This window comes from Saccharothrix australiensis (assembly GCF_003634935.1).
Taxonomy (GTDB): domain Bacteria; phylum Actinomycetota; class Actinomycetes; order Mycobacteriales; family Pseudonocardiaceae; genus Actinosynnema; species Actinosynnema australiense.
Genome location: NZ_RBXO01000001.1, coordinates 1,243,691 through 1,301,193 on the forward strand (window position 1 = coordinate 1,243,691; position 57,503 = coordinate 1,301,193).

Below are 57,503 nucleotides of genomic sequence, written 5' to 3' on the forward strand. Positions count from 1 at the left end.
AGGTCGCGGACGCCCTCAAGGCGGGCAGCGGGCACCTCACGCTGGTCGACCAGAAGGGCGCGCGTTACGTGGTGCCCTCGGCGCGCATCGCCTACGTGGAAATCGGTCCCAGCGACTCCCGCCGAGTCGGCTTCGTGACTGGAGACTGAGCACGGCACGAAGAAGAGGGGTGCTCCTCGGAGCACCCCTCTTCTTCTTCCGCACGCCGTCCTGCCCGGCATCCCTCGCGCTCAGCCCAGGTCAGCGACCTCGGCCTCGCCCGCCGTCTGCGAAGCAGCGGCAATTCCATACGGCGGTGTGCTCACCCCCGCTACCCGGTACCGCCGCCACGGGTCCGGGTCGGTCAGCGTCCCCGTCGCGGACCCGCCCGGCGTGCGCAGCTCGGCGGTGCGCGCGCCCGCCTCGACCAGCTCGCTGACCTGGTCGTTCGCCGCGATCCGGCCGTACCAGTGGTACCGCCCGTCGATCGGCTGGAAGTGCCCGCGCAACCGCACCTCGACGGGCACCTCGCGCCGGCCGAAGACGAGCACCGCCGCGCCGGTGTAGCCGTCCTCGTCGTGCTCGTGGTCGTCGTGCTCGTGGTCGCCGTGCTCTCCGGGCATCACGCCTCCTCGCCGTTGACGAGCCGCAGTCGCGCGGCCCCTTCGGGGAAACCGGTGGTCAGCGGCGCGTCCGGGTCGAGTTCGACGCCCGCGGAGCGGAGCAGGCCGTCGACGGCGTGCCAGATGAGCGTGGTGAGGTAGTCGCTGAGGCTCGACCTCGACATGGACTGGCGGTCGAGCCACCAGTCGCCCGCGTTCTGGACCATGCCGACGAGGGCGTGCGCCCACGGCTCGGCCCCGCCGGAGTCCATGCCGAACGCCCGCAGGTAGTCGCCGAGCAGCCGGGCCAGGGCGGCGGCGATCAGCTCCTTGTCCTCGGTCACGACGTCCTGCTCGACGGGCCGGTCGGCGAAGGACTTGCGGACGACGAACCGGTACAGGTTCGGGTTCTCCTCGATCACCGACAGGTAGGCGTCGACGATGCCGCGGATGCGCGCGCGCACGGGCCCGTCGTGGCCGATGGCGGGGACCATCCGGGCCATCAACAGCTCGGTGCCCCTCGTGCCGACCGCCAGGTACAGGTCGGACTTGTCGGTGAAGTGCCGGTACAGCACCGGTTTGCTGACGCCGGCCTCGGCGGCGATCTCGTCCATGCCGACCTCGGGGCCGTGCTTGGCGACCGCGCGGATCGTCGCCTCGACGAACTCCGCCCGGCGGGCCTCCCGATGGCCCTTCCAGCGCTCCCGGCGTGCGTCCGTCCCGCCCTTGACAGTTCGAGCCATGTGACGCACGCTACCAGAAGTAACTGTTACCTCAAGTCGCAGATACCCGAACAAGCGGAGGGGCCGATGACGAGGACCTCGAAGGTCGCCGATCGAGAGAAGACCGCCGAGCGGCTGCTCAACTCCTCGGCCGACAAGTTCTACGACCCCGAGGTGGACATCGACTGGTCCGCGCCGCTGGTCGACGGCCTCCGCTACACGCCCGAGCACCGCTGCTCGCTCTACGGCACCGGGCTGTGGGAGCGGATGTCCGAGCAGCAGCGGATCGACCTCTCGCGGCACGAGGTGGCCAGCATCGCCAGCGTCGGCCTCTGGTTCGAGATCCTGCTGATGCGGATGCTGCTCAAGGAGGTCTACCGCTCCGACCCGACGACCAAGCACGCGCAGTACGCGCTGACCGAGGTCGCCGACGAGTGCCGGCACTCCACCATGTTCGCCCGCATGGTCGAGCGCATCGGGTGCCCGCCCTACGGCCCGCGCCGGTACACGTACCAGCTGGGCAAGCTGCTCCCGGTGATCGGCTACGGACCCGCCCTGTACGGCTCGATCCTGGTCGCCGAGGAGGTGCTGGACCGCTTGCAGCGCGAGACGATGGCGGACGAGTCCGTGCAGCCGCTGGTGCGCATGGTCAACCGCATCCACGTGTTGGAGGAGGCGCGGCACGTGCGGTTCGCGCGCGAGGAGGTGGTGCGCGGCATGGCGGCGCTGACCAGGAAGGAACTGCCCTACCAGCGGTGGCTGATCGCGACGACGTCCATGTTCATCACCCGGTCGCTCGTCAACCCGGAGGTGTACGCGGCCGTCGGCCTGGACCGGGACGAGGCGCACCGGGCGGCGCTGGGCAACCCGCACTGGCAGGGGACGATCCGCTGGTCCGGTGAGCGGATCATGAAGTTCCTGGACGAGAACGGCCTGGTCGGCAAGCCGGGGATGCGGGCGTGGCGCCGCTCGTTCCTGCTCGGATGAGCGCGCTCCCGGAGACCGACCACCGGTTCCGCACGTCCGACGGGACGGCGCTGCACGTCCTCGACACCGGGCCGCGCGACGCGCCGGTGACGACGGTGCTGGTCCACGGCTGGACGCTGGACCACACGTCGTGGGACGCCGTGGCCGCGGCGCTGCCGGGCCGGGTGCTGCGCCACGACCACCGCGGGCACGGCTGCTCCGCGGCGTCGACGGCGGTGACCTCGTCGATCGGGCAGTGCGCGGACGACCTCGCCGAACTGCTCGCGGCACGGGTGCCCACCGGGCGCATCGTGCTCGCCGGGCACTCGATGGGCGGCATGACGCTCATGGCGCTCGCGGAGCAGCACCCGGCGCTGCTCGACCGGGTCGCCGGGGTCGCGCTCGTCGCCACCTCGGCGGGCGGCCTCGCCGGGTCGACGCTGGGGCTGCCGGGCGTGCTGGGACGGGTGTTCGCGGCCGGGGAGGCGGCCTCGAACCGGCGGCTCGCGCAGCTCCGGCGGGAGCGGTTGCTGACGCGGACCGAGGTGCTGCGGCCACCGCTGCGGTGGTTGCTGTTCGGCAAGCGGCCCTCGTGGCGCGACGTGGCCGCCACCGCGGTCATGGTCGGCCGGTGCAACCCGGTGGCGATGGTGGCGTTCCGGGCGTCCATCGACGAGCACGACCGGGTGCGCGCGCTGAAGCGGTTCGCGGGCATCCCGACGGTGGTCCTCGCCGGCGGGGAGGACAAGCTGACGCCCCTGCGGCACGCGCGGACCATCGCCGACGAGGTCGCGGCGGAGCTGGTCGTGTACCCCGGCGCGGGCCACATGCTGCCGCTGGAGAGGTCGGCGGAGGTCGCGGCGCACATCGCCGCGCTGGGGTGAGCCGCTCGGCGGGACCGCGCCGCGGGCGGTCCCGCCGAGCGCGCCCCGGTCGGCCGCCCCGGTGCTCCGGTCGGCCGCCCGGCCGGCCGCCGGTGCGATGCCTCCGGGTGATGCCTCCGTGCGCCAACGAGCAACTGTCACGGGGAATCGCCGCGCAACGCCCGCGGGCACTCCTTCCGTCACCTCGGCGGAAGGGAGATCACCATGCTGTTACCCCTGGTCGCAGTCGTGTTGTTGACCGCGTGCACCGCGTCGTCGCCGATGCCCGACGACCCCGACCAGCTCGTGCTCCGCGTCCGGTCGGTCGTCGGCGCGCCGACTCCCAGCCCGGCGGAGGTGCCCGAGTTCAGCCTGTACGGCGACGGCCGCGTGATCCGCCCCGGACCACGGCAGGGCGCGCTCCGGACGGCCGAGGTGGTGCGGGTCGACCGGGGTTGGGCCGAGGAGGTCCGCCGGGCGGCCCACCGGGTGGGGCTGGCGCGGAACCGGGTCCTCGACAACCCGGCGGTGGTCGACGGCGCACAGGTGGTGTTCGTCCTTCGATCGGGTGGTCAGCGGTTCGTGACCAGGGTGCACGGCCTGACCGACGACTCCTCGGACGACCTGGCGGAGTTGGCGCGGTTCCGGCGCGCGCTGGCGGAGTACGCCGAGGGCCCGGCCGAGCCGCACCGGCCCACCAGGTTCGCCGCGGTCGCCCACGCGCCGAGCGCGGTGCCCGCCGGCGGGGCGCAACTCGGCAGGCCGTGGCCGTTCACGCCGTTCCGGGACGGGCGGCGCGTCGCCGAGGGGCAGTGCGTCGTGCTGTCCGGCGCGGACGTGCGAGCCGCCCAGGACCTGGCGCGCGAGGGCGTCCCGGACACCCGGTGGAGCGAGGGCACGACCACGTACCACGTCGTGTTCCGCCCGCTGCTGCCCGACGAGACGGGGTGCGCGGACCTCGACCGGTGACACGCGCCGCGGCGCGGTCCCGGATCAGTCGTGGTGCTGTAGCGGGAAGCCGCCGCCGATGCCGCGCCAGGCGAGGGTGGAGATCAGCGCGACCGCGTCCTCCTTGCTCACCTTGCGGTCGTCGGCCAGCCACGCGCGGGCGGTGACCTGGCTCAGGCCGACCAGCCCGACCGCCAGCAGCCGGGCCCGGTGCTCGTCCAGGCCCGTGTCGGCGGTGATGGTCTCGGTGATCGCGTCCACGCTGTCGGTCGTCGCGCGCTCGACGGCCTGCGCCACGGCCGGCTCGCTCCGCAGGTCGGACTCGAAGACCATGCGGAACGCCTGGCCCTCGCCGTCCACGAAGTCGTAGAACGCGCCGACCGTCGCCTTGACCCGCTGCTTGTTGTCCGTGGTCGAGGCCAGCGCGTCGCGCACGCGGTCGACCAGCTCGTCCACGTGGGACTCCAGCAGCGCCATGTACAGCTCCAGCTTGCCGGGGAAGTGCTGGTACAACACCGGCTTGCTGACGCCCGCGCGCTCGGCGATCTCGTCCATCGCGGCGGCGTGGTAGCCGTTGGTCACGAACACGTCCTGCGCCGCGGCCAGCAACTGGGCACGCCGGGCGGTGCGTGGGAGTCGGACCCCGCGTCCCGCGCCGCCGTGGTGCCCGACCGTGGTCTGGGCCGTCTCCGTCATGGTGCCTCCAGCCAACCTGAACATCGCGGAACCGGCCGGGGTTCGCCCCGCCGGTTCGTCGGCAACCTTACTCGCTGGTAGCAGCGTTGCGGAAAGCTTCCCGTTTCGGGGGACCCCCGCGCAGGCATCCTGGAGTCGTGACCGAGACCCTGGAGGCGAGCAGAACCGCCATCACCCACGTGCCCCTGTCCGTCGCGCCGCTACCGCCGTTGGACACAACGATCGAGCCGTGGCCCGGTGACTACGTCGAGGTGGCCGGTCACACCGTGCACGTCCGGCGCACCGCCGGGCCGGCCGGGGCCACCGCGGTGTACGTGCACGGGCTCGGCGGGTCGGCGACGAACTGGACGGACCTGGCGGCGCAGCTGTCCGGGCACGTCGACGGGCACGCGCTGGACCTGCCGGGGTTCGGCCGGTCAGAGCCGATCCCCGGCTACACGTTCAGCATGACCACGCACGCCGAGGTGGTCGTCGGGTACATCGAGTCGCTCGGGGTCGGTCCCGTGCACCTGTTCGGCAACTCGATGGGCGGCGCGATCGCCCTGATCGTGGCCTCCTCCCGCCCGGACCTGGTGCGGACCCTGACGCTGGTGTCGCCCGCGATGCCGGACCTGCGGCCGAGCCTGAGCCGCGTGTCCGACCCCCGGCTGCCGCTGGCCTTCCTGCCCGTCGTGGGCGACCGGGTGCGGCGGCGGCTGGCGCTGGTCACGCCGCGCGAACGCGCCCAGCAGATGCTGCGGCTGTGCTTCGCCGACCCGTCGCTGGTGCCGGACTGCCGCATCGACCAGTCGGTGGAGGAGTACACCGAGCGTTCCGCGCAGCCGTGGGCGGGCCTGGCGCTGGGCCGCAGCACGGTCGAGCTGATCCGGACGTGGCTGGTGCCGCGCTCCCGGTCGATGTGGCTGCTGCCGCCGAAGGTGACCGCGCCGACGCTGGTCGTGTGGGGCACCCAGGACCGGCTGGTCAGCGTGCGCAAGGCGCCCCGCGTGGCGCGGCTGCTGCCCCGCGGCCGGCTGCTGGTGCTGCCCCGGACGGGGCACGTGGCGCAGATGGAGCGGCCGGTGTCGGTGGCGCGGGCCGTCCTCGGCATGTGGGAGACCGGCGACGCGTGGTAGATCGGTTCAGCGCATCCGCCTCGGGCGGGGCACCGGACTCCGCCGGCGCGTGCCGTTGTGGCACCCTGGTCGCCGTGAACCGGACATCACAGGACGGGCGCGAGGCGGCGCCTTCCTCGGGTGCCCGGCCGGCCGCCCCGCCCGACGACGACCGCTACCGCCGGGGCGCCCGCCGGACCGGCGCCGAGCCGCTGGCGGCGTCGTGGGAGCCGGTCGGCCGACCCCGGCGCAAGCGCGGCCGGGGCGTGCGCGGCCTGGTCAGCGACTACGGGTGGCGGATCTACGCCGTGCCCGTGCTGCTGGTGCTGACCGCGCTGGTGGCGCTGGACACCGCGACGCCCGCGCGGCGCGACCCGGAGAGCGGCGGCGTGGCCGCCCAGTCCCCGGCGCCGGTGCCCTCCGGTCCGCCCGTCGCCAGCGAGACGCCGCCGGCGAAGGCGAACCTGGTCGACATCCCCACCGCCGTGCTGCCCGACGGGCCCAAGTACACCGAGCACGGCCTGGGCATGTGGGAGGTCGTACCCGGCACCACGGCCCAGGTCGGCCAGGGCAGGGTGTTCAAGTACGCGATCGCGATCGAGGGCGGGATCGACCCCGCGGAGTTCGGCGGCGACCGGGACTCGTTCGCGCGGACCGTCGACGGCTTCCTGGCCGACCCGCGGAGCTGGATCGGCACCGGCCAGGTGGCGATGCAGCGGGTGGACGGCACCACGCCGGTGGACTTCACGGTCAGCCTGACGTCCACGGAGACCACGCACAAGCTGTGCGGGTTCCAGATCCAGTACGAGAGCTCGTGCTGGCACCAGGCCACCAAGCGGGTGATCATCAACGTGGCGCGGTGGGTGCGCGGCGCCAAGGCGTTCAGCAACGACCTGTCGAGCTACCGGGCCTACGCGATCAACCACGAGGTCGGGCACGCGCTGGACAACCGGCACGAGGGCTGCGCGGAGAGCGGCCGGCCGGCGCCGGTGATGATGCAGCAGACGTTCGGCGTGTCCAACGACTACGTGGCGCAGCTGAACGAGGTGGACGCCTCCAACCGCGGTGTCGTGCCGGCCGACGGCAAGGTCTGCACGGCCAACGCGTTCCCCGTCGCGCCCCGGTAGCGCGCCCGTGCCGCCGCGTGCGGCATCCTGGGACGCACGCGTCCACGCTCTGGGACGGCTTCCCATCGCGGAAGACGGTGGAGCAGGCTGGTGTTGTCCGTCGGTAGGGGACATGTCTCGTCGAGGAGGATCAGATGGCGCTTCCGCCGCTCGTGGAGCCCGCAGCGGAGCTGACCAAGGAAGAAGTCGCGCGGTACAGCCGGCACCTGATCATCCCGGATGTCGGGGTTGACGGGCAGAAGCGGTTGAAGAACGCGAAGGTCCTGGTGGTCGGCGCGGGTGGCCTCGGCTCGCCGGCGCTGCTCTACCTGGCGGCGGCCGGGGTGGGCACGCTCGGGATCGTCGACTTCGACGTGGTCGACGAGTCGAACCTCCAGCGGCAGGTCATCCACGGGCAGTCCGACGTGGGCAAGCCGAAGGCGGAGTCGGCCCGCGACTCGGTGGCCGAGATCAACCCGTTCGTGAAGGTCGTGCTGCACCAGGTGCACCTGACCTCGGAGAACGTGCTCGACGTCTTCCGCGACTACGACCTGATCCTGGACGGCACGGACAACTTCGCCACCCGCTACCTCGTCAACGACGCGGCGGTGCTGCTGGGCAAGCCGTACGTGTGGGGTTCGATCTTCCGGTTCGAGGGCCAGGTCAGCGTGTTCTGGGAGGACGCGCCGAACGGGCAGGGCCTGAACTACCGCGACCTCTACCCGGAGCCGCCGCCGCCCGGCATGGTGCCGTCGTGCGCCGAGGGCGGCGTCCTGGGCGTGCTGTGCGCGTCGATCGGGTCGATCATGGTCACCGAGGCGATCAAGCTGCTCACCGGCATCGGCGACCCGCTGCTCGGTCGCCTCATGGTGTACGACGCCCTGGAGATGAGCTACCGGACCATCAAGATCCGCAAGGACCCGGCGAGCGTCAAGATCACCGAGCTGATCGACTACGAGGCGTTCTGCGGCGTGGTGTCCGACGACGCGCAGCAGGCGGCGGCGGGCAACACCATCACGCCGCTGGAGCTGAAGCAGAAGCAGGACGCCGGCGAGGACTTCCTGCTGGTGGACGTCCGCGAGCCGCACGAGTTCGAGATCGTGCGGATCCCTGGCTCGGTGCTGATCCCGAAGGACCGCATCCTGTCCGGCGAGGCGTTCGCCGACCTGCCGCAGGACAAGCAGGTGGTGCTGCACTGCAAGTCGGGCGCGCGCTCGGCGGAGGCCCTGGCCGCACTGCACCGGGCAGGCTTCAAGGACGCGGTCCACGTGGGCGGCGGCGTACTGGCCTGGGCCCGAGAAGTAGACCCGAGCCTCCCCACCTACTAGCCCCCACCAGCCAAGCCGCCACGTCCGTCAAGGCCACGTCGGCTCGTCACGCGGAGCCCCGCTCCCGCGCCGCGAGGCCGCCGTCGGGGTGTCGCGCCTCATTCCCCGCCGATCACGCTTTTCGATCGGCGGGGAATCAGGCGCGATGGCCCGACTTGATGGCGGCCTCGCCCGCCGTCTGCGGAGCAGCGGCCATTCAACACAGCAATCCAACACAGCGCCCATCCAACACCTCTCAACCTCCACCACCTGCGGCGCTCCGGCAGGTAGCGTGCCGACGTGACCCCATCCCCGGAGCCGCCTCCGTCGCACGTGCGGGCCGCGTTCGGCGCGCGGGACGCCGAACCGGAGCTGATCGACGCCGGTCCGGTGTGGCGTTGTGGCGACGCGGCTGTCCGGCCGGCGGGCAAGCCCGCCGAGGCGACGTGGGTCGCCAAGACGCTCGACGTGCTCGACGTGGAGAACCTGCGCGTCGGGAGGCCCCTCCGGTCCACCGACGGCCGCTACGTCGTCGGCGGGTGGGCGGCCACCAAGTACCTCTCCGGCCGGGCGGAGCCGCGGCACGACGAGGTCGTCGAGGTGGCCGTCCGGTTGCACCGGGCAACGCGTGACCTGCCGAAACCGCGCTTCCTGGACGCGCGCGCGGACGTCTTCGCGGTGGCCGACCGGTGCGCCTGGGACGAGGAGGAGGCCGAGCTGGACGCCGAGCTCGGCGGTCGGCTGTTCGAGCTGCTGGCCGCGCACCGCAAGCCGGTGGCGCTCAAGCCGCAGGTCGTGCACGGCGACCTGTTCGGCAACGTCCTGTTCGCGGGTGGCGCCGCGCCGGCGATCATCGACTTCGCGCCGTTCTGGCGGCCGGCGGAGTACGGCGCGGCGATCGTCGTCGTGGACGCCTTGTCGTGGGGCGGTGCGGACCGGGGGCTGCTCCAGCGGTGGTCGCACCTGGCGGAGTGGCCGCAGGTCGTGCTGCGCGCGACGCTGTTCCGCCTCGCGGTGCACGCGCTGCACCCGTCGTCGAGCACGCGGTCGCTGGTGGGCCTGGAGCGGACCGCCACGCAGGTCCTCGAACTGCTGTGACCCCCGCCGCCTCGACCTGACCGCGCCTCGATCGCACCCACCCGACCCCGCCGCCGAGGACGAGCCGCGCCCGGTGGCGGCTCGCCCACGGGAATAGTTGATAGTTCAACCATGTTGTCCGGTACGTGCGGACTTCCAGGCCGGCCGGGCAGTGCGCACGCACCCCACATCGGACCGGCGGACGAGGAGCTGTAATGACCGACATCCGCGCGCTGCTGGACCGCGGCCGCGACTTCCGCGCCGCGGGCGACCCGAGCACCGCCGCGCGCCACCTCGCCGAGGCCGCGGCGCTCGCGCCCCGCGACCGCACCGTGCTGACCGAGCTGGCGCTGGCGCACTTCCAGTCCGCCGCGCTGGGCAGGGCCGAGCGCGTGCTGCTGGACCTGGTCGACCTCGACCCGTCCGACGGCTACGCCCGGCTCCTGCTCGGGCGCACGCTCAGCAGGCAGAGCAGGCACGGGGAGGCGTTGCCGCAGCTGCGGCTCGCCGCCGCGCTGACCCGCGACCCGGAGGTGGCGGCGGAGCTGGCCCGCGTCGAGGCGCGGGTCACCACAGACCGGGCGGCTCCTCCTCCTTCTCCTTGACCGCTTCCTCCCACCGGTACGCGCGCAGGTCGACCTTGCCGTCCTTGGCGACCACGCCCTCCTCGCGCAGCCGTTGCAGCTGCTCGTCGGCGATGTGCGGCGCGCACGTGCCGTTGGCGCGCAGCACCCGGTGCCACGGCAGGTCGTGCCCGTCCTGGTTCAGGACCTGGCCGACCAGCCGCGGCGACGGGGCGCGGGAGAGGTCTGCCACGTCGCCGTAGGTGGCGACCCGGCCGCGGGGGATCGACCGCACGACTTCGCGGACCATCTCGTGCAACTGTTCATCCACCCCGCACAGCTTTCCAGGTCAACCGGTGTAGCCGGCCACGATCTTGGTGAAGTCGTAGGTGCCCTGGTTGGTGCCGCTGCAGTTGTCGCCCGAGGCGCCGCAGTTGCCGCGGTCCCGGTTGGTGGCCCAGAAGGTGAAGCGCGCCAGGTGCTTGCCCGCCGCCCAGTCGTGGATGGCGCGGAAGTCCGCCGTGCTCACGGTTTCCCCGGTGTCGGTGACGCCGTTCATGGAGGACAGCCCGCTGCGCCGGTACGCGGCGTCGTCCGTCAGGCCGAACGTGGTCTTGACGTGCTCCTTCAGGCCGTCGACGGCGGACTTGGTGCCCGCCACCATGTCGCTCGGGCCGCCGAAGTTGAACGGCATCACCGTCCACACGTCGACCGGCGCGGCGAGTTCCTTGGCGCGCGTGACGAGCCGGCGGCCCCACGTGTTCAGGCCGGACCGGTTGGTGGGCATGGTCACGACCGTGCGCACGCCGGGCTTCTTCTGCTTCACGATCTTCAGCGCGCCCAGGACGCGGTCCTGCACGGTCGCGTTCTCGAACTCGGCGGCCTCGATGTCGATGTCGATCGCCGTGAGCTGGTAGGCGTCGATCACCTTCTGGTACGCGGCGGCGAGCGCGTCGGCCGACGAGCAGTGCTGGCCGAGCTTGCGGCCCGCCCAGCCGCCGAACGAGGGGATGACCTCGCCGCCCGCCGCGCGGATGTTCCGGATGAGCGTGGCGTCCGCGCCGGTGAGCGGCCGGGTGCCGTCCCAGGCGGGGTTGCAGCCGCCGTCGGAGAGGACGAACGCGAGCGTGAACGCCTTCACGCCGGTCTGGCTCATGATCGTGGCCGGGTTGGGCTTCGCGCCCCACTGGTAGAGGTACGGGGACGCCGGGACGGGGTCCGGCGCGGCGTGCGCGGCCGGGGTCAGGGAGAGGGCCGCGACACCTGCCGTGAGTGCGATCGTCAACCGCCGCAAGGGTTTCATCGTTCCTCCAACATGCAGGGGAGGCACGCGCGGGCGGCGGGGCCGCGTGACTCGGTCGCACCCAAAGTGGCCTAGACCACTTCGCCTTGTCAAGGCGCGGCCCCCGCTGAGAGGACCCTCAGCGGCCCGCCGCGGCGTTGTCGGTGCCGCGTGGTTCCATCACCCCGTGGCAGTCAACCGCGCGCCGTTGCTGGTGCGCCGGGCGCGGCAGGAGCGCGCCCGGCGCGAGTGGAGCGCGCCCGCACGGGCGGTGTTCGACCACGCCGGCGGGCCGCTGCGCGTGCTGGGCGGCCCCGGCACGGGCAAGACGACGCTGCTGGCCGAGGTCGTCGCCGACCGGGTGCTGCGCGGCGGTGCGGCCCCGGAGAGCGTGCTGGTGCTCACGCCGAACCGGCGGGCGGCGGTGGCGATGCGCGCCCACATCACCCGGTTGCTGACCGGCCGGGCCGAGGGCGAGGTGCTGCCCACCACGCGGGAGCCGCTGGTCCGCACCGTGCACTCGTACGCGTTCGCCGTGCTGCGGGCGCGGGCGGTGCGGGCGGGCGAGCCGACGCCCCGGCTGCTGTCCGGCCCCGAGCAGGACGCGGTGGTGCGCGAGCTGCTGGCCGGTGACGTGAGCATGGGCGCGCCGAGGTGGCCGGAGCGGCTGCGCCCCGCCCTGCCGCTGCCCGGTTTCGCCCAGGAGCTGCGCGACCTGCTGCTGCGCGCGACCGAACGCGGGCTGGCCCCCGAGGACCTGGTCGAGCTGGGTCGGGCGCACGGGCGGGACGAGTGGGTCGCGGCCGGCCTGTTCGGCATCCAGTACGAGCAGGTCAACCTGCTGGCCGGGGCCGGGCAGGGCCTCGCGCCGTCGTTCGACGCCGCCGAGCTGGTCGGGAGCGCGCTGCTGGTGCTCGACACCGAGCCGGAGGTCCTGGCCGCCGAGCGCGCGCGGGTCCGCCACCTGCTGGTCGACGACGCCCAGCACCTCGACCCGGTGCAGTACGAGCTGGTCTCCCGGCTGGGCGCGGGCGCGCGGGAGTTCGTCCTGGCGGGCGACCCGGACCAGGCGGTGTTCTCGTTCCGCGGCGCGGACCCGGTGCTGCTGGCCGAGGCCGACGGCCCCACCGTCGTGCTGCGCGAGGGGCATCGGATGGCGCCGGAGATCCGCGCGGCCGTGGGCAGGCTCGCCGGTCGCCTGCCGGGCGCGTCGCCGACTCGGGAGGTGACCCCGGTGGCCGGCGCGGGCGCCGTCCGGGTGCGCCTGTTCGCGTCCGGGGCGCAGGAGGCGAGCTGGGTGGCCGACCAGCTCCGCCGCGCCCACCTGATCGACGAGGTGCCGTGGTCGGAGATGGCGGTGATCGCGCGCTCGGCGACCCGCGCGCTGCCCGTGCTGCAACGCGCCCTGCTGGCGGCGGGCGTGCCGGTGGCCGTCCCGACCGACGAGATCCCGCTGGCCAGGCAGCCCGCGGTGGCCCCGTTCCTGGCCCTGCTGAGGTGCGCCGCGTCGCCCGGCGCCCTCGACGAGGACACGGCGGCGATGCTGCTGGCCTCGCCGCTCGGCGGGGCCGACCCGCTGGCGCTGCGGCGGCTGCGCCGGGGCCTGCGCCGGCTGGAGATGGCGGCCGGCCGCGACCGCCCCAGCGGTGAGCTGCTGGTCGAGGTCATCGAGTCCGAGGACCGCCTGGCGGCGCTGGAGGACGCGGAGGCGCAGCCCGCGCGGCGCGTCGCGGGCCTGCTGCGCAAGGCGCGCAAGGGCATCGCCGAGGGACACAGCGTGGAGCAGGTGCTGTGGGACCTCTGGCAGGCGACCGGCCTGCAAAGCCGCTGGGTCGCCCAGGCGGCGCGGCACGGCACGGCGGGGATGCAGGCCGATCGCGACCTGGACGCGGTGGTCGGCCTGTTCGAGGCGGCGGCGAAGTACGTCGACCGCCTACCCGGCGCGGGGGCCGACGGCTTCGCCGACTACCTGGCCGCGCAGGAGATCGTCGGCGACACGCTGGCCGCGTCGGCCCCGGTGGGCGAGGCGGTGACGGTGCTGACGGCGCACGCCGCCGCCGGTCGCGAGTGGACGGTGGTCGCCGTGCCGGGAGTGCAGGAGGGCAGCTGGCCCGACCTCCGCCTGCGCGGCTCCCTGCTGGGCGTCGAGCGCATGGTCGACGTGCTGGCGGGCGTGGGCGAGCAGGTCTCCGCCATCGCGCCGCTGCTGGCCGAGGAACGCCGGCTGCTGCTGGTGGCCGCCAGCCGGGCGCGGAGGACGCTGCTGGTCAGCGCGGTGCGGGGGGAGGACGAGCAGCCGTCCCGCTTCCTGGACGAGCTGGAGGAGTTGTCCACCGACGAGCCCGAGCGGCCCACCCACACCCCGGAGCGCGGCCTGGTCCTGGCCGAACTGGTCGGCGAACTGCGCCGGGTCGTGTGCTCGGACGACGAGCCTGCGGAGCGCAGGTCCCGCGCGGCGTCCCAACTGGCCAGGCTGGCGGCGGAGGGCGTGCCGGGCGCGCACCCCGACTCGTGGTACGGCCTGGCCCCGGTCACCACCGACGATCCACTGTGGACGGAGGAGCACACGGTGAGCGTGTCACCGTCCACGGTGGAGGTGCTGGCGAAGTGCCCGCTGCGCTGGGTGGTGGAGCGGCACGGCGGCCAGGACCCGGCCGAGCTGGCGTCGATCACCGGCACGCTCGTCCACGCCCTGGCCCAGGCCGCCGCGAACGGGGCCGACGAGCGGGAGCTGCGCGCCAAGCTCGCGGAAGCCTGGTCGGCGGTGGACGCTGGCGCGCCGTGGTTCTCCCGCCGCGAGCGCCTGCGCGTGGAGCGGATGCTCGACACGTTCCTGGCCTGGCTCGCGTCCAGCCGCGGCCAGTTGACGCAGGTGGCGGTGGAGGAGGAGATCTCGGTCGAGGTGCCGAAGAAGGAGGGCGGCCCCTGGTTGCGCGTCAAGGGCAGGGTCGACCGGCTGGAAACCGACCGCGACGGCCGTCCGGTGGTGATCGACCTGAAGACCGGCAAGTCACCGGTGACGAAGGAGGAGGCCCGGCAGCACCCGCAGCTCGCCGTCTACCAGCTGGCGACCGCGCTCGGCGGCTTCACCCACCTGGGGTTGGGCACGGAGCCCGGTGGCGCGCGGCTGCTCTACGTGGCGAAGGAGAACAAGAAGACGGGTGCGACCGAACTGGAGCAGGCACCGCTCGACGAGCAGGGCGTGCGGGCGTGGCTGGAGGCCGTGCAGGCAGCGGCCAACTCCAGCGTGGGCCCCACCTACACGGCAATGGAATCCCCGGACTGCGACCGGTGCCCGGCTCGAACCTCCTGCCCCGTGCACGCGTCGGGCAGGCAGGTGAGCCAGTAGCGCGCCCCCGATCCGGGAGGCCCGAGCCCCGATCCGGGAGGCCGGAGCCGGAAGCCGGGGCTGGCCCGCGGTCAGCCGCCGAGCCCAGGAACTCCACCTCCACCCCGCATTCCACCGGCGCGGCATCAGCCGGCCCCACGGCATCAGCCCAGCCTCCTCACACCCCGCTCTCGAACTCCCTGCGTCCTGCAACGCAACAGGAACACAGCAGGGAAAGCACGGACTCAACGCGCCAGAAAGCTCCGCACGTCCCGGATGGTCGTCGGAAGCGCCACGCAAGACGGGAGCGCCACGCAAGACGACCACCCCTTCGATCGGATGCGAATCCGCGGCCGCGATCCACCGTGTGTCCCGTGTGAGCGGCGTAGGTCAGTGGGTGGGGCGTGCGACGGGAGTGGCGTGGGCCACGGGAGTGGCGTGGCGAGGCCGTCTCTGACACAGTCGTGGGCCGCCGAGAGCAGGTCGGCGGGTCGCCCGGTCGTGTGATCCGGTCCGTTGCCGCGGGTCGCCGCGGGTTCGGGTGACCGGAGACGGAGAATGCGAGTCGTGGCAGTGCCGGACGAGGGTCGAGCGCAGGTGGGCGAGCTGGGTCAGCTCGCCAGCCCGTTCGAGGTCGCGGAGGCGCTCGGCCTGCCCAAACCGACCCCCGAGCAGGCGGCGGTCATCGCCGCGCCCACCGCGCCGGCCCTGGTCGTCGCGGGTGCGGGCGCGGGCAAGACGGAGACCATGTCCGCGCGGGTCGTGTACCTGGTCGCGAACGGTTTCGTCACCCCCGACCGCGTGCTCGGCCTCACCTTCACCCGCAAGGCCGCGCGCCAGCTGTCCGACCGCGTCCGCGCCCGCCTGCGCCGCCTGGGCGGCTCACCCCTGCTGGACCGCCTGGACCCGAGCGGCGAGCGCCGGGCCGCCGTCCTCACCACCGAACCGGTGATCCTGACCTACCACGCCTACGCGGGTCGCCTGGTCGGCGAACACGGCCTGCGCCTGCCCGTCGAGCCCGGCGTGCGACTGCTCACCGAGACGGCGGCGTGGCAGCTCGCCCACCGCGTGGTGTCGACGTGGGCCGAGGACATCGACACCGACAAGGTGCCCGCGACCATCACCGGCTACCTGCTGGCGCTGGCCGGCGAACTGGGCGAGCACCTGGTCGAGCCGACCGACCTGCGCAAGCACGCCGAGTGGCTGACGACGGTGATCGAGTCGGCGCCCAAAGCACCCCGCCAACGCGACGCGCTGCCGGAGAAGCTGAAGGACATCGTCAACGCCCAACGACTGCGCGTGAACCTGCTCCCGCTCCTGGAGGCGTACCAGGCGCGCAAGCGCCGCGAGGCGGCGATGGACTTCGCCGACCAGATGGCGCTGGCCGCACGCCTCGCCGGCGACCACCCCGAGGTCATGCGCGGCGAGCGGGAACGGTACGGCGCGGTCCTGCTGGACGAGTACCAGGACACCGGCCACGCGCAGCGCGTGCTGCTCAGGTCTTTGTTCGGCCGCGGCGAGCCGATGTCCGTGACGTCCGTGGGCGACCCGGCGCAGGCCATCTACGGCTGGCGCGGCGCGTCGGCGGCCAACCTGCCCCGGTTCGTCCACGACTTCCCGCCCGCCCGCAAGTACGGCCTGCTCACCAGCTTCCGCAACCCGCCCGAGGTGCTCGCCCTGGCGAACGCCGTGTCGGCGCCCCTCCGCGCGGCCGGCTTGGACGTCGACGAACTGCGCGCGCGGCCCGGCGCGGGACCGGGTGACGTCCGGCTCGGGCTGTTCAGCGACATCCGCGCCGAACTGGACTGGGTGGCCGACACCGTCGCCGCGCAGTGGGAGGACCACCTGGACACCAGCGACGAGCCGCCGACCGCGGCGGTGCTGGTGCGCAGGCGCGCCGACATGGCCGGCATCGCCGCGGTGCTGCGCGAACGCGGCCTGCCCGTCGAAGTCGTCGGCCTGGGCGGCCTGCTGGACGAGCCCGAGGTCCGCGACCTGACGAGCGCCCTGCGCGTCCTGGTCGACCCGCTGGCGGGGACGGCGGCGGCGCGGCTCCTGACGGGATCGCGCTGGCGGGTGGCCGCCGTCGACCTCGCGGCGCTGTGGCAACGCGCCCGCGAACTGGCGGGCGCGCCCAGCCGCCAGTCGGTGGTGGACAACCCGTTGGCCGTCATCGCCGACGCCCTGCCCGGTGAACACGCCGAACAAGCGGGCCTGGCCGACGCCCTGGACGACCCCGGCGATCCGACCGCCTACTCCGCCGAGGGCTACCGCCGCATCCGGCGGCTGGGCGCGGAGCTGTCCGCGCTGCGCCGCCGCCTGGACCAGCCGCTGCCCGAACTGGTCGCCGACGTCGAGCGCACCCTGCTGCTGGACATCGAGGCCATGGCCAGGCCGGGCGGCGTGGGCCGCGCGCACCTGGACGCGTTCGCCGACGTGGTCGCCGACTTCGCCGCCGCCAGCCCGTCCGCCACCCTGCCCGCGCTCCTGGACTACCTCTACACCGCCGAGCACGCGGAGGACGGCCTGGAGCCCGGCGAGGTCGAGGTAGCCGAGAACCGCGTGCAGATCCTCACCATGCACTCCGCCAAGGGGCTCGAATGGCACATCGTGGCCGTGCCGCACGTGGTGAAGGACGTGTTCCCCGGCCGGAAGAAGACGTCCTGCTGGTTGAAGGCCGTCACCGAGCTGCCCGCGGACCTGCGGGGCGACGCCGAAGACCTGCCCAAGCTGCGCATCCCCGGCGGCGGCAACCGGAAAGAGGTCGAGGAGGCCCTGGACCGGCATGCGGACGACTTCGAGGACCGGCGGCTCGTGGAGGAGCGGCGGCTGCTCTACGTGGCGCTGACGAGGGCGGAGCACAGCCTGCTCGTCTCCGGCCACTGGTGGGCCGAGACCGGTGACAAGCCCAAGGGGCCCTCGGCGTTCCTCACCGAACTGCGGGACGCGGTGCTCGCCGCCGACCACCCGCCGGCGGACATCACCCACTGGGCGCCACCGCCGGCCGAGGACGAACCGAACCCCTTAGCGTCGCAGGTGAAGTCGGCCGACTGGCCCGCCGATCCGCTGGGCAAGCGCCGGGCGGCCGTGGCGGAAGGGGCCGAACTGGTGCTGGCCGCCCTGGAACGCCACCTGGCCGAGCCCGAACCGGCCAGGGCGGACACATCCACGACGAGCCCTGCCACAGCCGACCCTGCCACAGCAGATCCTGTCGCAGCCGACCCTGCCGCGACGGAACCGCCTCACGACCTCCCGCCCGAGCCCGACGACGAGTTCCCCCCGGAGCCGCCCCACGACTACGCCGACCTCCCGCCCGAGCCCCCGGAGGACTACGCCGAGCCGCCCGACCCGGAGCTTCCCGACGCAGAACCACCCGCGGAGCCTCTCGACGCGGACCCGCTGAACGCAGGGCCGCCCGACACCGCACAGCCCGACACCGCGCAGCCCGACACCCCGCAACCCGACGACCTCGACGACCCCGAAGGCTGGGCGCGGGACGTGGACGTGCTGCTCGCCGAGCGCGCCGCCGCCGCGGACCGCCGGGAACGGGTCGTCCTGCCCGAGCACCTGTCCGTGAGCCAACTGGTCGAGCTGGCCGCCGATCCGGACCAACTGGCCCGCCGCCTGCGCCGACCCCTGCCGTTCCCCCCGAACCCGCTGGCCAGGCGCGGCACCGCGTTCCACACGTGGCTGGAGCAGCGGTTCGGCGCGAGCCGGCTCCTCGACCTGGACGAGCTGCCCGGCGCGGCCGACGAGGGCGCCGCGCCGGACAGCGACCTCACCCGCCTCCAGGAGGCGTTCCTGGCCAGCGAGTGGGCGGACCGGACACCGCACGACGTCGAAGTGCCGTTCGAGGCGGAGATCGAGGGACTGTCCGTCCGCGGGCGCATGGACGCGGTGTTCGCCGACGCCGACGGCGGCTGGACGGTGGTCGACTGGAAGACCGGCGCGGTGCCGGACGAGGAGCGGCTGCCCGCCTTGTCGGTGCAGCTCGCGGCCTACCGGCTGGCGTGGGCGGCGCTGACGAGGACACCGGTGGAACGGGTGCGCGCGGCGTTCCACTACGTCCGGCACGACCACACGCTGCGCCCGGCGGACCTGCTGGACGCGGACGGCCTCCGCGCGCTGATCCGCTCCGTGCCGTCCTGACCGGAGCGCTGAGCCGGCCAGGGCACCGTCCCTGATCAGGGCGCCGTCCCCGAACAGGGGCGCACCCGCGCCGGTCGAGCCGTCGGGCTAGCTGTTCACGCGCGCGTGGGCAGGCACTTCCCTGAGCACGCGGTCGTAGAGGACTTCCAACAACCAGCGGCCGAACAGCGAGGGCCCGAACTCCGTCGAACGGTCCTCCGGCGGCACGACGAGTTCCGCCGCGCCCGCCTCGTCCACGGCCACCACGCCGATGCCGTAGTAGTCCAACTCGATCAGCGGCCACGGCCGGTCGCCCTGCGGCGCGGGCAGCACCACCGAGCACGGCGCGAGGGTCATCAGGGTGCCGCACGACTGCAACGCGCGGTCCACCGTCGACTCGCCCACCAGCACGCCGACCAGTTCCACGGCCGGTACGGGCAGGCGGTCGTGCGCGGCCGGTTCGAACCAGGAACGGAACCACGACGGGTCCGCCTGCGGCGGCCAGCCGTTCGCCGTGCGCCAGTCGTGCACGTCGGCACGGACCCGCACGACGGCCGACACCTGGTGGCCGAGCACGGCGACGTCGGGTACGACGATGCCGCGCCAACCGAGTGCCGACGCGGCATGGTGGAGGAGCGGTTGCACTCGGGCATCCTAGGGCTGGTTGCGGTGACAAGGACAGACCTCGGGTGCGCTGGGTATCGAACCCAACGCCCAGAGTTATCAGAGGGCCGTACGGCGGACGCGCAGCGCCCAGAGGACCAGCGGCAGTTGGAGGGGGAGCCTGCCGTACGCGAGGGCCTTCGTCGGGGACGACCTCGCCCGGTGGTCGTAAGCCATCTTCACGTTCGCGGGGAACACCGCGGCGAAGAAACCCGCCGCCAACAACGCGCCGAGACCGCGGGTGCGGGGTGCGGCCACCGCCGCGGCCAACGCCACCTCCGCGACACCCGAGGCGTAGGTCCAGCTCCGAGGCTTGCCCGGCAGCGATCGCGGCACGATCGCGTCGTACGGTCCCGGCTTGGCGAAGTGCGTGACGCCCGCCGCGCCGAGCAGTCCGGCCAGCGCCAGCGCCGACCAGGAACGGGAACGAGTGGGTTCCATGGGGTTCACCCTGTCATGTCGCCCGCCCACCGGCTTCTCCAGGGTTATCCTCCCGCACCGTGAGTGGTGATCCGGAAAATCCTGAACATCCCGAGCGCGCGGCCGTCGCCGCGCTGGCCGACGACTTTCTGTCGGACCTGCGCGAGTGGTTGGCCATCCCGTCCATCGGCGTCGACCCCGCGCACCGCGGTGACGTGCGCGAATCAGCCCAGTGGCTGGCGGACGCGCTCCGCCGCGACGGCTGGCCCGAGGTCCAGGTCTGGGACGCCGGCCCGGCGCTGCCCGCCGTGTACGCGTGCTGGCCCGCCGAGGACCCCGAGGCGCCGACCGTGCTGGTCTACGGGCACCACGACGTGCAGCCGGTCGACCCGGTCGAGCGCTGGCGCCACCCGCCGTTCGAGCCGACGCTGGTCGGCGAGGAGCTGTTCGGGCGCGGCGCGAGCGACGACAAGGGCCAGGTCGCGATGCACCTGCTCGGCGTCAAGGCGCACCTCGCGGCCCGCGCCGCCGCCAACCCCGCGGTGACGATCAAGCTGTTCGTCGAGGGCGAGGAGGAATCCGGCTCGCCCCACCTCGTCCCCCTGCTCGACGACCACCGCGCCGACCTCGCCTGCGACCTGGTGGTGTTCACCGACACGCCGCTGTACGCGCGGGACGCGCCGACGATCTGCACCGGCCAACGCGGTGTCTACGGCGCAGAGGTCGTGTTCACCGGTGGCACCTCGGACGTGCACTCGGGCCGCGCGGGCGGCGGCGTGCCGAACCCGGCGACGGCGATCGCACGCCTCGTCGCCGCCCTGCACGACGACCGGGGCCGGGTGCGGCTGCGCGACTTCTACACGGACGTCGTGGAACCCTCCGCCGCCGAACGCGCCGACTACGCCGCCCTCCCGTTCGACGAGGACGTGTGGCTCGCGAACTCCGGTGGCGCGCAGGCCGTGTCCGGCGAGGAGGGCTGGTCCACGCTGGCACGCGTGTGGGTGCGCCCGACCGCCGAGGTCAACGGCATCCACGGCGGCTACACCGGCCCCGGCCTGAAGACGATCGTCCCGGCCGACGCGTCGGTGAAGCTGTCGTTCCGCCTCGTGCCGAACCAACGCCCGGAGCAGGTGGCGGAGGCGCTGCGCGAGTTCGTCGCCGCCCACACGCCGCCCGGCCTGCACGCGGAGGTCATCCCGCTCGGCGACGGCGCACCGCCCTACGCGGCGGACGTGGCGCACCCGGCCGTCGGCGCGCTGAAGGACGCGGTGGAGGCCGCGTTCGACCAGCCGGTCCGCTTCAGCCGGACGGGCGGCAGCGGCCCGGCGGCAATCCTGCACGACCGGCTCGGCGTGCCGGTCGTGTACCTGGGCGCGACGTTGCCGGATGATCACATCCACGCGCCCAACGAGCGCGTCGTCGTGCCGCTGCTGCTCCGCGGCGCCGAGGCCGCCGCCCGCCTGTGGCGGCTACTCCCGGAGAGGCTGTCATGATCCGCCGATTCCACCAGGGCGAGCCGCTCAGCGAACGGCCGGGCCACTCCCTCGTCGGCGTGATCAGGATGCCGGACACCGTCCAGAGCCCGGTCCGGGCGATCATGAAGCGGGTGATCGGCGCGCTGGCCGCCCTGATGGCCGCCGTGCTGATCGTCTACTTCGACCGCGACGGCTATCGTGACGTCAACGAGGACGGCCTGTCGTTCCTGGACGCCTTCTACTACGCGACGGTGTCGCTGTCCACGACCGGCTACGGCGACATCACGCCCGCCAGCTCGTCGGCCCGGCTGGTCAACGTCCTGGTGATCACCCCCCTCCGGGTGTTGTTCCTGATCGTGCTGGTCGGCACCACCCTCGAAGTGCTCACCGAACGCTCGCGGCAGGCGCTGCGCATCCAGAAGTGGAGGACCAAGGTGCGGGACCACGTGGTCGTCGTCGGGTACGGGACCAAGGGCAGGTCCGCGGTGAGCGCCCTGCTCGGCGACGACATGGAGCCCGGCTCCATCGTCGTGGTCGACACGTCCCAGTCGGCCCTGGACGCGGCGTCCTCGATCGGCCTGGTCACCGTGCACGGGTCAGGGACCAGCAACGACGTCCTCCGGGTGGCGGGCGTGCCCAGGGCCCGAGCCATCGTCGTGGCGGCCAACCGCGACGACACGGCCGTCCTGGTCACCCTCACCGCGCGCGAACTGGCGCCCAAGGCCCAGATCGTGGCCTCGGTGCGGGAACGCGAGAACGAGCACCTCCTCCGCCAGTCCGGCGCGGACTCGGTCGTGGTGTCGAGCGAGACGGCGGGCCGGCTGCTCGGCATGGCCACCGCGACCCCGTCGGTGGTGGACATGGTCGAGGACCTGCTCACCCCGGACGCCGGCCTGGCGATCGCGGAACGCGACGTCGAGCCGTCCGAGGTCGGCGGCTCTCCCCGCCACCTGCCGGACATCGTGTTGGGCGTGGTCCGGGCAGGCACCCTCTACCGGGTGGACGCCCCGGAAGCCGACGCGGTGGAAGCGGGCGATCGCCTGCTCTACGTCAAGAAGGTGACCCCACCCAGGGAGTCCTGACCGCGCACCCCGCTCCCACACTCCCACACTCGGATGCTCCCGCTCCCGCACTCGGACGCTGCCTGCCGGCATCACTCCGAGATCGCGCGGACATCGCGCACCCGCCACGTGTCGCCGCGACGCATGTCGCCCTGCCACGCGTCGCCCTGCCACGCGTCGCCCTGCCACGCGTCGCCCTGCCACGCGTCGCCCTGCCACGCGTAAGCCCGCCACGCGTCAGCCCGCCACGTGTTGCCCGGACACGTGTTGCCCGGACAAGGTCGGCCACTCAACCGGCGAGCGTGCCCGTGCCCTCGTCCGCCAGTGGAATCCTGACCTGGAAGGCCGCACCCGGATCGACCGGCTCCACGCAGGACAGCTCGCCGCCGTGGGCTCGGACCACGCCGCGCGCGATGGGCAGGCCGAGACCCGAACCGCCGGAGCGGCGGTCGCGTGCCTCGTCCAAGCGCACCAGACGGTCGAAGATGCGGTCTCGCTCGTCCGGTGGCACACCGGGCCCGTTGTCGGCGACCACCAACCGCGCGTAGCTGCCGACGGTCGACACCCGCAACCGCACCCGACCGGACGGGCCCGTGGCCTGTCGGGCGTTGTCGGCCAGGTTCGCCAGCACCTGCGCCAAGCGTTGGGGATCGCCCGACACGTACGCCGACGTCCCTTCGGCGGCGATGTCGAACTCGGGTGCGAGCAGCCGAGTACGGCTCACCTCCGCTTCCGCCAACGCCAGCAGGTCCACCCGTTCCCGGTGCAGTTCCAGGCCGGCGTCGATCCGCGCCAGCGCCAGCAGGTCGTCCACCAGCCGCCCGGCTCGCCGGGCTTCCCGCACCAGCAGCAGGTTGAGGCGCTCACGCTCCTCGGCGCTGCCGGTCTGCACCAACGCCTCGGACACCGCCTGCACCCCCGCGATCGGGGTTCTCAGCTCGTGCGCCGCGTCCGCGACGAATTTCTTGGTTCGTTCCTCCGATCCCTCCAATGAGTCGAGCATGTCGTCGAACGCCGCCGCCGTCCGGCCGAGTTCGTTGTCCGTCCTCGTGGGACTGAGGCGGTGACCCCGTCCGCCGCGCGCGATGGACCGGGCCAGCGTCGTCATCGCGTCCAACGGGGCCAGCGCCCGCCGCACCACCCACACCATCGCCACCGCCGTCACGGCCAGCGAGCCGAACCCGACCAGCAGCAGCAACCGGCGCAGCCGGGCCTGCGCCACCGTGATCACGGACGACTCGGCGTAGAGCGTGATGGTCGACCCGTCCGCCAGGTCGCGGGTGACCTTGTGGCTCACGCCGTCGTTCGGCAGGTGGCCGAACACCGTGCCGTCCGGCATCACCAACCGCACCTGCACGCCCCGGTTCTCCAACCGGTTCACCAGTTCCACCCCGCGCACCCGCTGCTTGACCAACGAGTGCGCGGCGCGGGACTTCTCGAACAGCGCCGTCTCCACATCACGCTGGGACTGGGCAGCGAACATCGCGTCCACCACCAGCACCAGCCCGACCAGCACGACACCGAGCACACCGATCGCGGAGAAGGTGACCCGGCGTCGCAGGGAGACGGTGCGCAGGCTCACGAGTCCTCCGCCCGCAACACGTACCCCAGGCCCCGCACGGTGTGCAGCAGCCGGGGGCCGTGCTCCTCCAGCTTCCGGCGCAGCGCGCTGACGTGTACCTCCACCAGATTCGGGTCGTAGTCCTCGTAACCCCACACGGCGGTCAGGATCTGGGTCTTGCCGACCACCCGCCCGCGCTGGGCGGCCAGGTAGCGCAGCAGCCGCAACTCGGTCGCGGTCAGCTCCACGGACACGCCCCCGCGCAGCACCACCGCCGAGTCGGCGTCCACGACCAGGTCGCCGATCTGCACGGTCGACGTCGTCCGCCCCAGCCTGCGGAGCACCGCGCTGACCCGTGCCACCAGCTCCGCCAGCACGAACGGCTTCACCACGTAGTCGTCCGCGCCGCCGTCGAGCCCGCGCAGCCGGTCCGACACACCGTCGCGGGCCGTCAGCATGACCACGCCCGCCGCGCTGGTCCGCCGGATGACGTCGAGCAGGGCGAACCCGTCCCGGCCCGGCAGCATCACGTCGAGCACCACCAGGTCCGGTCGGAACCGGGTCAGCTCACCTTCCAGGTCCCGGCCGTCCGGACGGACCTGGACCTGGTAGCCCGCGTCGCGCAAGGCTGAACTCACCGCGGCAGCGATGGCTTCCGCGTCTTCGATCACCAACACCCTGGCAGCAGTGGACACCTCCTCATTCTGCGTGGTGGGGACTGGGCCCCGCCGCGCCTTCAGCCTGTGCTCAGGCAATCGGTCGGACAGTGGTCGGGCGAAGGGTGAACGCGCTGGGTCCACCGGTCGGTCAGGGCGGTGGGCGGTGCTCCGACGGGTGGGCGGGCCGGCGGGCGACGCGGGCGGTGTCACGGGCCGCGCGCGGCTCGAAGAGCAGGTCTCGACCGGTGCGGACGCCGCGTGACGGGTAGCCGGAGCGGCCGGGAGGGGTGGATGGGGGTGGTTGTTGTCATGGGGCAATCCTCGAACAGGAGTTCGAGCGAGGTCAAGATCACTATCGGGTGAAGCGGAACGACGCGCGACACGGGGCCACCCCCACGACAACGCGGCGTCCCGTCTGCGACCATCCACCCTGTGGCGGTTCGGCTGAGCCCAGTCCGATGGGCGCTGGTCCTGCTGGTCGTCGGACTGGCGGGAGTCGCGGCGGCGGTCGTGCTCTGGGGGCCGGGCGACGCGCGCGGCGAGGTGCCGTCGGTCGAGGCGACGGTCGTCGCGCCGGCGTCCTGCGGCGGCGTGGACGCCTACGACCGCGTCGAACTCCGGATCGGCGACCAGACCCGGACGGCCAAGCTGGACGGCTGCGGCCACCGGCAGGACGAGGTCATCGCCGTCGTGGCCCCTGCCGACACCAGCGGCGACTTCACGGTGCAGGTGGCCGAGAGCGCCCCCGCGGCCGTGTCGTTCAAGATCCGGCTCGCCGCCATGCTCACGTGCCTCAGCGGTCTCGCCGGCGGCCTGTACGCCCACCTGCTGGGCAGGCGGTCTCAGGCCACGGCCTCCGCCGACGCGGCGAAGGAGTTGCAGGACGTCGTGACGCCCGAGGTGAAGCCGTAAGAGGCCCACTCGGCCTGGTTGCCCGGACTGCCGTGGGCGTTCTTGTCCGCGGGCTCCTCCACGGCGTACTGGAAGTCGCCCGCCGCCTCCTGCGCCAGCTCGGCGCCGATCGACCCGGACGTGGCCGTCAGGAACATCCCGGCGAAGCAGTTCGCCTGCAGTTCGAGCCGGCGCGACATCTCCAGGCCGGCGGGCGTGTTCTCGCCCGCGTCCGCGATCTTGCCGTCCGCCGCGCGCAGCAGGCCCGTCAACGCCTGCACGTGGTGCCCGTACTCGTGCGCCAACGTCGCCAGGTGCGTGCCGGGCCGGTCGCCGCCGCCGTTGCCGCGCAAGCGGGCCGTCGGCATGTAGATGGTCCGGTTGCGCCCGCAGTAGTACGCGACCGCCTCACTCTGGCCGGGCGCGACCCCGCACGGCCCGTCTTCGAGGTCGGGCGACGCGTCGAGCACCGGCGGCTCGAACGGCAGGTTCCCCTGCCCCAAGGCGGACCGCCACGCCTCGTCCAGGCACGCGACGCCCGCCTGGTAGTAGGCCGCCAGCTGCGCGTCCGACACCCCGAACGCGGGCAACGCGCAGGTCGCGCCCGAGAGCCGCACCGGTGTGGTGAGCAGCGGGTGGTCGGCCAGCCGGTGCACGGCCCGCGGCCGGGGCTGCTCGGCGGCCCTGGACGGCGCGGGCGCCTGCGCCGCCGCGACAGGGCGGCCCGCGACCCGCCGGTTGGTGTCCAACTGGGTGACCAGGCCGAGAGCCGGCACGCACAGCACGATCAGCGCGAACACTCCGACGAGGATGATCGGGCTGTTCTTCGGCTCTTCAGGCGTGCGCACGATCCTCCAGTCGGGTCAGCTGACATCCGCCGCGCTGGCCAGCCAAGTGTTGCACGCGCTCGTCTCGTTCGTCCTGAAGCCGTGGTTCACCCAGGCGGCGTTCCGCTCCGGCGCGCCGTGGTCCCGGTTCGGGTAGATGGGGTAGTCGCCCCGGCTGCCCGCGTCGGCCAGCGCCACCGAGATGACGTCGTTGGGCACCGCGCCGTGCGACAGGGGCGCCAGCGTCATCCCGCCGAAACAGGTGGCCTGCAGCTCCTTGCGCCGGTTCAGGTCCAACCCCGGCTCGGTGTCCCAGCCGCCCTTCTCGTACTGGGCCTGGCTGGACGCGCGCAGGATGCCGGACAGCCACTGGATGTGGTGGCCGTACTCGTGGGCGAGCTGGCCCAGGTACTTGCCGGGGTGGTTGGGGTTCGCCGAACCCTGCTCGTTGGCGTAGTGGTTCGGCGTCCAGTAGATGGTGCCGTCGCAGTACATGGCCGTGCGGTCGGGGCCCATCGAGCCGCAGGTGTTGGTGATCTGGGACGTCACCATGACCAGCTCCACCGGCTGGTACGGCAGGTTCGCCTTCTGGAGCGACGGCTTCCACATCGCCTCGATGCACGGCAGCGCCGCGCGCAGGAACTGGTCCTGCCCGCCGGGCGAGTAGTCCATGCTCGGCAGCGGGCAGCCGTCGATGGTGAACGCGCCGAGGCCGGAGCCGTGGATCGGGTTGTCGCCGAGGGCGATGACGGCCTTGGGCCCGGCCTTGGACGGACTGGTCGACGTGGATTTGCCGCTGCTCGACTTCGTGGTGGTCGTCGTGGTGCTCGTGGTCGTGGTGGTCGTCGCTTCGTACGAGTACGTGTAGCTGGAGTAACCCGAATACGCGGAGTCGTTCACGCTCTTACGCATATTCGTGGCGGCCACGATTCCCACGGTCGCGACACCGAGGAGGACGACACCGATGAGCACACCCGCGATAAGGGGTCCTTTGCTCTTCTTGCGCGGCAACGGCGGGTACTGCTGACCCCAACCGGGCTGGGGGCCCCAGTTGGCGGGTGGCGGCTGCGGGGGAGCCATCGGCGGTTGCTGCTGCCACGGCTGCGCGGGAGGCATCGGAGGTGGCTGCTGGAGCGGTGGTTGTTGGGGCAGTGGCTGCTGCGGCCACTGGTGGCTCGGGGGAGGGGTCAGCGGTGCGGGCACCGGGGGCGGTCCGACCGGTCGTGGCGGCGGCCAGCCACCCGGCGGCGGTGGTTGCGTCATCGCTGGTGATCCCCCATGTCGCGGATGCCCGAATCAGCACAGAAGCATAGGCGGACTCCGCTATTCTCCGCGGCCGTGTTGAAAAACTGGGGAGCCGCGGTCCTCGGCGTGGCCGCGCTGTGCTTGTTCGCGGGCACCGCGTCGGCGCAGCCGAGCAGTCCGGGCGGCCTGCCCGGCACGGTCGGCGCCGACGTGCGCCTCAAGTTGGAGCGCGACGGCAAGCTGACCGTGACGGAGGTCGTCAGCGTCCCCGAAGGCAGGACCGCCAAGCGGGTGGTCCCGCTGCGGATCGCGGTCAGCGACACCCGCGACCGCGTGTTCGAGGTCGACGGCGCGTCCGTGAGCGGCAAGGGCACGGCCGAGGCGTCGGGCGACCAGTTGACCATCGCGCTGGAGGCGGGCACGTCCACCGTGACGTACTCCGTGGTCGGCGCGGTCGCGAAGATCGGTGACACGCTGGAGCTGCGCTGGCAGCCCGCGAGCGGCTGGGACACCGCGCTGGACTCGGTGAAGGTCTCGGTCATCACGCCGGACGCGCCCAGGTCGGTGAACTGCCTGGCCGGGCCGCCCGGCACGTCGAAGCCGTGCACGACCGCCGACCTCGGCGACGGCCGCGGCGTCCGGGCGAGCGAGATCGGCCTCCCGGCCGGTGAGCGCGTCGACGTGGCGGTCGGGTTGCAGGAGGGCGCCGCGCCCGCGAACGCCCGGATCGAGGAGACGTCGGGGCTGGCGGCGGCGTTCGCGCTGACCCCCGTCGCGGGCGTGGGCCTGGGCGGGCTCGCGGTGCTGCTGCTGGGCGGCGTGGTGCTGCTGTGGTACCTGCGCGGACGGGACCAGCGCGCCCTCGCGAGCGACGTCGGACCGGTGAACGTGCTGGTCACCGACCCGTCCGGGCACGTGGCGTTCGCGTCGCCGGACGGCGTGCTGCCGGGCCAGGTCGGCACGGTGGTGGACGAGCACGTCGACGTGGTGGACGTGACGGCGACGATCGTGGACCTCGCGGTGCGCAACTACCTGTGGATCGAGGAGGTCGGCGGGCTGGACTGGCGGTTCGTCCGGCGCAACCCGGCCGACCCGTCGCTGTCCGGGTACGAGCGCGCGGTGTACTCGGCGCTCCTGCCCGACGGGGTGGACGCGGTGCTGCTGTCGGAGCTGCGCGGGAAGCGGATCGACCTGGGCCGCGTCCGGGACGAGCTGTACGCCGACGTGGTGGCGAAGAACTGGTTCGCGCGGCGGCCGGACGCCGAGCGCAGCCTGTGGTGGTGGGCCGGGATTGGGCTGGCCCTGGCCGGTGTCGCGCTCACCGTCCTGCTGGCCCTGGTGACGGGGCCCGCGCTGGTCGGCCTGGTGGTGGTCGTGGCGGGGGTCGCGCTGGCCCTGGGCGCGCGGTGGATGCCCGCCCGGACCAGGCGGGGCAGCGTGCTGTTGGAGCACGTGCGCGGCCTGCGCGGGTACCTCGTGTCGGCGACGCCGGGCGACATCCCCGAGACCGACCGGGAGCTGGTGTTCTCGCGGTCGCTGCCCTACGCGGTCGTGCTGGGTGAGACGGAGCGGTGGCTGGGCGCGTTCGCCGGCGACCGGTCCGGGCTGTACTGGTTCGGCGAGGCCGAGCAGGCGGGTGACCTGCGGCGGTTCGCCCACCGGTTCCCGGCGTTCCTGGGCGCGCTGGACGGCGTGCTGGCCCAGGCCGGGCACCTGCGCTCGCTGCGCGCGTGACGCTCACCCGATCGTGACCTTGCTCCGGCTCGAACCCCTGTTCGACAATGTACGCGTCCGGTCGAAACCTCCGAAGGGCGGCGGAGCAGACGGTCGGACAGGGTGCCGTGGTCGGGGGCCGAGCCGGTTCGCGACGGGCGGACATCGGTGTCGTTCGGGGCACGCCACCTGCGGTCCTCCCGGTCCGGGAAACCCGTAGGCTGCTGGGCATGGCGCTACCCGAACTGCACAGGTTCACGCTTCCCAACGGCCTGCGGGTGGTGCTCGCCCCAGACCCGAGCGCCCCGGTCGTCGGGGTGAGCGTGCACTACGACGTGGGATTCCGCTCGGAGCCGGAAGGTCGGACGGGGTTTGCGCACCTGTTCGAGCACCTGATGTTCCAGGGCAGCGAGAGTCTCGAAAAGCTCGCTCACTTCCGACACGTGCAGTCCTCGGGCGGCACGTTCAACGGGTCGACCCACCCCGACTACACCGACTACTACCAGGTGCTGCCGTCCGCCGCGCTGGAGCGGGCGCTGTTCCTGGAGGCGGACCGGATGCGTGCGCCGAAGATCACCGAAGAGAACCTGCGGAATCAGATCGACGTGGTGAAGGAGGAGATCCGACTCAACGTGCTCAACCGGCCGTACGGCGGGTTCCCCTGGATCCTGCTGCCGCCGGTCCTGTTCCGAACCTTCCCGAACGCCCACAACGGCTACGGCGACTTCACCGATCTGGAGAATGCGACGGTCGACGACTGCGCGGCGTTCTTCGACACGTATTACGCGCCGGGGAACGCGGTGTTGACCGTCGCGGGCGACTTCCAGCCGGAGGCCGCCAAGGCGTTGGTGGAGAAGCACTTCGGGGACGTGCCCGCGCGGCCCGTGCCCGAGCGGCCGTCGTTCGCGGAGGCGCCGCCGAAGGGTGAGCTGCGTGCCGAGCACACGGACCAGCACGCCCCGATGCCCGCCGTCGCGATGGGATACCGCATCCCGGACCCGGTGAACGAGGTGGAGGGGTACCTGGCCTACCTGGTGCTCGCGGGCGTGCTGACCGACGGTGACGGCTCGCGGCTCCAGCAGCGGCTGGTGCACCGGGACGCGATCGTGGTCGACGTCGGCGCCGGCTGCGGGCTGTTCGGCCCGCTGGAGGCGCGCGACCCGGACACGTTCAACATCACCGCGATCCACGCGCCGGAGGTGACGTCCGACCAGGTCGTCGCGGCGGTGGACGAGGAGCTGCTGCGGCTGGCCGAGGAAGGGCCGACGGAGCAGGAGCTGGCGAAGGTCACCGCCCGCTGGGTGTCGACCATGCACCGCGAGCACGACCGGTTGACCAGCCGCACGCTCGGGCTCGGTTCGGCGGAGCTGCTGTTCGGGCGCGCCGAGCTGCTGTACGAGCTGCCGGACAAGCTGGCCGCGATCACCACCGACGAGGTCGCCGCGGCGGCCAAGGCGTTGCGGCCGGACTCCCGAGCCGTGCTGGTCCTCAACCCCGCCGGCGCGGCCGGCGACGACGCTTCTGACAACGGAGGTACCGAGTGAGCGCCCCGACGACGCACCGCAGCGCCGAGGAGATCGGCCGGACGGCGCTGGGGCCGCGCCCGCTGCCCGAACTGGGCGAGCAGCGGGCCGCCGCGGACCTGTCCACGGTGGACACCGTGCTGGCCAACGGGCTGCGGGTGATCGCGGTCCGCCGCTCGTCGGTGCCGCTGGTGGAGGTGCGGCTGCGGGTGCCGTTCGGCGACCCGGCGGCCTCCAGCGTCGGTTCCACGCACGCGGCGCGGGCCGAGGTGCTGGCGAACACGGTCCTCACCGGCACCGCCTCGCGGAGCCGGGTGGACGTGGACACCGAGCTGGCGCTGGTCGGCGGCGAGCTGGACGCGGTGGTCGACCCGGAGCGGCTGGCCTTCTCGGGCAACGCGCTCGTGTCCGGCCTGGACACCGTGCTGGACGTGCTGCGCGACGCGTTGACCGGCGCCACCTACCCGGCCGAGGAGGTGGAGCGGGAGCGGGCGCGGCTGGTCGAGCGGATCCGGCTGGCCAGGTCGCAGCCGAACGTGATCGCGCGGGAGGCGTTGCAGCGGCACCTGTACGGCGACCACCCGTTCGCCAAGGAGATGCCGGAGGCCGACGAGGTCGCGGCCGTGACGCGCGACGACGTCCTCGCGCTGCACGCGTCGGCCGTGCTGCCGCGCGGCTCGGTGCTGGTCGTCGTCGGCGACGTCGAGCCGGACGCGGCCGTGCGCGCGGTGGAAGGCGCGCTCGGCGGGTGGACCGGCGAGGGCGCGGCGGTGTCGCTGTCGCCGTTGCCGGTGGTCGAGGGCGGCGACGTGCTGCTCGTGCACCGGCCGGGCGCGGTCCAGTCGCAGATCCGGCTGGCCGGGCGCGGGCTGGTGCGCACCGATCCGCGGTACCCGGCGCTGCAGATCGCGAACCTGGTGTTCGGCGGGTTCTTCTCCTCCCGGCTGGTGGAGAACATCCGCGAGGACAAGGGCTACACCTACAGCGCGCGGTCGCACCCGGAGTTCACGCCGGAGGGCGCGACGCTGCTGGTGGACGCCGACACGGCGAGCGAGGTCACGGCCGCCGCGCTGCTGGAGACCCGGTACGAGCTGGGTCGGCTCGGCCTGGTGCCGCCGTCGGAGTCCGAGGTGGACACCGCGCGCCGGTACGCCATCGGGTCGCTGCTGACCGCGACGTCGTCGCAGGGCGGGCTCGCGTCGTTCCTGGTGAACCTCGCCGGGTTGGGCCTGGGCATCGAGTGGTTCACCGGGCACCCGGACCGGTTGGCGGCGGTCACCGTGGAGCAGGTCGCCGAGGCCGCGCTGGAGTTCTTCGCGCCCAGTTCGTTCACCGGTGTCCTGGTCGGCGACGCGGAGCTGCTCGCGCCGCAGCTGCGGGCGTTGGGCGGGGTCAGCCTGCCGTGAGCTTCGAGCTGGTGGAGCTGCCCGCGCTGTCGCGGTTCACGGTCGACCGGCGCGAGCAGTTGCGCGGTGACGCGGAGCGGATCGCGCAGCTGTGGCCGAAGGCGCGGGTGCTCACCGTCGACGGGCAGGGGCGGACGCTGGTGGCCGACCGGGGGACGCGCCTGGTCGACCGGCCCGCCGTCGAGTTCGGCGACGAGCCGCCGGACGACGCCGTCCTGCTCGGCGAGCGGGACGGCGTCGCGTACTGGGCGGTGCCGGTGGCGGGCGACGAGACCGAGGTCGCCGCGCCGGCCGGCCGCGTCTGGGCGCGACCGGAGCTGACGGACGAGCCGCAGTGGCTCGACCTGCGGACGTGCGGCGCGTTGTTGGACGACACGGGCGCCGGGCTGTTCACCTCGGCGGTGGCGTTGTTCCACTGGCACCGGTCGGCGAGGTTCTGCGCGGTGTGCGGCGGTGCCCAGGAGTCCGTGAAGTCCGGCTGGGCGCGGGTGTGCTCGCGGTGCGGGCGCGAGGAGTACCCGCGCACCGACGCCGCCGTGATCTGCCTCGTGCACGACGGCGCGGACCGGGTGCTGCTCGCCCGCGGCGAAGGCTGGCCGGCCGGGCGGTACTCGGTGCTGGCCGGGTTCGTCGAGGCGGGCGAGTCGTTGGAGGCGTGCGTGGCGCGGGAGGTCGAGGAGGAGGTCGGCGTCGAGGTCGGCGAGATCCGCTACCTCGGCAGCCAGCCCTGGCCGTTCCCGCGGTCGCTGATGATCGGCTTCCAGGCGGTGGCGGACCCGGCCGTGCCGTTGCGGCTCGCGGACGGCGAGATCGCGCAGGCCAGGTGGGTCAGCCGGGCGGACGTGCGGCAGGCGCTGGAGGCGCCGGGCAGCGTGCCGGACCTGCTGCTCGCGCCGGGCGCGTCGATCGCCTACCGGATGATCCAGTCCTGGGCGCTCGCGGGTTAGAGCAGCCCGCTCCACGGCACGGTGCGCGCGACGTCCGCGTAGGTGTGCCAGGTGATCTCCGGCAGCGACGCGTGCAGCGCGGCCACGTCGACCTGCGTGCCCACCTCGGTGAAGTACCGGAACATCGCGGCCAGGTCGGCCGAGTGGCGTTCCACCACCTCCAGCGGCGGCTGGTGGTGGTGGATCGGCCTGCCGATGGCCGCGGTGAGGGCGTCCGCCATCCGCGCCGGCGTGAGGGCTTCACCGGCGAGGTCCAGGCGCGTGCCGCCGAACCGGTCCGGCTGCTCCAGTGCCAGCACGGCGACCGCGGCGATGTCCGCGACGGCGACCAGGTGCAGGGCGCGGTCCGACGGCATGGGCAGGGCGAGGACGCCGCGCCGCAGGCCGCTGAGGGTCCACTCGCCGAACTTGTCGTCGATGAACGCGGCCGGTCCCAGGACGGTCCAGCGGACGTCACCGCCGATCAGGTGTTCCTCGACGCGCCGCTTGCTGTCGAAGTGCGGGATGCCCGTGTGCCGGTCGGCGTTGCAGGCCGAGGTGAACACGATGTGGTCGACCTCGTGCGCCGCGTCGACCAGCGCGATGCCCTGGCGGGCCTCGGTGTCCGGGTCGGAGCCGAACGGCGTCGTGACGGCGAAGACCGAGCGGACGTCGTGCAGGGCGGCCTTGAGCGTCGCGGGGTGGTCGAAGTCGCCCGCGACGACCTCCGCGCCGGCGGCCTGGAGGCGTTGGGCGGCGGGGCTTCGCGGGTCGCGGGTGAGTGCGCGGACGGCGTGCCCCCGGTCGAGGAGGAGGCGGGCGACTGCGCCGCCCTGGGCTCCGGTCGCACCGGTCACCAATGTCAGTTCCATGCACAAAGGTTGACACTGAAAATGTTCTGAGGTCAAGTGAGTTGGTAGGATGGGTGACGTGGTGGATCGGTATGAGGCGAGCGATTCGCTGCTGGCGTGGCTCTACGTGCAGCAGGGCGTGGACGCGGTGCGCGTCGCGATGAGCGGGCGGGTGGAGGCGGCGGCCGGCTGTTCGCTGCTCGAACACGAGGCGCTGTACCGGATCGACATGAACGGGCGGCTGCCGATGTCCGAGCTGTCCGAGCTGCTCGCGGTGAGCCCGAGCGGTGTGACGCGGCTGGTCGAGCGGCTGGTGCGGCGCGGGTGGGTGGAGCGGTCGCAGCAACCCGACAACCGGCGGGTGGTGTACGCGGCGCTGACCGCAGAGGGGCGGCGGGTGCTCAAGGCGGCGACCGGGCCGACGTACCGGGCTGCGGTCGCCGAGGAGTTCGCCGAGCCGCTGACCGATCGCGACCTCGCCGACCTCAAGCGGATCGGGCGGAAGCTGTTGGAGGCGCACGGGAAGTGGGACGCGCAGCGGTTCGCCCCGAACTGAGGTCCGGGCGCGTCGGCACGGGCCCGGCGGCCTGCGGGTGCACCGCCTCGGCCCCGAGGTTCCGGGCGCGTCGGCTCGGCCCCAGGGTTCCGGGCGCGTCGCCTCGGTGCCGAGGTTCCAGGTGCGTCGGCTTGGCCCCCGGTGGTGGGTGCGCCGGCTCGGGGCCGAGGTGGCGGGTGCGCCCGCCGGGCTGGGGTTCGGGGACGCCGGCTCGGGCGGGGTTCCGGGCGCGGCGCACCGATCCGGGCCCCGCTACGGGTCGATCCGGTCCAGGGCCGCCCCGTCCCACGTGGTCTGCGTGCAGGCGACGCCGCGGCCGTTCTTCGGGCGCAGCACGTCGTAGATGTGCATCCGCGGGATCTTGTCCGACACGCCCCACCCGCTCGGCCACGTGATGACCCAGTCCATGTCCAGGTCGACCAGCAGCCCCAGCATCCGCGCGATCGTCGGGTCGTCCAGCCGCTCGAACGCCTCGTCCAGCAGCACCAGCCGCAACGGCGAGAACTCGCCGCTCACCGCGTCGTAGAACGAGGCCGCCGCCGCGAACAGGGTCACGTACGAGATCAGCCGCGTCTCGCCCGACGACAGCTGCCGCAGCCGGCGCTCGCGCGGGTTGCCGTCCGGCCCCGTGTCCGCCACGGTCACCGTGAACTGGTGCCACGTCCGGTAGTCCAGGGCCCTCGACAGGATCTCCGCGTAACCACCGGAGTGCGCGTCGCGCTCGGCCTCGATCCGCTCGGTGAACACCCGGCGCAGCACGGCGTCCTGCTCGGGGTCCCGCTCCGCGTACGGCAGGCGCACCAGCGCCAGCGCGTCGCGCGTCTCCTCCTCCAGCGCCGCCGACGGCTTCCACGCCAGCTTCACGTGCACGCCCTGGCTGGACCGCGCCCGCCCGAGCACCTCGTTCATCCGCCGGCACAGGTCCTCGGCGACCGCGATCTGACCGCGCAGCCACTCGGCGAGGTCGCGGATGAGGTAGTCGGCGAAGATGTTCTGGTACCGCTCGTCCAGGAACCCGCGCTGCTCGGCGAGCTTCTCCGTCACCTGCCGCGCCGCGACCGCCACCGGCCGCGCGCCCTCCTCACCGGTCACGGTCACCGTCAGCAGGCCCTCGTGCTGCTCGGCCGCGATGTCGTGGCTGCCCGCCAGCGACGTCTGGAGCGCCTGGAGCTTCGTGATCACCGTCGCCTCGCCCGCGCCACGCCGGTCCGCCACCGCCAGCGCCGCGCGCACCGACTCGACGTCCGCGGGCACGTCCGGCAGCGCCGCGACCAGCACGCCCGGCGCCCGGACGGTGGCCTGGAACTGCTCGGCGGCGCGTGCCCGCGCGTCCTGTGCCGACGACAGCTGCTCGGCGGCGGTGTCGAGCTGCGCGGACAGCTTGGCCGCCTGCTCGCGGGCGGTGGCGACGCGCTCGCGGACGCCCTTCAGCTCGTCCCTCATCTCCCGCCGCGACCGCTCCGCGGCGGACAGCTGGTCGGCGATCTCCCGCGCCTCGCCGCCGATCGCCTCGGTCAGCTCGGCCAACGTCCCCGCCTGGGTCGCGTAGTCCACGCACCGCGCCTCGGCGTCGGCCTCGGCGGCCACCCGGTCGGCCACCGCCGAGCGGTAGCGGTGGGCGGCGTCGGCCAGGTCGGCGACGGTCGACCGGCACTGCCGGCGCAGCACGTCGCCCAGGCGGTCGGCGGTGCGCTGGGCCTCCGCCGCCGCGCCCTGGGCCTGGCGGAGCCCCTCGGTGGTGGCCGGCAGGCCGGCGTCGCCCGCCTGCCGCACGACCTCGGCCCGCGCCGCCTCGCCGCGCGCCTGCGCCCGCTCCAGGTCGGCGCGCACCTCCTCGGCCCGCCGCGCGGCCCGGTCGGCGGACTCCTGCGCGGCCTGGAGGCGGCCGTGCCTGGCCACCAGTTCGCGGTCGGCGGGGAAGCGCTCCAGGTGGGCCTCCCACCGCTCCACCAGGTCGTGCGCGGCGGCCAGCTCGGCCTCGACGCCGCCCAGGTCGGCGCGCAGCACGGCCAGCTCGTCCTCCAGCTCGGCGACGCGCCGCCGGCGGGCGGCCTCGCGGGCGCCCGCGCCGATGAACTCGGCGGCGTCCTTGCGCCACGCGCCGGTCAGCACGCCGGCCTGCCAACGGCCGGTGCGGGACACCGCGAACGCGCCCTCGTCCAGCGAGACCGACGCGAGCAGGGCCGCCACGACCTCGGCGGGCACCGGCGAACTCGGCTCCACCGCGGGCACCAGCACCGACGCCAGGGACGGGCCGGTCGCCGGTGCGCGCGGCACCGCGAGCACGTCCCGGTGGTCCGCGCCGGGCAGCACCTCGGCGTCGACCTCGCCGGTCGCGGTCACCCGCGCGTCGAGCAGGCCGCACGCCTCCAGCGCCGCTTCCAGGCCGGCCCGGCTCGCGTCGTCCACGTCCGGGTGGAAGTCGACCAGCCGGTAGAACGGCGAGCCCGCCGCCGGTTCCCGCTCGGCCGCCGCGGACCGCGCCCGGTCGGTCGGGCCCGAGCGCAGCGCCGCGAGTTCCGCGTCCAGGGCGTCGATCGCGCCGTGCAGCTCACCCCGCCGCCGCGCCACGCCGTGCGCGGCCTCCCGCGCCGACGCCACCAGGGGCCCGACCCACTCGCGGGCCGCCGACGCCAGGGACCGCGCCACCGACGGGTCGACCGAGGCGGGCAGCGCCAGGTCGGCCTCCGGCCGCGCCGGACCGGAGTCCCGCCACGCCCGGACGTCGTCCAGCCACCGCAGCGCGACCTCGGCCAGCTCCCGAGCCTCCTGGTCGCGCAGCGCGGCCGCCTCGGCCGCCGCCTGCCGCGCGTCCCGCGCCGTCTGCCGCAGGGCGTCGACCTCGCGCTGCGCGGCCTCCACCTCGCCCGCCCGCTGGTGCAGCGCGAGCGCCAGCGCCCCGCGCCGCCGCGCCGCCGAGGCGACCTCCGCCGCGCGGTCCGCCGCCGGCGCCAGGTCCAGGTCGGCGGGCGCGGGCGGCACCCGGCGCTCGATCGGCAGCGGCTCGGCCTCGGGGTCGGGCTTGGCGCGCACGGACTCCGTGCACACCTCGGCGTCGACTACCGCCACCGCGGGCACCACGGGCACCAGCGACTCGTCCAGCCCGGCCGCGCGCAGCTGGTGGCGCAGCGGCTCCACCAGCTCCTCCGCCGCGCCCAGGTCGTCGGCGAGGCGGCGCAGCAGGCGCAACACCCCGTCGACGGCGCCGTCCTCCTGGAGCCGCTGCTTGTTCGCCACGTCCAGCGCGGCGACGGCCGACGACCGCTTCTCCTGGACCAGCTTCTCGCGGGTCTGGAGGTCCTGGAGGTCGCGGAACGCCGGCAGCTCCTTCAGCGCGCCGATGGTCTCCTCGGCCCGCTGCTCGCCCGCCTCCAGCGACACCAGCGAGTGCTCGGCCGACGCCCGCTCCGCCATCGTCTCCGCCAGCGCCGCCGACAGCTTGGCCGACGAGCGCTCCAGCTTCCGCACCGCCTCCTCGGCCGTGCCCAACCGGTCCGCCGACGCGCGCAGCCCGCCGAACGCGTAGTCCGCGTACGTCTTGAGGAACGTGCCCAGCGCCGCGTCCGCCGACGACAGCCGGACGATGTTCTCCCGGATCGACTCCAGGTCGTCGAACGACGTGGCGAGCTGCTCCACCAACGCCTGGTCCAGCGGCGGCAGCGCGTCGGACAGGATCTGCTCCAGCTGGCCCTCCAGCACCTTCAAGCCCACGTCCGGGTTGCGCAGGGTGCGTTGCAGGTGCAGCAGGTCGCCGTACCGGGCGGCCGGCACGCCGTACACGGTCTCGGCGATCTTCGCCCGGAACGCGGCTTCCTCCAGCACGTGGTCCGCGCCGATCAGGTCGCGCAGCTGCGCCGGGCCGAGCGGTGTGCGCTCCGCGCCGACCAGGGTCAGGTCGTGGCCGACCCGCCGCGGCGTGACGAACCGCCACGAGTCGGTGATGGCCTGCGAGGTCTTGGACGCCTTCACGCCGAGCCCGCAGGTCAGGTACTCGTCGTCGCGGACCAGCTCTACCCACGCGTACCCGATGCGGTTCGGCCCGCCGGCGTAGTCGTCCAGCATCAGGCGGCGCAGGCTGACCGTGTCGAAGCCCTTCGACCCGACCTGGCGCAGGTCGCCGTCCAGGCACAGCGGCAGCAGCAGCTCCAGCGTGCGCGACTTCCCGGACCCGTTGGTGCCCTGGAAGATCACGCGCCCGCCGGAGAAGTCGAACGTCTGCTCGGTGTACTGCCAGATGTTGACGATGCCGCCGCGGTGCAGCCGCCACCTGTTCACACGTTCTCCTCGTCGAAGAGCGACCAGCCGGGCGCCGCCGGGGCGACGGCGGGGTGCTCTACCTCGCGTTCCGGATCGCCGTCGGGCGACGGCGCCCAGCGGTGCGCGGCGGCGCACAGCGACCAGCCGTCGTCGGTGCGCGCCGCGAGTCCCATGCGGCGCAGCAGTTCCAGCACCTCGTCGGCCAACCGGTCCAGGTCGTCGGTGAACTGCTTGGACCAGGCCGCCGGGTAGTCCTCGACCAGCCGGCCGCACAGCGCGACCAGCTCCGCCCGCTCGACGGGGTGCCGCCCCGCCACGGGCTCGCCGGCCAGCAGGTCGGGCAGCGCCAGGAGCGCGATCCGGGCCACCGTCGAGGTGCCGGGGAAGTACAGGTCGGTCAGGTAGTCCTCGGGGTCGGCCACCAGGACGCCCTCCGCGCGCGACTCCGTGCGGAGCCCGAACGACGCCTCCAGCAGCGCGGACTCCTTGCGCTGGTGGCGCCGCAGCCACTCCGCCTGCTCGCCGGGCAGGTCGGCGTAGAGCACCACGGGGTTCTCCACGAGCTTGCGCCGCACCGCGTGCTCCACGCCGCGCGGTCCGGGGCGGGCGGCCAGCTCCACCAGGTCCGCGCGGGACGACGCCTCCGCCACCGGACCGGTCAGCAACTGCCCGAGCAGGTCGGTGTCCACGGTGATCAGCGCCTCGGTCTGGAGGTCGACGGTGCCCTCGGTCTCGTGCAGCACGCCCAGCGACACGAGGTGCCGCAGCGCCGCCGCCAGCGCCCGCCGGTCGGCCACGTCGTCCACCACCTCGATGCCCGCCTCCACCGCCGCCGCGCGGATGTCGGACACCAGGCGCGACAGCAGCGCCTGCCGGCCGATGCCGGTCAGCACGGCCAGGGTCAGCGCCAGGTAGGCGTAGCCGCGCGGCGACATGCCCAGCACGCCGCGCGAGTCGTCCGGGCCGGGACCGGCCTTGTACAGGCGCGCGAACCGCCGCTCCACCACCAGCCGGTAGCCGAGCCGGCTCGCGAACAGGTCCTGGAGGGCGAACCGGTGCCGGTAGACCAGGGTCAGCAGCTCGCCGTCCGGCCCGTCGGCGCGCAGCAACGGCCGCCGCAGCAGGGTCCGGGCGCAGCGCACCACGTTCGCGGCGTCGATCTCGGAGAGGTCGTCGAACATCAGTCGAGCACCAGCGCGGAGTCGTGCAGCGTCAACGTGCCCGCGTGCGAGCGGATGCGGGTCGACCGGCCCTCGGCGTGCGACACCGTCACCCGCAGGCCGCGCACGGGATCGGTCGCCGAGCCGGGGTCGGCCGCCGTGTCGCGCTGCGCCATCGCGAGGGTGAGCAGCTCGCACAGCACGCCCAGCGCCTCGCCGGACAGCGTGGCGGCGGCGAGGTCGGGCGCGGCGGCGGCCAGCTCGGCGACCGACGCCGCCCGGCGCTCGTCGGCCTCGCGGGCTTCGGCCAGCAGCGACTGCTCGGTCATCGGGTCGTCCAGGATCTTCGACGTGCGGCCCCGCGCGCCCCGGTCGGCCCGGCTGCGCACGCTCACCGTCACGTCGTGCACCGGGCCGTCGCGCCACGGCGTGCGCTCGTTGTCGCTGTCGTGCTCGGGCGCGGGCGAGAGGTGGCGCGCCGAGTACAGGCCGAACGCCGCCGCGTACAGCTCGTGCGCCTCGGCGCGGGTGCCGCCGTCGAACCACGCGGCGAGCTTGAGCAGCTCCGCCCGCCTGCTCGGCAGCAGGCCGCCGCCCGAGGTGGCGCGCTTCACGCTGGCCAGCAGCGAGCCGATGGCCCGCGCCGTCGCGTCGCGCAGCGCCGTCACCTGGCTCGGGCGTCCCGGCCGGTCCACGAACCAGTCGGTCAGCTCCTGCCAGTCCTCGGCCGACCGGCCGCGGGCGCGCTCCACCCGGTCGCCGAGGTCGGCCCGGCCCAGCAGGCGCAGCAGCTCGCCGCGGGCCGCCGCCAGGCCGGCCAGGGCCCGCGCGATCGCCGGGGTGTGCCGGAGCACGTCCTCCACGACCATCTGGATGTACTCGACCAGCAGGTTGCGGAACCCGGCGATCTCCTCGGGCGCGAGGTGGTGCCGGGTGACCACCTGGCCCAGGTAGGCGTAGAAGTCGCGGACCGTCGCCGCCAGCTCGGCGTGCTGGAGGAACAGCGTGGTGACCTGCTCGGCCAGCGCCTCGCGCGGCCGGCGCGCCTCGCTCAGCAGCGCCTCGGACAGGGACCGGCCCAGCGCGCCGAGGCCGCGTTCCACGGCGGGCAGCAGCTCCCTGGACACCTCGCGCGCGCCCTCCGGCACGCGCAGCAGCTCGTCCACGTCCCGCTGCACGCGCACCGCGAGCTTGGACACCTGGTAGCGCACGCTGCCGTGCTGGAACTCGGCGATGCTGGACGCGACCACCTCGCGCCTGCCCTGCACCAGATTTCCCCACTCGACCAGCTGCCTGAGCCGGTTGATCACGTTCTCGATGCGCGACTCGCCGGGCTCGACCCTGCCCTCGCGCTCCGCGCCGGCCAGCGCGCCCGCCACCTCGCCCGCCGACAGGTCGGCCAGCAGGGTGGACGTGAACAGCCGCATGATCGCCAGGTACGTGCGCTGGTGGTCGCGCGCGTCGAGGTACGCGTAGAGCTTCAGGCGGGCCGGTTCCACGGGTGGCACCCTAATGCGGGTCACCGACAGTCGCCGGGATACCGTGCCCGGGTGAGCGTGGGACGCGCGGTGGGTCTGGTGCTGGGCGTGGCCGCGGACGCGGTGTTCGGCGATCCGCGGAAGTACCACCCCGTGGCGGGGTTCGGGCAGGCGGCCGCCGCCTTGGAGCGCAGGACGTACCGGGACCACCGGCTCGCGGGTGCCGCGCACACCGCGGCGCTGGTGGGCGGTGTCGTGCTGGCGGGTGCCGCCGTCGAACGGCTGGGCGGGCGCGGTCAGGTCCTCCGGGCGCTGACGACCGCCGCCGCGACGTGGGTCGTGCTCGGCGGGTCGTCGCTGGCCGACGAGGGCACCGCGATGGGGCGCGAGCTGAACGGCGGCGACCTGGCCGCCGCGCGCCGCCGCCTGCCCAACCTGTGCGGGCGGGAACCGGCCCGGCTGGACGTGCTCGGCCTGGCCAAGGCGACCGTCGAGTCCGTGGCGGAGAACACGTCCGACGCCGTGGTCGCCCCGCTGTTCTGGGGCGCGGTCGCCGGGGTGCCCGGACTGCTCGGGTATCGGGCCGTGAACACGCTCGACGCCATGATCGGCCACCTCAACCCGCGCTACCGGCGGTTCGGCTGGGCCGCCGCGCGGCTGGACGACGTGGCGAACCTCGTGCCCTCCCGGCTGGCCGCGCTGCTGACGGCGGCCGGCGCGCCGGTCGTCGGCGGGTCGTCGGGCGAGGCGTGGCGCACCTGGCGGCGCGACGCGGCGGCCCACCCGAGCCCGAACGCGGGGCAGGTGGAGGCGGCCTTCGCGGGCGCGCTGGAGATCCGGTTGGGCGGGCGCACGGTGTACTCGCACGGCGCGGAGGACCGCCCGGTGCTCGGCCACGGCCGCAACCCGGACGCCGGTCACGTGACCAGGGCGGTGGAGCTGTCGCGGGTGGTCGGCGCGGGCGCCGCCGCCGTCACCGCGGCGCTGGCGCTGCTCCGTCCTCGGCGCGTTCGTCCTCGGCGAGCAGCTCGGCGACGGACTTCCGCTTGACGCGCGGCTCGTTCAGCGCGCCGCCGGGCCGGGCCTCCCGGACCGTGAAGTACAGCCAGCCGGCCAGCGCCATCGCGCCGAACGCGATCCACTGGAGCGCGTAGGAGAAGAACGGGCCCGCGTCGAGCCTGGGCAGCGGCAGCGCGCCCTCGACGCCCGGCTGGCCCTCGGTGAGCTCGAAGTAGCCGGGGCGGAGGTCGATGCCCGTCGCGCGGGCGACCACGGCCGGGTTGATCGCGTACACCTCGCGGTGGCCGTCGCGCTCGATCGCGTCGCGGTCGTCGGACTCGCCGGCCCGCACGCGGGCGATGATCGTCACGGTGCCCTCGGGCACGGGCTTCAGGTCCGGCACCTTCAGGCCGTTCACCGGCCGCACGTAGCCCCGGTCCACCAGCACCGTCGGGCCGCCGGCCAGCGCGAACGGCGTCAGCACCTCGGAGGCGGCCTCGCCCTGGACGGTGCGCAGGCGGGCGACGGCCTGCCCCTCGGGCAGGTAGCGGCCGGTCAGGGAGACGAGCCGCCACTCGTTGGCCGCGTTCGGCTGGTCGAGGACCGACTCGACCGGGACCGGGTCGGCGCGCACGGACGCGGTGACGGCGTCGTTCTGCGCCTCGCGCTCGCGGTCGCGGCTGAACTGCCACGGCGCGAGCAGCGTGAAGCAGGCGCCCGCGAACACCCAGACCGCCAGCGTCAACGCCAGCCAGCCGGGCCGCAGCAGAAACCTCAAGCGCACGTGTCCACGGTAAGCCCTGGGTCGTGGTGACCCGCACCCGGTCGAGCGCGTCGGGCTGCCCCGCGGCTGCTCACGGGCCGCGCGAGGCCGAGGTGCTCACGGAATATGATCGCGGCCACGGGGGAACGGCGGATGGTGCCGGTGCGGATCACGTGGAGCGTCACGGCAGGGGAGCTTGTCGGGTCGCGCGTTCCGGGCGAGGGCGTCGGAGAGCGCGCGGCGACGCTCGACCGTCGTCGACCGGCCGGGTGGGGGATCGATGTCAGGCGTGGTCGGCGGGCTGGTGGCGCTCGTCGCGGTGGTCTCGGTGGTGCTGCCGGCGGTGCTCGTCGTGCGGTGGTGGCGGTCGTGGCCGGAGACGCCGTCGTTCGCCCGGCCCCGGCCGGCGGTGCCGAGCGGTGACCTGGTGCCCGACCCGAACGCCGGGTTCTTCGTGGACCGCGGGTTCCTGTTCCGGAAACGCGATTTCTTCGTCGCCACCGGGTGCCCGCCGGTGCGTATCGCGGATTTGCCGTCACTCGATGTGCGCAGGCGGGGACGGCCCGTGCTGGTGGCGCGCGTGGGACTGCGGTCGTGGTGGTGGTTCGAAGAGGGTTTTTACCGCGAATCGGCGGGCTTGCGGGAGAAGGACGTGCTCGCGCTGGTGCGGGACCGAGAACGCCGTGAGCAGGCGAAACGCGATCGGGCGCGGCTGTTGTCCGAGGCGGAGGCGAGTCTCCGCAAGCGCGCTCCGGAGTAAGTTTCCGGTGTTTAGTAACGATCCTGGGTTTGTGCGCGACCATATTCGCGTAGTGACACCCTGGGGAGAGGGACATGGGCGACCCCTTACTGCGGGACTTCGCGGCGGGTGATGTGGGGCCTCCGGTGCGGTGGCATTGGATGGCGTGCGTGGCGCTGGTGTTGATCGCTTTCGCGGTGTCGGTGGTGTAACCCGGCTGGGCGTTCGGTTCGGGGCGTTCGGCTCGTGGGGCGGGGAGCGACCTGTTCGAGGTGGCGCTGTGTGGCGCGGCACCGTGGCGGCGTGGCGCTCCTCAGCCGGCTCTCAGGCGGTGCGCGCGAGGATCGGGGTGTGCCGACCACGACCATCCCCACCATCCCCGCGCTGACCGGAGCGCTGCCCAGGGTCGAAGACGAGATCCGGCAGTTGGCCACGTCCTCGACGCTGCCCATCGTCAACGAGTTCTCCGGCCGCATCACCGCCGCGGGCGGGAAGCGCTTGCGCTCGGTCGTGATGCTGGCGGGTTCGCTGGCGCTGACCGGCGAGGTCACGGACAAGGCCGTCACGGCGGCGGCGTGCGTCGAGCTGCTGCACGCCGGGTCGCTGGTGCACGACGACCTGATGGACGACGCCGTGGAGCGCCGCGGCGTCCGCACCGTGAACGCCGAGTGGGGTGTGGGGCCGGCGGTGCTGGTCGGCGACTTCATGCTGGCGCGGGCGAGCCAGGCCGCGCTCGAATCGCTCTCCCCGTTCGCGGCGGGCAAGCTGGCCGCGGCGGTGGCCGACCTGGTCGAGGGCCAGGTGCTGGAGGTGCTCGACCTCTACGACGCGCACCGGTCGCCGGACAGCGCGCTGCGGTCGATCGCGTTGAAGACGGGCGCGTTGTTCCGCGTGGGGTGCGTGCTGGCCGCGCACTGCGCCGACGCGTCCGAGGAGGTGGCGGTCCGGCTGTCGGAGTACGGGGCGCACTTCGGGCTGCTGTTCCAGATCCTGGACGACCTGCTGGACCTGGCGTCCACGAGCGAGCGGTTGGGCAAGCCGGTCGGGAACGACCTCCGGCAGGGGGTCTACTCGTTCCCGCTGCTGAGGGCGTTGACGGACGGGCAGCGGGAGTTCCTGGCGGAGCGGGGGCGCGAGCTGGGCGACGCCGAGCTGGCCGGGCTGCTGCGGGAGTTGCGGGGCGGCCGGCTGGTGGACGACACGTTGGCGTACTGCGGCGGGCTGGCCGCGCAGACCGTCCGGGCGCTGCCCGAGGTGGGGGAGTCGGACGCGTTGGGGGTGTTGCGGGAGTTGCCCCTGGCCTACGTGGAGTGGGCTCGGGCTCGGATCGGCTGAGGGGCGTGGATGGTGGGGGGAGGGAGGGTGCGCGGCGGACGAGTGCCAAAGAGCGAAAGCGTCCTCGCCGGACGGGCAGGCCGCCAAGGAGGGGAAGGGCGCCGGGCTGCTGTGCTGCGCGAGCGGGGGTCTGGGTCTGTGCGGCGCGTGCAGAGGGCGGGTCTGTGCGTGGGCGGCTGGGGGGCGTGGGGTGCAGAGGTGCGGGTGGCGTCGGGCGGGGGGCTGATCGCCTAGACTTTTCGCGATGACCAGCCATGATTCCGGTCGGGCGTTGTTGCGTCACCACGGGGACGTCGATGCTGCTCCTGGCCTTGTCGACTTCGCCGTGAACGTCCGGGTGCCGGCGCCGCCGGAGTGGTTGCGCGCTCGGTTGGCCGGTGTGCTGGACGGGTTGGGCGGGTATCCCTCCGCCGCCGCCGATCTTCGCGCTCGGGAGGTCGTCGCCGCCCGGCACGGGCGTCGGGCGGACGAGGTGCTGGTGCTCGCCGGGGCTGCCGAGGGGTTCGCGTTGCTGCCCTCGTTGCGGCCGAGGTTGGCGGCCGTGGTGCACCCCTCGTTCACCGAGCCCGAGGTCGCGCTGCGGGATGCCGGTGTGCCGGTGCGGCGGGTCCTGTTGTCGGACGAGGACGGTTACCGGTTCCGGCCCGAGGCGGTGCCGGAAGAGGCCGACCTGGTGGTGTTGGGCAACCCGACCAATCCCACGTCCGTGTCGCACCCGGCCGACGCGGTGGCCTCGCTGAGCCGGCCGGGGCGGGTGCTGGTCGTCGACGAGGCGTTCGCCGACACGATCCCCGGTGAGCCGGAGTCGTTGGCCGGGTGGGACGTGCCGGGGTTGCTGGTGTTGCGCAGCCTGACCAAGACGTGGGGGCTCGCCGGGCTGCGCGCCGGGTACGCGTTGGGCGCGCCGGAGTTGTTGGCGCGGTTGGCGCTGCACCGGCCGCAGTGGCCCGTGAGCAGCTTCGTGTTGGAGGCCGTGACGGCCTGCTGCGAGCCGGCGGCGGTGGCCGAGGCGGCAGCGTTGGCGGTGGCCGGGCAGGAGCACACGCGGCTCGCGGCGCGGGCCCTGGGCGACCTGGTGGTGGTGCCGCCGGACGCGCCGTTCGCCCTGCTGCGGCTGCCCGACGGGGAGCGGGTCCGGTTGGCGCTGCGGGACAAGGGGATCGCCGTGCGGCGCGGGGACACGTTCCCCGGTCTGACCGCCGACCACGTGCGGGTCGCGGTGCGCCCGCCGGAGGAGTTCGGGTTGCTGGTGGACGCGTTGCGAGTCGTGTTGGAGGAGCGGTGACCGTCACGGTCGGTGATGTGCTGGCGGTCCTGGAGGACGCCTACCCGCCCGCCACCGCCGAGTCGTGGGACGCCGTGGGGATGGTGTGCGGCGACCGGGGCGCGGCGGTGTCGAGGGTGCTGTTCTGCGTCGACCCGGACGAGTCCACTGTGGACGAGGCGGTGTCCGGTGGGGCGCAGTTGCTGGTGGCGCACCACCCGTTGCTGTTGCGCGGGGTGCACGGCGTGCCGGCCGACGACCCCAAGGGCGCGCTGGTCCACCGGCTCATCCGCGCCGGCGTCGCGCTGTACACGGCGCACACGAACGCGGACGCCGCCGACCCCGGCGTGTCCGACGCGTTGGCCGCCGCCCTGGGACTGACCGTGACCGGTCCGCTCAGCCCCGCGCCAGGGCCCGAGCTGGACGTGCTCACGACCTACGTGCCGGTCGAGCGGGCGGAGCAGGTGTTGGGCGCGCTGCACGCGGCCGGCGCGGGCGCGCTCGGGGACTACCGGGACGCCGCGTGGGTGGTGGACGGCGTCGGGCAGTTCCGGCCGGTCGCCGGGGCCGATCCCGCGATCGGCTCGGTCGGCGAGCTGGCGCGGGTGCCCGAGACGCGGCTCGAGGTGGTGTTGGAGCGGCGTCGGCGGGCCGACGTGGTGGCCGCGCTGCGGGCCGCCCACCCGTACGAGGAGGTCGCGTTCAACCTCAACGAGGTCGCCGACGTGCCGTCCCGCCGCGGCATCGGCCGGATCGGCGAGTTGGCCGAGGCCGAGCCGCTGCGGGTGTTCGCGCGGCGCGTGGCCGACGCCCTGCCCGCGACGGCCTGGGGCGTGCGGGCGGCGGGCGACCCCGAGCGGCCCGTTCGCCGGGTGGCGGTGTGCGGCGGCGCGGGTGACGGCTACCTGTCCGCCGCCGTCCGGGCCGGGGTGGACGCGTACGTGACCGCCGACCTCCGGCACCACCCGGCGGCGGAGCACCTCGCCCGCGGCGGGCCCGCGTTGGTGGACGTGGCGCACTGGGCCAGCGAGTGGCCCTGGTGCGGGCAGGCGGCGGGCATCGTGCGGGACGCGCTCGGCGGTACGGTCGACGTCCTCGTCTCGACTCGCCGGACCGATCCGTGGACCGTCGGCGTGACGACCGGAACTGGAGGCCGCTGAAGTGAAAGCCGACCCCGCCGTGCAGCGCAGGCTGCTCGACCTGGCGCAGGTGGACGCCGAACTGGCGCGCGTCGCCCACCGCCGCCGCACGCTGCCGGAGATCGCCGAGATCGCCGAGGCGGAGAAGGTGGCGCGGGCCAAGCAGGACGCCCTGACCACCGTCGAGACCACGCTGGGCGACCTGACGCGCGACGTCAAGCGCCAGGAGACCGAGATCGACCAGGTGCGCGCCCGCAAGGAGCGCGACCGGGCGCTGATGCAGTCCGGCTCGGTGGGCGCCAAGCAGCTCACCGACTTGGAGCACGAGCTGGCCACGCTGGAGCGCAGGCAGGCGGCCTTGGAGGACGACCTGCTGGAGCTGATGGAGCGCCGCGAGGCGGTGGAGGCCGACGTGCAGCACGCGCGCGTGGAGCTGGACAAGGCGCAGGAGGCGCTGGCGGACGCGGCCCGGCGGCGGGACACCGCGCTGGCCGACCTGGAGTCGACCGAGGCCAAGCGCGTCGCGGAGCGCAAGCTCGCGGCGACCCGGTTCCCCGAGCCGCTGCTCGCGCTCTACGACCGCGTGCGGGCGCACAAGGGCATCGGCGCGGCGCTGCTGCAGTCGCGGCGCTGTGGCGCTTGTCGCATCGAGCTGGACCGCAACGCGCTGTCCCAGGTGAAGGACGCCGCGAAGGACGAGGTCGTGCAGTGCGAGGAGTGCGGCGCGATCATGGTGCGGACGGGCGAGTCCGGGCTGTGAAGGTCGTCGTCGAGGCGGACGGCGGGTCGCGGGGCAACCCCGGTCCCGCCGGGTACGGCGCGGTGGTGCGGGACGCGTCGACCGGGCGGGTGCTGGCCGAGCGGTCGGCCGGGATCGGGGTCGCCACCAACAACGTCGCCGAGTACCAGGGCCTGCTCGCGGGCCTGCGGGCGGCGGCCGAGCTGGGCGCCTCGGCGGTGTCCGTGCGGATGGACTCCAAGCTGGTGGTCGAGCAGATGTCCGGCCGCTGGCAGGTGAAGCACCCGTCGATGCAGCCGCTGGCGCGCGAGGCGCGCGCGCTGGCGGGCGCGTTCGACCAGGTGTCGTACGAGTGGATCCCGCGCGAGCGCAACAAGGACGCGGACCGGCTCGCCAACGAGGCGATGGACGAGCAGGCCGGTGTCGTCCGGGCCCGGCGGGACGCGGGCGAGTCGGGCGCACGGGAGTCGGGCGCTGTGGGGTCGGGCGCTGTGGGGTCGGGCGCGGGAGCGCGCCGGGGCGGGCAGTCGGGTGGCGGAGCGGCGCGGGGCGCGGGCGGGCCGGGTGACGTGGCGCGCCGCGAGGCGGTCGAGCCCGGTGTCGGGTCGGCGGTGCGGGTCGCGCCGTCGTCGTGGTCCGGCGCGCTGGGCGAGCCGACCCGGCTGTACCTGCTCCGGCACGGGCAGACCGAGCTGTCGGTGGCGCGCCGGTACTCGGGGCGCGGCAACCCGCCGCTGACCGAGGTGGGCCGGCGGCAGGCCGAGGCCGCGGCGGCGCGGCTGGCCAAGCTCGACGGGGTGGCGGCCGTGGTGTCCTCGCCGCTGGACCGGGCCTGGCGGACGGCGTTGGCCGTGGCGGGGGCGGTCGGGGGCGAGGCGACCGCGCACGAGGGGCTGGTCGAGACCGACTTCGGCGCGTGGGAGGGCCTGACGTTCGCGGAGGCCGCCGCGCGCGACCCGGAGGTGCACCGCCGGTGGCTGGGCGACCCGTCCGTGCCGACGCCCGGCGGCGAGAGCTTCGACGAGGTGCACCGGCGGGTGCGCGCGGCGCTGGACGAGCTGCTCGCCCGGCACGCCGGCGGGAACGTCGTGGTGGTCAGCCACGTCACGCCGATCAAGACGCTGCTGCGGCTCGGGCTCGACGTCGGGCCCTCGCTGCTGTTCCGGCTGCACCTGGACCTGGCGTCGCTGTCGGTGGCGGAGTTCTACCCGGACGGGCACGCGTCGGTGCGGCTGGTCAACGACACCTCGCACCTGGGCTGACGGCGCCGCGCCCGCGGTCCGGCCCGTCGGGTCAGACCGCCGGGCGGAGCTGGGTGCGCTTGCGGCGGAACCGGATGTCCTCGACGGCCAGCGTGAAGCGGTCGAGCGCGGTGCGGATCGCGTCCGCCGAGGTGGGCGCGATGACGTCGCCGACGATGTCCGGGTCGAGGATGAATTCACCGCGCAGCACGTTGTCCGCGCCCTTGCCGGTGAACAGCGGATTCAACGCGTAGTCCATCGCGACGAGGAATCCCTGGCTGCCGCCGGTGGCCAGGGGCAGGATCACCCGACCGCGCAGCCCTTTCTTCGGCAGCAGGTCGAGCAACGCCTTCACGAGGCCGCTGTAGGCCGCCCGGTACACCGGGCTCGCGACCACGATGCCGTCGGCGCGCAGCACGGCGCTCACCGCGTCGGCGATCTCCGGGTCGTGCAGGTCCTCGGTGAGCAGCGACAACGTGGGCAGTTGCCGTACGTGCAGGGTCCGCACCTCGTAACCCGCCGCGCGCAGCAGGTCGTCGACGTGCGACACCACGATCGCGGTGCGCGACGTGGGAGAAGGACTGCCGGAAATAACCAGAATGGAGGACATGGTCGCGGAACACCTTCCCGAAAAGGCTCGGACACCGAGATGAATTCGGTCAGCGGAGACAGATCGCGGCGGACGTCCGGCCGAAGTCCACGTGCCGACGTCGAGTGAGTGCGGCTATTCCCGGCATGTTTCGAGTAGAGCAGTCGGTTCCACATCACGACAAGGTTTCGGGTGGCTGGTTCCACGCCCTGGGACGCGAGCCGCTATCATCTCCCCCGGACGAGTCGGCAGGACGGCCGCGTCGGCAGGTGCGAGCCTGCCGCCGAGGAAAGTCCGGACTCCGCAGGGCAGGGTGGTTGTCAACGGCAACCAGGGGCGACCCTCGGGACAGTGCCACAGAGAACAGACCGCCCCGGCGCGAGCCGGGGTAAGGGTGAAACGGTGGTGTAAGAGACCACCAGCGCCCCCGGTGACGGGGGCGGCTCGGTAAACCCCACCCGGAGCAAGGCCAAGAGGGCGCTTCGGCGCCTGCGCAGGCGATCGAGGGCGGCCCGCCCGAGCCTGCGGGTAGGCCGCACGAGCCTGTCGGCGACGGCAGGCCGAGATGGATGGCCGTCGGACGGTGTCGCCGCGAGGCGCCCGTGAACAGAATCCGGCTTACGGCCGACTCGTCCCCCGGACCTCCCGGCGCTCCGTCCGGGCTCTCCCGCGCGCCACCGGTGCCGTCCGGGTCCGCCCCGTCCGGGGGCGCCACGTCCGGGGGCGCCACGTCGTCCCGCGCGGTCGGGTCAGCGGCGGGACGGCCGGCCCGGCGGCATCCGGTGCACCGGCCGGAACGCCTCGCCGCCGTTGTAGCGGCGCTCCAGCTCCGCCACGTACGCCGCCACCGCCGGGTTCACGATGTCCGCGAGGCTCCGCACCTCCGCCGAGGGCTCGTAGGCCGCCAGGTAGGTGGCCGCCGCACGGGCCCTGTCCAGCACGTCCTGGTCGAAGTTGACCGTCCGCTGAACCCGCCGCCCCGAACGCGCCTCCGTGCCGGTAACCTGATCACTGCCCGGAACGGCCACCGAGACCGTGATCTCGTTCACCCCGGAGGTTGAATCGGGCGCGGCATCGGGCGGTTGGGTCATCGACGGGCCTCCTCGGCGTCGTCACTCCGGGATGCGGCCCGTTCGGGTACGCCTTCCGGCCGGACGGGTCACTGGCGCGGCGGGGTGGACAGGGGGACCAGGGTCGTGCACACGGTGCGTGACCAGGGAGTCGGCGGGCGGGTGAACTGTCTCGGCAATCGGGAGAATCCAGTGCCGCCGGTTCTCCACCGGGCCCCCTCGAACCATGATGGCTGTGGTCAGATTAGACGTAATCCACTCCCAGGGGAACGGTTATTGATCTACCCACTGCAAGCCGACCGATACACCTCGTGACGAAGACGTGTTCTACTCGATAGCGCACGAACCGGACGGGCACCCCTCGGCTCGCCCGGCGAAGTCCTGCGTACTCAGGAGTACGAGATGACCGCCATGACCCTGGTAACACTCGCGCAGCAGACGGAGCCCGCCCTTGGCACAGGCGGCGTGCGCCAGTGGATTCTGGACAACCTGGTCCCGCTGCTCCTGCTGACCGTCGCGGTCCTGCTGCTCTGGTTGGGCGGTGGCAAGGGCGACAACGCCGGGGTCATGCGCCGCCTGGGCGGCGTGATCATCGCGCTGGCGATCGTCGGCCTCGCGGTGACCACCGACGCGGGCGAGAACATCGGCCAGTGGATCGCCGGCCTGTTCACCGGCGGGTGACCCTTGCGGGTACGCACTGACGACGAGGTCTACCGGGTCGACGCCGTCTGGCTCGGCCCGCCCAAGGCGACCTTCCCGTGGCGGGCGCGCTACGTGGCGTGGGGCGTCGGCATCGTGGTGTTCCTGCTGGTCACCGCGGTGCAGCGGCAGGTGGGGTTCGGTTTCGACTTCATCAACACCGGCTGGGGATTCGTGATCACCGTCGCGCTGACCCGCTTCCTCTGCTCCCGCATCAGCCACGAGCGCCCGCTGTCCTCGGTCGTGACGATGTGGGTGCGCGAACTGACCGCGCCGCGCGAGAAGACCTCGGGTACGGGTGGCGCGGCCAGCGCGTCGCGCATCCGGGTGAGCCCCGAGCGACCGCGTCGGCGCCCCAGGGGCAGGGCCGCGAAACGCGCCGCCCGCGCCGCCCGATCCCAGCACCGCAGGCAGGCAGACCGCCGTAAGAAGGAGGTTCGCGGTGTTCGGACGCCGGCGTGACCGGTCCCGACGTTCCGCAGCGCAGCACGTGGCCCAGCACGCGGCCTCCGCGCGGGACGACCGGAAGGTCTACAGCAAGCGCGGCCGCCGCCTCCCCGGCGAGCAGGCCGTGCCGAGCTACACACCGTCGATCGCCGCGCGCAGCATCGACGGCCACCTGCTGCGCACCGGGCAGGAGGTCTACGCCTGGTACAAGCTCGCGCCCCAGCGCTGGTCGTTCCGCTCGGACTCGCAGCGGCAGGACCTGATCGCCGCGATCGCGGGCCAGTACGCCGAGCTCCAGGGCCGTTGGATGCACCTGCGCGTCACCACGCGCCCGTACCCGATCCGCATGTGGGCCGAGGCGCACGTGCACAACGCGGTGCGGCGGCTGCCGGACACGCCGGGCACGCTGTCGTTCGACGACTACATGGTCGGCGAGCAGCAGCAGCTCATGGGCCGCTCGATGGCGGAGAAGGAGGTCTACCTCGGCGTCCAGGTGCAGACCCGGAACATGATGGACCGCGCCGTCGAACGGGCCGCGCCCGTGCTGCGCAAGGTGTTCCCGGACGCCGTGGACGCCGAGCTGGTCGCGATCGAGTCCGAGGTCGACCACCTGGACCAGGTGATCGCGTCGGCCGGGCTGGAGGGGCGCCCGGTCACGGCCGAGGAGATGTCCTGGCTGATGCACCGGTCGTGCTCGCTGGGCCTGCCCGCGCCGCGCAACCTGCCCGCCGTGCCCGGCGCGCCGTGGGAGCCCGAGGACCTGGCGTCGTTCACCGACGCGGCGGACTTCCACCAGGAGCCGTACGCGCCGACGGTGACCGTGCGGGGCCGCACCGGCTCGAACGCGGGCATCAAGCGGCACGTCGCCGTGCTCACCGTCGGCCTGATGCACGGGCTCCAGATCCCCGAGGTCGACGACCCGTGGGTGCAGCGCTCGGACCGGCTGCCCGCCGCCGTCGAGTGGTCGGCGCGGATCTACGTGCGGCGGCCCGAGGAGGTCGCCGGTGAGCTCCAGCGGCAGATGAACAAGGTCCGCTCGCAGGTGCGGCACTACACCGACGAGCACGAGCTGGAGCCGCCGCAGTCGTTGGCGCGGCAGGCGTCGCGGGTGCTGGAGATCGACGACGAGATGACCTCCGGCTTCACCGCGCTGGGCACCCGCGTGCGCTCGTGGTGGCGGCTGGCGGTGTCCGGGCCGACCGAGCGGGAGGCGCTGCGGCTGGCACAGGCGCTGCTGGACCTCTACAAGCCGAAGGTCGCCATCGAGCACCCCGAGGCGCAGTACGCCATCGCGCGGGAGTTCATCCCCGGCGAGGCGCTGTCGTCGTCGGCCTACCTGCGGCGCGGCTCGGTGCTGTGGGCGGCGTCGGCCGTGCCCACCGCGACCGCCGAGGTGGGCGACCGGCGGGGCATCCTGCTCGGCGAGACCGTGACCGCGACCCGTCGCCCGGTGGCGTGGGACGCGTGGATGGCGCAGGAGCTCCGGGACGCCTCGGGGTTGACCGCGATGGTCGCCGGCCTGGGCGCGGGCAAGTCGTTCCTGGGCGGCGGCATCGTCTACAAGACGCTGCGGGCCGGTGCGCACTGGACGCTGCTCGACCCGTCCGGGCCGCTGGCGGCGCTGTGCGACCTGCCCGAGCTGCGGCCGTACGCGCGGCCGATCAACCTGCTCAACGCCCAGGCGGGCATCCTCAACCCGTACCGGGTGGTCGCGGAGCCGCAACTGGACCACTTCATGGACGAGGAGGACCCGGAACGGGCGTGGCGGCGCGAGCGGGCCCTGGCCGCGGCGACCCGCCGCCGCCTGGTGCTGGACGTGCTGAGCGGCCTGCTGCCGTTCGAGGTCGCGCGCCTGCCGCAGACCCGGATCGTGCTGCTGCGCGCGGTCCGCACGGTCGGCGGCCGGCCCGACGCCCACCCCGGCCAGGTCTTCGAGGCGCTGCGCCGGGACGCGTCCGAGCACCACGAGCACGCCGTCGTGGTGGCCGACTTCCTGGACGAGATGCGCGAGCGGATGTCGCTGCTCATCCCGGAGCAGGACGCGGACCCGTACAACGAGGCGCGCGACGACCGGTTGACGGTGCTGACGATGGCCGGCCTGAACCTGCCGAAGGACGGCGTCGGGCGCGAGCACTGGACCGACGCGGAGGCGCTCGGCGTCGAGATGCTCAACCTGGCGGCGTGGCTGACGCAGCGCTCGATCTACGAGCGGCCCAAGGACCTGCGCAAGGGCGTGTGGATCGACGAGGCGTTCTTCCTGTCCGAGGTCCCGACCGGCCGGGTGCTGATGAACCGGTTCGCGCGCGACTCCCGCAAGTGGAACGTGCGCGTCCTGCTGTCGTCCCAGATCCCGGCCGACTTCCTCAAGATCCAGGGCTTCGTGACCCTGCTCGACTCGGTCTTCGTGGGTCGGCTGGACGACGACCAGGCGCAGGCCGACGCGCTGCGGCTGCTGAAGGTGCCGGTCGGCGCGGGCTACGAGCAGGTCGTGGCGTCCCTCGGCCGCCGACCCGGCGGCGTCCGCAACAACACCGAACGCGACCGCGCGCCGCGGCAGTTCATCTTCGGCGACGGCGCGGGCGGCGTGGAGCGCATCCGGATCGACTTCTCCGGCCCGCACCTGGAGCACCTGCGCAACGCCCTGGACACGACGCCGGACGCGATGCGCGACGGCCCGGACCCGGCCGAGGTGGAGTTGACGTCGCCACCGCAGGACCCGTTCGCGTACGCGGAGGACTACCCCGACGACTACGACGACGAACTCGCCGCCGACCTGGAAGTGGGCCTGGCGGACGAGCTCGTGGAGTCGACGCACGGTGAGGGAGGAAACCGCCGATCCGGCCGGGAAGGTGCGGCATGAGCACCCTCCTCCTGGTGGCGGCGCTCGCCGCCGCGCTCTACGCGCGGCGGCGGTTCAAACGCACTCGTGCGGAAGACGTCCGCGTCGCGCCGCGTCGCGCGCGGTGGCGGGCGATGGTGGTCGTGGTCGCCCTGCTCGGTCTCCAAGCGGTCATCGGCGCGGCGCCCGCGCAGGCGGCGGGCTGCGGCGAGGCGCCCGCGCCGGAACGGCCGGGTTCGGGCATGGTCGGCGCGGTCGACCCGCCGATCGGCAACGGTGTCAAGGACTCGCCCTACCTGACCTACGGGTACGCGGGCATGGTCTGGCACACCTACCAGGAGAAGTGCGTGGTGCCCAACGCATCCCCGGTGCTGGACACCTGGATGGGCAACCAGCTGTTCAACGTCGGCAAGAACATCGTCGGCGCGACCAACGCCCTGCACTACACCATCGTCGGTCAGGGGCTGCTCCAGCCGCTGGACACCGCGGTGAAGGAAGGCGTGCGGAAGGTATACGACAACGTCTACCTTCGCTGGTTCGGGCTGGTGGCGCTGGTGCTGGCGGTGCTGATGTTCCGCCAGATCTGGCAGGGCGACCTGGCGACGATCAGCAAGCGCGGGCTGTGGGCGCTGGCCGCGATGTGGCTGGCGACCTCGACGCTGGCGCTGCCGCAGTTCTACGACGTGCTGGACAAGACGCTGGTGACCAAGACGTCCGAGATCCAGGCGGGTTTCGTGGCGGTGGAGGAGGGCAAGGACACCCTCGACGTGCTTCCGTCGCGGCTGCACGACTCGGTGGTCCACCAGAGCTGGCTGCGCGGTGAGTTCGGCTCTCCGGAAGCGCCTCAGTCGACGGAGTTCGGCGCGAGGCTGCTCGGCGTGCAGGCGTGGACGGTCCAGGAGATCGGCGATCACAAGGACGGCGACGCGGCGGCGCTGAAGGCCAAGCAGGACGAGTACAAGGCCATCTACGAGCAGCTCGGCCCCGCCAAGGGCTACTTCAGCGGCGAGGCGGGCGGACGGACCGGTGCCGGGTTCCTCTCGTTGCTCCAGGCGATCGCGTTCTCGCTGTTCCAGCTGTTCGCCAAGGCCGCCGTGCTGCTGGCGCAGCTGCTGCTGCGCGTGCTCACCCTGGCCGGGCCGCTGATCGGGCTCGCGGCGCTGATCCACCACGACCTGCTGCGCAAGGTCGGCCGCGCGGTGGCGGTGACCGTGTTCAACGTGCTGGTGCTGGCGGCGCTGGCGGGCGTGCACGCCCTGTTGCTACAGGAGATCTTCAAGGCGACCGGCCTGACGCTGCTGACCAAGACGCTGCTCGGCCTGATGCTGACCCTGCTCTGCTTCATGGTCGGCAAACCGCTGCGCCGCATGTGGCAGATGGTCGAGATGTCGGTCGGCTCGGCCAGTGACGCGCTGCCCATGCGGGGCGGGCTGCTGTCCAGGTTCCGCCGCAAGAAGGACACCGGGCCGTCGCCGCAGGAGGAGTTCTGGGACACCGTGCGCGACTCGGACTTGGACGGGCCGGAGGCGCCGCAGCGCGGTCGCGGCAGGGTGCGACCCGAAGCCGCCCACCCCGAGGCCGCCCATCCCGTCGCCGCCCACCCCGTGGCCGCCACGGCGCAGCGGCTCGACCGCGGCGGTCCGGCGCGCGAGGCGTCCCGCGTGGCCCTCGGCGGCGGCGCGGTGGCCGCGTTGCCCGCCGGTGGCCAGGGCGGGCAGGCGGTGCTGCCGTCGGGGCGGTCGCGGGTGGTCGACGCGCCGCCGGTGGCCGACCGGAACTGGGACCGGCTGGATGACGCCGTGCTCGTGCCCTCGCGGGCGACGAACGGCTTCGCGCGGATCGCCGACAGCCCCGTCGTGCCGGGGCCGCGGCGGGCCGAGACCGAGGTGGTGGCGGGGCGGCAGGTCCACGTGATCTACCGGCCCTCGCGTGGGCTCGAGGTCAGGGACAGCTGATGCCGATCAGGACGAACCGGGGGCGCGCGGCGGTGTACCGCCGGCTGTGGGGTTGGCCGTTGCGGTCGCCCCGGCACCTCGTGATGACGATCGTCGGGCTCGCCGTCGTCGTGGTGGTGGTGGGCGTCGTCGCGGACCGGCTGGCCGGCTCGCGGTCGGGTGCCGCGCCTGCCACGACGGCGGCGGGCGGGCAGGTCGGGTCGGACACCGGCAAGCAGGTCGGCGTGCTGCCGTCGGCGGCGGTCACGACGTCGCCGCTGCCGACGAAGGCGCCCAGCCCCACGGCCGCGGCGACCTCGGCGCCGGTCAGCCCGGACGCCCAGCTGGTCGCGGAGAGCTGGCTCGACGCCTG

General features: G+C 73.7%; 50 protein-coding genes and 1 other RNA gene (2 of these 51 running past the window's edge). 32 read left to right on the forward strand and 19 right to left on the reverse strand.

Annotation, left to right across the window (positions count from 1 at the left end; translation table 11 throughout):
- Positions 1-149: the 3' portion of a DUF3107 domain-containing protein gene (locus tag C8E97_RS06025; RefSeq protein ID WP_121002410.1), read on the forward strand. The gene continues 82 nt to the left of window position 1, outside the view; the window shows 149 of its 231 coding nt (coding positions 83-231); its start codon lies beyond the left edge, outside the window; its stop codon occupies positions 147-149.
- Positions 150-230: 81 nt separating this feature from the next.
- Here the strand turns inward: C8E97_RS06025 and C8E97_RS06030 are convergent, their stop codons facing one another.
- Entirely contained in the window at positions 231-602 is a 372-nt protein-coding gene (locus C8E97_RS06030) for a DUF4873 domain-containing protein (protein WP_121002412.1), read from the reverse strand.
- Positions 602-1,324, reverse strand: a complete 723-nt coding sequence (locus C8E97_RS06035) for a TetR/AcrR family transcriptional regulator (RefSeq protein ID WP_121002414.1) — start codon at positions 1,322-1,324, stop codon at positions 602-604. The genes C8E97_RS06030 and C8E97_RS06035 overlap by 1 nt, the downstream gene beginning before the upstream one ends.
- Positions 1,325-1,390: 66 nt before the next feature.
- Between C8E97_RS06035 and C8E97_RS06040 the strand changes: the two genes are divergently transcribed.
- The 3 genes from C8E97_RS06040 to C8E97_RS06050 all read left to right on the forward strand — a co-directional run bounded on the left by C8E97_RS06040 (position 1,391) and on the right by C8E97_RS06050 (position 4,101).
- A complete protein-coding gene (locus C8E97_RS06040; protein WP_121002417.1) occupies positions 1,391-2,290 on the forward strand; it encodes an AurF N-oxygenase family protein in 900 nt (299 codons plus the stop codon).
- Positions 2,287-3,153, forward strand: a complete 867-nt coding sequence (locus C8E97_RS06045) for an alpha/beta fold hydrolase (protein WP_121002419.1) — start codon at positions 2,287-2,289, stop codon at positions 3,151-3,153. Before C8E97_RS06040 ends, C8E97_RS06045 begins: the two co-directional genes overlap by 4 nt.
- Positions 3,154-3,357: 204 nt before the next feature.
- A complete protein-coding gene (locus C8E97_RS06050; protein WP_147455001.1) occupies positions 3,358-4,101 on the forward strand; it encodes a hypothetical protein in 744 nt (247 codons plus the stop codon).
- A gap of 24 nt (positions 4,102-4,125) precedes the next feature.
- Here the strand turns inward: C8E97_RS06050 and C8E97_RS06055 are convergent, their stop codons facing one another.
- Positions 4,126-4,776 carry a TetR/AcrR family transcriptional regulator gene (locus C8E97_RS06055; RefSeq protein WP_121002423.1) on the reverse strand — a complete coding sequence of 217 codons (651 nt, stop codon included), beginning with the start codon at positions 4,774-4,776 and terminating at the stop codon, positions 4,126-4,128.
- 137 nt (positions 4,777-4,913) lie between these two features.
- Here C8E97_RS06055 and C8E97_RS06060 point away from each other — a divergent pair, with 137 nt between their 5' ends.
- The 5 genes from C8E97_RS06060 to C8E97_RS06080 all read left to right on the forward strand — a co-directional run bounded on the left by C8E97_RS06060 (position 4,914) and on the right by C8E97_RS06080 (position 9,965).
- Positions 4,914-5,891, forward strand: coding sequence for an alpha/beta fold hydrolase (locus tag C8E97_RS06060; RefSeq protein ID WP_121002425.1), 978 nt, complete (start codon positions 4,914-4,916; stop codon positions 5,889-5,891).
- Between the two features lie 74 nt (positions 5,892-5,965).
- The gene (locus tag C8E97_RS06065) at positions 5,966-6,997 is read left to right on the forward strand and encodes a DUF3152 domain-containing protein (protein WP_121002428.1); all 1,032 of its coding nucleotides are present in this window, start codon (positions 5,966-5,968) and stop codon (positions 6,995-6,997) included.
- 134 nt (positions 6,998-7,131) lie between these two features.
- Complete coding sequence (gene moeZ / locus C8E97_RS06070) at positions 7,132-8,304, forward strand: adenylyltransferase/sulfurtransferase MoeZ (RefSeq protein WP_121002430.1); 1,173 nt, start codon at positions 7,132-7,134, stop codon at positions 8,302-8,304.
- Positions 8,305-8,583: 279 nt separating this feature from the next.
- On the forward strand, positions 8,584-9,381 hold the full coding sequence (locus tag C8E97_RS06075; RefSeq protein ID WP_121002432.1) for a TIGR02569 family protein: 798 nt from the start codon (positions 8,584-8,586) through the stop codon (positions 9,379-9,381).
- A 194-nt stretch (positions 9,382-9,575) separates the two neighbouring features.
- Positions 9,576-9,965, forward strand: a complete 390-nt coding sequence (locus C8E97_RS06080) for a tetratricopeptide repeat protein (RefSeq protein ID WP_121002434.1) — start codon at positions 9,576-9,578, stop codon at positions 9,963-9,965.
- Here C8E97_RS06080 and C8E97_RS06085 read toward each other — a convergent pair.
- The gene (locus C8E97_RS06085; RefSeq protein ID WP_121002436.1) at positions 9,928-10,254 is read right to left on the reverse strand and encodes an MGMT family protein; all 327 of its coding nucleotides are present in this window, start codon (positions 10,252-10,254) and stop codon (positions 9,928-9,930) included. The genes C8E97_RS06080 and C8E97_RS06085 overlap by 38 nt on opposite strands.
- Before the next feature lie 18 nt (positions 10,255-10,272).
- The gene (locus C8E97_RS06090; protein WP_121002438.1) at positions 10,273-11,226 is read right to left on the reverse strand and encodes a chitinase; all 954 of its coding nucleotides are present in this window, start codon (positions 11,224-11,226) and stop codon (positions 10,273-10,275) included.
- Positions 11,227-11,392: 166 nt separating this feature from the next.
- On the opposite strand from C8E97_RS06090, the gene C8E97_RS06095 reads away from it, so the two are divergent.
- Together C8E97_RS06095 and C8E97_RS06100 are read left to right on the forward strand one after the other, a co-directional pair.
- Positions 11,393-14,554 (forward strand): ATP-dependent helicase, encoded by a 3,162-nt coding sequence (locus C8E97_RS06095; protein ID WP_246018699.1) that lies wholly within the window; start codon positions 11,393-11,395, stop codon positions 14,552-14,554.
- 537 nt (positions 14,555-15,091) lie between these two features.
- Positions 15,092-18,682 carry a UvrD-helicase domain-containing protein gene (locus C8E97_RS06100; RefSeq protein ID WP_121002440.1) on the forward strand — a complete coding sequence of 1,197 codons (3,591 nt, stop codon included), beginning with the start codon at positions 15,092-15,094 and terminating at the stop codon, positions 18,680-18,682.
- Between the two features lie 87 nt (positions 18,683-18,769).
- Here the strand turns inward: C8E97_RS06100 and C8E97_RS06105 are convergent, their stop codons facing one another.
- Entirely contained in the window at positions 18,770-19,306 is a 537-nt protein-coding gene (locus tag C8E97_RS06105) for a hypothetical protein (RefSeq protein ID WP_121002442.1), read from the reverse strand.
- Positions 19,307-19,384: 78 nt separating this feature from the next.
- Positions 19,385-19,765, reverse strand: coding sequence for a DoxX family protein (locus C8E97_RS06110; protein ID WP_121002444.1), 381 nt, complete (start codon positions 19,763-19,765; stop codon positions 19,385-19,387).
- A 59-nt stretch (positions 19,766-19,824) separates the two neighbouring features.
- On the opposite strand from C8E97_RS06110, the gene C8E97_RS06115 reads away from it, so the two are divergent.
- Together C8E97_RS06115 and C8E97_RS06120 are read left to right on the forward strand one after the other, a co-directional pair.
- Complete coding sequence (locus tag C8E97_RS06115) at positions 19,825-21,237, forward strand: M20/M25/M40 family metallo-hydrolase (protein ID WP_121002446.1); 1,413 nt, start codon at positions 19,825-19,827, stop codon at positions 21,235-21,237.
- Positions 21,234-22,301, forward strand: a complete 1,068-nt coding sequence (locus tag C8E97_RS06120; protein WP_121002448.1) for a potassium channel family protein — start codon at positions 21,234-21,236, stop codon at positions 22,299-22,301. Before C8E97_RS06115 ends, C8E97_RS06120 begins: the two co-directional genes overlap by 4 nt.
- 71 nt (positions 22,302-22,372) lie before the next feature.
- Here C8E97_RS06120 and C8E97_RS33960 read toward each other — a convergent pair whose 3' ends face one another.
- Genes C8E97_RS33960 through C8E97_RS06130 form a run of 3 tightly spaced genes read right to left on the reverse strand, consistent with a single transcriptional unit; the run spans position 22,373 to position 24,536 of the window.
- Positions 22,373-22,573, reverse strand: a complete 201-nt coding sequence (locus C8E97_RS33960; protein WP_147455002.1) for a hypothetical protein — start codon at positions 22,571-22,573, stop codon at positions 22,373-22,375.
- Positions 22,570-23,862 (reverse strand): sensor histidine kinase, encoded by a 1,293-nt coding sequence (locus tag C8E97_RS06125; protein ID WP_121002450.1) that lies wholly within the window; start codon positions 23,860-23,862, stop codon positions 22,570-22,572. Before C8E97_RS06125 ends, C8E97_RS33960 begins: the two co-directional genes overlap by 4 nt.
- Entirely contained in the window at positions 23,859-24,536 is a 678-nt protein-coding gene (locus tag C8E97_RS06130) for a response regulator transcription factor (RefSeq protein ID WP_121002452.1), read from the reverse strand. The genes C8E97_RS06125 and C8E97_RS06130 overlap by 4 nt, the downstream gene beginning before the upstream one ends.
- 396 nt (positions 24,537-24,932) lie before the next feature.
- Here C8E97_RS06130 and C8E97_RS06135 point away from each other — a divergent pair, with 396 nt between their 5' ends.
- Positions 24,933-25,412, forward strand: coding sequence for a hypothetical protein (locus tag C8E97_RS06135; protein WP_121002454.1), 480 nt, complete (start codon positions 24,933-24,935; stop codon positions 25,410-25,412).
- Here the strand turns inward: C8E97_RS06135 and C8E97_RS06140 are convergent.
- Positions 25,343-26,239 carry a neutral zinc metallopeptidase gene (locus C8E97_RS06140; RefSeq protein WP_121002456.1) on the reverse strand — a complete coding sequence of 299 codons (897 nt, stop codon included), beginning with the start codon at positions 26,237-26,239 and terminating at the stop codon, positions 25,343-25,345. The genes C8E97_RS06135 and C8E97_RS06140 overlap by 70 nt on opposite strands.
- Before the next feature lie 15 nt (positions 26,240-26,254).
- Positions 26,255-27,118: a neutral zinc metallopeptidase gene (locus C8E97_RS06145; RefSeq protein WP_246018700.1), complete on the reverse strand. Its 864-nt coding sequence runs from the start codon at positions 27,116-27,118 to the stop codon at positions 26,255-26,257.
- Positions 27,119-27,556: 438 nt separating this feature from the next.
- On the opposite strand from C8E97_RS06145, the gene C8E97_RS06150 reads away from it, so the two are divergent.
- The 4 genes from C8E97_RS06150 (at position 27,557) to nudC (ending at position 33,052) form a co-directional block, all read left to right on the forward strand.
- Positions 27,557-29,197, forward strand: a complete 1,641-nt coding sequence (locus C8E97_RS06150) for a DUF2207 domain-containing protein (protein WP_121002460.1) — start codon at positions 27,557-27,559, stop codon at positions 29,195-29,197.
- Between the two features lie 209 nt (positions 29,198-29,406).
- Positions 29,407-30,720, forward strand: coding sequence for a M16 family metallopeptidase (locus C8E97_RS06155; RefSeq protein WP_121002462.1), 1,314 nt, complete (start codon positions 29,407-29,409; stop codon positions 30,718-30,720).
- Complete coding sequence (locus C8E97_RS06160) at positions 30,717-32,105, forward strand: M16 family metallopeptidase (RefSeq protein WP_121002464.1); 1,389 nt, start codon at positions 30,717-30,719, stop codon at positions 32,103-32,105. The genes C8E97_RS06155 and C8E97_RS06160 overlap by 4 nt, the downstream gene beginning before the upstream one ends.
- Positions 32,102-33,052 carry an NAD(+) diphosphatase gene (gene nudC, locus C8E97_RS06165; protein ID WP_121002466.1) on the forward strand — a complete coding sequence of 317 codons (951 nt, stop codon included), beginning with the start codon at positions 32,102-32,104 and terminating at the stop codon, positions 33,050-33,052. Before C8E97_RS06160 ends, nudC begins: the two co-directional genes overlap by 4 nt.
- Here nudC and C8E97_RS06170 read toward each other — a convergent pair.
- A complete protein-coding gene (locus C8E97_RS06170) occupies positions 33,049-33,903 on the reverse strand; it encodes an NmrA/HSCARG family protein (protein ID WP_121002469.1) in 855 nt (284 codons plus the stop codon). The genes nudC and C8E97_RS06170 overlap by 4 nt on opposite strands.
- A gap of 58 nt (positions 33,904-33,961) precedes the next feature.
- Here C8E97_RS06170 and C8E97_RS06175 point away from each other — a divergent pair, with 58 nt between their 5' ends.
- The gene (locus C8E97_RS06175) at positions 33,962-34,438 is read left to right on the forward strand and encodes a MarR family winged helix-turn-helix transcriptional regulator (RefSeq protein WP_170211634.1); all 477 of its coding nucleotides are present in this window, start codon (positions 33,962-33,964) and stop codon (positions 34,436-34,438) included.
- 252 nt (positions 34,439-34,690) lie between these two features.
- On the opposite strand, the gene C8E97_RS06180 is transcribed toward C8E97_RS06175, so the two are convergent.
- From C8E97_RS06180 to C8E97_RS06190, 3 genes are read right to left on the reverse strand one after another with little or no spacing between them, the layout of a single operon-like run.
- Positions 34,691-38,713 carry a TIGR02680 family protein gene (locus C8E97_RS06180; RefSeq protein WP_121002473.1) on the reverse strand — a complete coding sequence of 1,341 codons (4,023 nt, stop codon included), beginning with the start codon at positions 38,711-38,713 and terminating at the stop codon, positions 34,691-34,693.
- The gene (locus C8E97_RS06185; protein ID WP_121002475.1) at positions 38,710-39,876 is read right to left on the reverse strand and encodes a TIGR02678 family protein; all 1,167 of its coding nucleotides are present in this window, start codon (positions 39,874-39,876) and stop codon (positions 38,710-38,712) included. Before C8E97_RS06185 ends, C8E97_RS06180 begins: the two co-directional genes overlap by 4 nt.
- On the reverse strand, positions 39,876-41,354 hold the full coding sequence (locus C8E97_RS06190) for a DUF2397 domain-containing protein (RefSeq protein ID WP_121002477.1): 1,479 nt from the start codon (positions 41,352-41,354) through the stop codon (positions 39,876-39,878). The genes C8E97_RS06185 and C8E97_RS06190 overlap by 1 nt, the downstream gene beginning before the upstream one ends.
- A gap of 51 nt (positions 41,355-41,405) precedes the next feature.
- Between C8E97_RS06190 and C8E97_RS06195 the strand changes: the two genes are divergently transcribed.
- The gene (locus tag C8E97_RS06195; protein WP_121002479.1) at positions 41,406-42,383 is read left to right on the forward strand and encodes a cobalamin biosynthesis protein; all 978 of its coding nucleotides are present in this window, start codon (positions 41,406-41,408) and stop codon (positions 42,381-42,383) included.
- Here C8E97_RS06195 and C8E97_RS06200 read toward each other — a convergent pair.
- Entirely contained in the window at positions 42,307-43,116 is an 810-nt protein-coding gene (locus C8E97_RS06200) for an SURF1 family cytochrome oxidase biogenesis protein (RefSeq protein ID WP_170211636.1), read from the reverse strand. The genes C8E97_RS06195 and C8E97_RS06200 overlap by 77 nt on opposite strands.
- 259 nt (positions 43,117-43,375) lie before the next feature.
- Here C8E97_RS06200 and C8E97_RS06205 point away from each other — a divergent pair, with 259 nt between their 5' ends.
- The 6 genes from C8E97_RS06205 (at position 43,376) to C8E97_RS06230 (ending at position 49,573) form a co-directional block, all read left to right on the forward strand.
- Positions 43,376-43,855 carry a hypothetical protein gene (locus C8E97_RS06205; RefSeq protein WP_147455003.1) on the forward strand — a complete coding sequence of 160 codons (480 nt, stop codon included), beginning with the start codon at positions 43,376-43,378 and terminating at the stop codon, positions 43,853-43,855.
- Positions 43,856-44,185: 330 nt separating this feature from the next.
- Positions 44,186-45,169 (forward strand): polyprenyl synthetase family protein, encoded by a 984-nt coding sequence (locus C8E97_RS06210; RefSeq protein WP_121002485.1) that lies wholly within the window; start codon positions 44,186-44,188, stop codon positions 45,167-45,169.
- 244 nt (positions 45,170-45,413) lie between these two features.
- Complete coding sequence (cobC, locus tag C8E97_RS06215; protein ID WP_121002486.1) at positions 45,414-46,454, forward strand: Rv2231c family histidinol phosphate aminotransferase CobC; 1,041 nt, start codon at positions 45,414-45,416, stop codon at positions 46,452-46,454.
- A complete protein-coding gene (locus C8E97_RS06220) occupies positions 46,451-47,593 on the forward strand; it encodes a Nif3-like dinuclear metal center hexameric protein (protein WP_121002488.1) in 1,143 nt (380 codons plus the stop codon). The genes cobC and C8E97_RS06220 overlap by 4 nt, the downstream gene beginning before the upstream one ends.
- A gap of 1 nt (position 47,594) precedes the next feature.
- A complete protein-coding gene (locus C8E97_RS06225) occupies positions 47,595-48,332 on the forward strand; it encodes a zinc ribbon domain-containing protein (RefSeq protein WP_121002489.1) in 738 nt (245 codons plus the stop codon).
- Positions 48,329-49,573 carry a bifunctional RNase H/acid phosphatase gene (locus tag C8E97_RS06230; protein ID WP_121002491.1) on the forward strand — a complete coding sequence of 415 codons (1,245 nt, stop codon included), beginning with the start codon at positions 48,329-48,331 and terminating at the stop codon, positions 49,571-49,573. The genes C8E97_RS06225 and C8E97_RS06230 overlap by 4 nt, the downstream gene beginning before the upstream one ends.
- A gap of 31 nt (positions 49,574-49,604) precedes the next feature.
- Here C8E97_RS06230 and ssuE read toward each other — a convergent pair whose 3' ends face one another.
- Positions 49,605-50,162 carry an NADPH-dependent FMN reductase gene (gene ssuE / locus C8E97_RS06235; protein ID WP_121002494.1) on the reverse strand — a complete coding sequence of 186 codons (558 nt, stop codon included), beginning with the start codon at positions 50,160-50,162 and terminating at the stop codon, positions 49,605-49,607.
- Positions 50,163-50,382: 220 nt separating this feature from the next.
- On the opposite strand from ssuE, the gene rnpB reads away from it, so the two are divergent.
- Positions 50,383-50,777: RNase P RNA component class A (gene rnpB, locus C8E97_RS06240), an RNA gene on the forward strand.
- A 113-nt stretch (positions 50,778-50,890) separates the two neighbouring features.
- Here the strand turns inward: rnpB and C8E97_RS06245 are convergent.
- Complete coding sequence (locus C8E97_RS06245) at positions 50,891-51,190, reverse strand: hypothetical protein (RefSeq protein ID WP_246018701.1); 300 nt, start codon at positions 51,188-51,190, stop codon at positions 50,891-50,893.
- 423 nt (positions 51,191-51,613) lie between these two features.
- Here C8E97_RS06245 and C8E97_RS06250 point away from each other — a divergent pair, with 423 nt between their 5' ends.
- The 5 genes in view from C8E97_RS06250 to C8E97_RS34300 are tightly spaced (at most 3 nt apart) and all read left to right on the forward strand, a layout consistent with a single transcriptional unit that may run on beyond the window.
- Positions 51,614-51,892, forward strand: coding sequence for a hypothetical protein (locus C8E97_RS06250; RefSeq protein WP_170211638.1), 279 nt, complete (start codon positions 51,614-51,616; stop codon positions 51,890-51,892).
- Positions 51,893-51,895: 3 nt separating this feature from the next.
- Positions 51,896-52,372, forward strand: coding sequence for a hypothetical protein (locus tag C8E97_RS06255; RefSeq protein ID WP_121002498.1), 477 nt, complete (start codon positions 51,896-51,898; stop codon positions 52,370-52,372).
- Positions 52,353-55,217 (forward strand): ATP-binding protein, encoded by a 2,865-nt coding sequence (locus tag C8E97_RS06260; protein WP_121002500.1) that lies wholly within the window; start codon positions 52,353-52,355, stop codon positions 55,215-55,217. The genes C8E97_RS06255 and C8E97_RS06260 overlap by 20 nt, the downstream gene beginning before the upstream one ends.
- Entirely contained in the window at positions 55,214-57,151 is a 1,938-nt protein-coding gene (locus tag C8E97_RS06265) for a hypothetical protein (protein WP_121002502.1), read from the forward strand. Before C8E97_RS06260 ends, C8E97_RS06265 begins: the two co-directional genes overlap by 4 nt.
- Positions 57,151-57,503, forward strand: partial view of a hypothetical protein gene (locus C8E97_RS34300; protein WP_170211640.1) — the 5' portion only. It continues 259 nt past the right edge of the window; only the first 353 of its 612 coding nucleotides appear in the window; the start codon lies at positions 57,151-57,153; its stop codon lies beyond the right edge, outside the window. Before C8E97_RS06265 ends, C8E97_RS34300 begins: the two co-directional genes overlap by 1 nt.

Excerpts from the sequence above, each read along its gene's own strand:
- cobC (WP_121002486.1), top strand. The coding sequence starts at position 45,414 with ATGACCAGCCATGATTCCGGTCGGGCGTTGTTGCGTCACCACGGGGAC.
- C8E97_RS06055 (WP_121002423.1), bottom strand. The coding sequence starts at position 4,776 with ATGACGGAGACGGCCCAGACCACGGTCGGGCACCACGGCGGCGCGGGA.
- C8E97_RS06170 (WP_121002469.1), bottom strand. The coding sequence starts at position 33,903 with ATGGAACTGACATTGGTGACCGGTGCGACCGGAGCCCAGGGCGGCGCA.
- C8E97_RS06185 (WP_121002475.1), bottom strand. The coding sequence starts at position 39,876 with ATGTTCGACGACCTCTCCGAGATCGACGCCGCGAACGTGGTGCGCTGC.
- C8E97_RS06080 (WP_121002434.1), top strand. The coding sequence starts at position 9,576 with ATGACCGACATCCGCGCGCTGCTGGACCGCGGCCGCGACTTCCGCGCC.
- C8E97_RS06205 (WP_147455003.1), top strand. The coding sequence starts at position 43,376 with ATGTCAGGCGTGGTCGGCGGGCTGGTGGCGCTCGTCGCGGTGGTCTCG.
- C8E97_RS06040 (WP_121002417.1), top strand. The coding sequence starts at position 1,391 with ATGACGAGGACCTCGAAGGTCGCCGATCGAGAGAAGACCGCCGAGCGG.
- C8E97_RS06265 (WP_121002502.1), top strand. The coding sequence starts at position 55,214 with ATGAGCACCCTCCTCCTGGTGGCGGCGCTCGCCGCCGCGCTCTACGCG.
- moeZ (WP_121002430.1), top strand. The coding sequence starts at position 7,132 with ATGGCGCTTCCGCCGCTCGTGGAGCCCGCAGCGGAGCTGACCAAGGAA.
- C8E97_RS06050 (WP_147455001.1), top strand. The coding sequence starts at position 3,358 with ATGCTGTTACCCCTGGTCGCAGTCGTGTTGTTGACCGCGTGCACCGCG.
- C8E97_RS06155 (WP_121002462.1), top strand. The coding sequence starts at position 29,407 with ATGGCGCTACCCGAACTGCACAGGTTCACGCTTCCCAACGGCCTGCGG.
- C8E97_RS06120 (WP_121002448.1), top strand. The coding sequence starts at position 21,234 with ATGATCCGCCGATTCCACCAGGGCGAGCCGCTCAGCGAACGGCCGGGC.
- ssuE (WP_121002494.1), bottom strand. The coding sequence starts at position 50,162 with ATGTCCTCCATTCTGGTTATTTCCGGCAGTCCTTCTCCCACGTCGCGC.
- C8E97_RS06045 (WP_121002419.1), top strand. The coding sequence starts at position 2,287 with ATGAGCGCGCTCCCGGAGACCGACCACCGGTTCCGCACGTCCGACGGG.
- C8E97_RS06250 (WP_170211638.1), top strand. The coding sequence starts at position 51,614 with ATGACCGCCATGACCCTGGTAACACTCGCGCAGCAGACGGAGCCCGCC.
- C8E97_RS06110 (WP_121002444.1), bottom strand. The coding sequence starts at position 19,765 with ATGGAACCCACTCGTTCCCGTTCCTGGTCGGCGCTGGCGCTGGCCGGA.
- C8E97_RS06100 (WP_121002440.1), top strand. The coding sequence starts at position 15,092 with ATGCGAGTCGTGGCAGTGCCGGACGAGGGTCGAGCGCAGGTGGGCGAG.
- C8E97_RS06035 (WP_121002414.1), bottom strand. The coding sequence starts at position 1,324 with ATGGCTCGAACTGTCAAGGGCGGGACGGACGCACGCCGGGAGCGCTGG.
- C8E97_RS06030 (WP_121002412.1), bottom strand. The coding sequence starts at position 602 with ATGCCCGGAGAGCACGGCGACCACGAGCACGACGACCACGAGCACGAC.
- C8E97_RS06090 (WP_121002438.1), bottom strand. The coding sequence starts at position 11,226 with ATGAAACCCTTGCGGCGGTTGACGATCGCACTCACGGCAGGTGTCGCG.